This is a genomic window from Pseudomonas azadiae (assembly GCF_019145355.1).
Lineage (GTDB): Bacteria > Pseudomonadota > Gammaproteobacteria > Pseudomonadales > Pseudomonadaceae > Aquipseudomonas > Aquipseudomonas azadiae.
Genome location: NZ_JAHSTY010000002.1, coordinates 1933131 through 1990801 on the forward strand (window position 1 = coordinate 1933131; position 57671 = coordinate 1990801).

Annotated in this window: 47 protein-coding genes and 1 pseudogene (2 of these 48 cut by a window edge); 29 read left to right on the forward strand and 19 right to left on the reverse strand. The window is 61.1% G+C overall.

From position 1 onward, the window contains the following. On the forward strand, nucleotides 1–772 hold the 3' portion of the coding sequence (locus KVG91_RS25125) for an AraC family transcriptional regulator (RefSeq protein ID WP_124400516.1). Its footprint begins 134 nt before the window's first position; only the last 772 of its 906 coding nucleotides appear in the window; the start codon falls outside the window, past its left edge; its stop codon occupies nucleotides 770–772. Between the two features lie 77 nt (nucleotides 773–849). Here KVG91_RS25125 and KVG91_RS25130 read toward each other — a convergent pair whose 3' ends face one another. The 5 genes from KVG91_RS25130 to KVG91_RS25145 all read right to left on the reverse strand — a co-directional run bounded on the left by KVG91_RS25130 (nucleotide 850) and on the right by KVG91_RS25145 (nucleotide 3880). After that, entirely contained in the window at nucleotides 850–1323 is a 474-nt protein-coding gene (locus KVG91_RS25130) for a DUF6392 family protein (RefSeq protein WP_169375788.1), read from the reverse strand. A gap of 238 nt (nucleotides 1324–1561) precedes the next feature. Continuing rightward, complete coding sequence (locus KVG91_RS25135; RefSeq protein WP_169375787.1) at nucleotides 1562–2041, reverse strand: DUF6392 family protein; 480 nt, start codon at nucleotides 2039–2041, stop codon at nucleotides 1562–1564. After that, nucleotides 2041–2304: a hypothetical protein gene (locus tag KVG91_RS27750; RefSeq protein WP_225927054.1), complete on the reverse strand. Its 264-nt coding sequence runs from the start codon at nucleotides 2302–2304 to the stop codon at nucleotides 2041–2043. Before KVG91_RS27750 ends, KVG91_RS25135 begins: the two co-directional genes overlap by 1 nt. Nucleotides 2305–2324: 20 nt before the next feature. Next, the gene (locus tag KVG91_RS27905; protein WP_318840916.1) at nucleotides 2325–3503 is read right to left on the reverse strand and encodes an S-type pyocin domain-containing protein; all 1179 of its coding nucleotides are present in this window, start codon (nucleotides 3501–3503) and stop codon (nucleotides 2325–2327) included. Continuing rightward, the gene (locus KVG91_RS25145; RefSeq protein ID WP_059397558.1) at nucleotides 3500–3880 is read right to left on the reverse strand and encodes a PAAR domain-containing protein; all 381 of its coding nucleotides are present in this window, start codon (nucleotides 3878–3880) and stop codon (nucleotides 3500–3502) included. Before KVG91_RS25145 ends, KVG91_RS27905 begins: the two co-directional genes overlap by 4 nt. Nucleotides 3881–4324: 444 nt before the next feature. Between KVG91_RS25145 and KVG91_RS25150 the strand changes: the two genes are divergently transcribed. The 10 genes and pseudogenes from KVG91_RS25150 to KVG91_RS27765 all read left to right on the forward strand — a co-directional run. Further along, nucleotides 4325–4573: a DUF6124 family protein gene (locus KVG91_RS25150; RefSeq protein WP_169375786.1), complete on the forward strand. Its 249-nt coding sequence runs from the start codon at nucleotides 4325–4327 to the stop codon at nucleotides 4571–4573. Nucleotides 4574–4810: 237 nt separating this feature from the next. After that, the gene (locus tag KVG91_RS25155; protein ID WP_404822466.1) at nucleotides 4811–6094 is read left to right on the forward strand and encodes an ABC transporter substrate-binding protein; all 1284 of its coding nucleotides are present in this window, start codon (nucleotides 4811–4813) and stop codon (nucleotides 6092–6094) included. Between the two features lie 175 nt (nucleotides 6095–6269). Further along, nucleotides 6270–7160, forward strand: a complete 891-nt coding sequence (locus KVG91_RS25160; protein WP_065952553.1) for a carbohydrate ABC transporter permease — start codon at nucleotides 6270–6272, stop codon at nucleotides 7158–7160. Nucleotides 7161–7170: 10 nt separating this feature from the next. Further along, complete coding sequence (locus KVG91_RS25165) at nucleotides 7171–8001, forward strand: carbohydrate ABC transporter permease (RefSeq protein WP_010210759.1); 831 nt, start codon at nucleotides 7171–7173, stop codon at nucleotides 7999–8001. Nucleotides 8002–8038: 37 nt separating this feature from the next. Beyond that, on the forward strand, nucleotides 8039–9142 hold the full coding sequence (locus KVG91_RS25170) for an ABC transporter ATP-binding protein (protein WP_169375784.1): 1104 nt from the start codon (nucleotides 8039–8041) through the stop codon (nucleotides 9140–9142). An 18-nt stretch (nucleotides 9143–9160) separates the two neighbouring features. Then, nucleotides 9161–10642: a mannitol dehydrogenase family protein gene (locus KVG91_RS25175; protein WP_169375783.1), complete on the forward strand. Its 1482-nt coding sequence runs from the start codon at nucleotides 9161–9163 to the stop codon at nucleotides 10640–10642. A 139-nt stretch (nucleotides 10643–10781) separates the two neighbouring features. Beyond that, nucleotides 10782–12263: a xylulokinase gene (gene xylB, locus KVG91_RS25180; RefSeq protein WP_169375782.1), complete on the forward strand. Its 1482-nt coding sequence runs from the start codon at nucleotides 10782–10784 to the stop codon at nucleotides 12261–12263. Between the two features lie 12 nt (nucleotides 12264–12275). After that, nucleotides 12276–13211 (forward strand): carbohydrate kinase family protein, encoded by a 936-nt coding sequence (locus KVG91_RS25185; RefSeq protein WP_169375781.1) that lies wholly within the window; start codon nucleotides 12276–12278, stop codon nucleotides 13209–13211. Between the two features lie 182 nt (nucleotides 13212–13393). Continuing rightward, nucleotides 13394–13651, forward strand: coding sequence for a DUF2790 domain-containing protein (locus KVG91_RS25190; protein WP_169375780.1), 258 nt, complete (start codon nucleotides 13394–13396; stop codon nucleotides 13649–13651). Nucleotides 13652–13689: 38 nt separating this feature from the next. After that, a pseudogene (locus KVG91_RS27765) lies at nucleotides 13690–13869 on the forward strand (hypothetical protein); the annotation flags it as partial. Here KVG91_RS27765 and KVG91_RS25195 read toward each other — a convergent pair. Then, nucleotides 13866–14135: a DUF1652 domain-containing protein gene (locus tag KVG91_RS25195; protein ID WP_169375779.1), complete on the reverse strand. Its 270-nt coding sequence runs from the start codon at nucleotides 14133–14135 to the stop codon at nucleotides 13866–13868. The pseudogene KVG91_RS27765 and the gene KVG91_RS25195 overlap by 4 nt on opposite strands. A gap of 373 nt (nucleotides 14136–14508) precedes the next feature. On the opposite strand from KVG91_RS25195, the gene KVG91_RS25200 reads away from it, so the two are divergent. Beyond that, nucleotides 14509–14709 (forward strand): ParD-like family protein, encoded by a 201-nt coding sequence (locus KVG91_RS25200; RefSeq protein ID WP_017135045.1) that lies wholly within the window; start codon nucleotides 14509–14511, stop codon nucleotides 14707–14709. Further along, nucleotides 14709–15464, forward strand: a complete 756-nt coding sequence (map, locus tag KVG91_RS25205) for a type I methionyl aminopeptidase (protein WP_169375778.1) — start codon at nucleotides 14709–14711, stop codon at nucleotides 15462–15464. The genes KVG91_RS25200 and map overlap by 1 nt, the downstream gene beginning before the upstream one ends. 194 nt (nucleotides 15465–15658) lie before the next feature. Here the strand turns inward: map and sfnG are convergent, their stop codons facing one another. Continuing rightward, a complete protein-coding gene (gene sfnG / locus KVG91_RS25210; RefSeq protein ID WP_169375777.1) occupies nucleotides 15659–16744 on the reverse strand; it encodes a dimethylsulfone monooxygenase SfnG in 1086 nt (361 codons plus the stop codon). Nucleotides 16745–16998: 254 nt separating this feature from the next. Here sfnG and KVG91_RS25215 point away from each other — a divergent pair, with 254 nt between their 5' ends. Next, on the forward strand, nucleotides 16999–18237 hold the full coding sequence (locus tag KVG91_RS25215) for an acyl-CoA dehydrogenase family protein (RefSeq protein WP_169375776.1): 1239 nt from the start codon (nucleotides 16999–17001) through the stop codon (nucleotides 18235–18237). Nucleotides 18238–18374: 137 nt separating this feature from the next. Here KVG91_RS25215 and KVG91_RS25220 read toward each other — a convergent pair whose 3' ends face one another. From KVG91_RS25220 to KVG91_RS25235, 4 genes are all read right to left on the reverse strand, one after another. Next, on the reverse strand, nucleotides 18375–19160 hold the full coding sequence (locus KVG91_RS25220) for a sulfite exporter TauE/SafE family protein (RefSeq protein ID WP_169375775.1): 786 nt from the start codon (nucleotides 19158–19160) through the stop codon (nucleotides 18375–18377). 91 nt (nucleotides 19161–19251) lie between these two features. Beyond that, on the reverse strand, nucleotides 19252–20022 hold the full coding sequence (locus tag KVG91_RS25225) for a class I SAM-dependent methyltransferase (protein WP_169375774.1): 771 nt from the start codon (nucleotides 20020–20022) through the stop codon (nucleotides 19252–19254). 58 nt (nucleotides 20023–20080) lie between these two features. Further along, entirely contained in the window at nucleotides 20081–21382 is a 1302-nt protein-coding gene (locus tag KVG91_RS25230; RefSeq protein ID WP_169375773.1) for an ATP-binding protein, read from the reverse strand. Nucleotides 21383–21385: 3 nt separating this feature from the next. Next, the gene (locus KVG91_RS25235) at nucleotides 21386–22087 is read right to left on the reverse strand and encodes a response regulator transcription factor (RefSeq protein ID WP_169375772.1); all 702 of its coding nucleotides are present in this window, start codon (nucleotides 22085–22087) and stop codon (nucleotides 21386–21388) included. 286 nt (nucleotides 22088–22373) lie between these two features. Between KVG91_RS25235 and KVG91_RS25240 the strand changes: the two genes are divergently transcribed. The 5 genes from KVG91_RS25240 (at nucleotide 22374) to KVG91_RS25260 (ending at nucleotide 29118) form a co-directional block, all read left to right on the forward strand. Next, on the forward strand, nucleotides 22374–23516 hold the full coding sequence (locus KVG91_RS25240) for an efflux RND transporter periplasmic adaptor subunit (protein WP_169375771.1): 1143 nt from the start codon (nucleotides 22374–22376) through the stop codon (nucleotides 23514–23516). A 6-nt stretch (nucleotides 23517–23522) separates the two neighbouring features. Then, nucleotides 23523–26615 carry an efflux RND transporter permease subunit gene (locus KVG91_RS25245; protein WP_169375770.1) on the forward strand — a complete coding sequence of 1031 codons (3093 nt, stop codon included), beginning with the start codon at nucleotides 23523–23525 and terminating at the stop codon, nucleotides 26613–26615. Between the two features lie 306 nt (nucleotides 26616–26921). Continuing rightward, the gene (locus KVG91_RS25250) at nucleotides 26922–27563 is read left to right on the forward strand and encodes a DUF1345 domain-containing protein (protein WP_169375769.1); all 642 of its coding nucleotides are present in this window, start codon (nucleotides 26922–26924) and stop codon (nucleotides 27561–27563) included. Nucleotides 27564–27636: 73 nt separating this feature from the next. Beyond that, a complete protein-coding gene (locus KVG91_RS25255) occupies nucleotides 27637–28476 on the forward strand; it encodes an AraC family transcriptional regulator (protein WP_169375768.1) in 840 nt (279 codons plus the stop codon). A gap of 54 nt (nucleotides 28477–28530) precedes the next feature. Beyond that, nucleotides 28531–29118 (forward strand): LysE family translocator, encoded by a 588-nt coding sequence (locus tag KVG91_RS25260; RefSeq protein ID WP_169375767.1) that lies wholly within the window; start codon nucleotides 28531–28533, stop codon nucleotides 29116–29118. A 53-nt stretch (nucleotides 29119–29171) separates the two neighbouring features. Here KVG91_RS25260 and KVG91_RS25265 read toward each other — a convergent pair whose 3' ends face one another. The 3 genes from KVG91_RS25265 to KVG91_RS25275 form a co-directional block, all read right to left on the reverse strand. After that, nucleotides 29172–31445 (reverse strand): autotransporter outer membrane beta-barrel domain-containing protein, encoded by a 2274-nt coding sequence (locus KVG91_RS25265; RefSeq protein ID WP_169375766.1) that lies wholly within the window; start codon nucleotides 31443–31445, stop codon nucleotides 29172–29174. A gap of 206 nt (nucleotides 31446–31651) precedes the next feature. Beyond that, complete coding sequence (locus KVG91_RS25270) at nucleotides 31652–33670, reverse strand: hypothetical protein (protein WP_169375765.1); 2019 nt, start codon at nucleotides 33668–33670, stop codon at nucleotides 31652–31654. A 146-nt stretch (nucleotides 33671–33816) separates the two neighbouring features. After that, entirely contained in the window at nucleotides 33817–35784 is a 1968-nt protein-coding gene (locus KVG91_RS25275; RefSeq protein ID WP_169375764.1) for a hypothetical protein, read from the reverse strand. 231 nt (nucleotides 35785–36015) lie between these two features. Here KVG91_RS25275 and KVG91_RS25280 point away from each other — a divergent pair, with 231 nt between their 5' ends. The 5 genes from KVG91_RS25280 (at nucleotide 36016) to KVG91_RS25300 (ending at nucleotide 41196) form a co-directional block, all read left to right on the forward strand. Beyond that, on the forward strand, nucleotides 36016–37080 hold the full coding sequence (locus KVG91_RS25280; protein WP_169375763.1) for a LacI family DNA-binding transcriptional regulator: 1065 nt from the start codon (nucleotides 36016–36018) through the stop codon (nucleotides 37078–37080). Between the two features lie 87 nt (nucleotides 37081–37167). Continuing rightward, on the forward strand, nucleotides 37168–37950 hold the full coding sequence (locus tag KVG91_RS25285; RefSeq protein WP_169375762.1) for a sugar phosphate isomerase/epimerase family protein: 783 nt from the start codon (nucleotides 37168–37170) through the stop codon (nucleotides 37948–37950). Beyond that, on the forward strand, nucleotides 37943–38884 hold the full coding sequence (locus tag KVG91_RS25290; RefSeq protein WP_169375761.1) for a sugar kinase: 942 nt from the start codon (nucleotides 37943–37945) through the stop codon (nucleotides 38882–38884). The genes KVG91_RS25285 and KVG91_RS25290 overlap by 8 nt, the downstream gene beginning before the upstream one ends. Before the next feature lie 45 nt (nucleotides 38885–38929). Further along, complete coding sequence (locus tag KVG91_RS25295; RefSeq protein WP_169375760.1) at nucleotides 38930–40222, forward strand: MFS transporter; 1293 nt, start codon at nucleotides 38930–38932, stop codon at nucleotides 40220–40222. Further along, nucleotides 40219–41196 carry a 2-hydroxyacid dehydrogenase gene (locus KVG91_RS25300; RefSeq protein WP_169375759.1) on the forward strand — a complete coding sequence of 326 codons (978 nt, stop codon included), beginning with the start codon at nucleotides 40219–40221 and terminating at the stop codon, nucleotides 41194–41196. Before KVG91_RS25295 ends, KVG91_RS25300 begins: the two co-directional genes overlap by 4 nt. A 225-nt stretch (nucleotides 41197–41421) precedes the next feature. Here the strand turns inward: KVG91_RS25300 and KVG91_RS25305 are convergent, their stop codons facing one another. Further along, on the reverse strand, nucleotides 41422–43047 hold the full coding sequence (locus tag KVG91_RS25305; RefSeq protein ID WP_169375758.1) for a methyl-accepting chemotaxis protein: 1626 nt from the start codon (nucleotides 43045–43047) through the stop codon (nucleotides 41422–41424). Nucleotides 43048–43278: 231 nt separating this feature from the next. Here KVG91_RS25305 and KVG91_RS25310 point away from each other — a divergent pair, with 231 nt between their 5' ends. Together KVG91_RS25310 and KVG91_RS25315 are read left to right on the forward strand one after the other, a co-directional pair. Next, nucleotides 43279–44706 carry a nucleobase:cation symporter-2 family protein gene (locus tag KVG91_RS25310; RefSeq protein WP_169375757.1) on the forward strand — a complete coding sequence of 476 codons (1428 nt, stop codon included), beginning with the start codon at nucleotides 43279–43281 and terminating at the stop codon, nucleotides 44704–44706. A gap of 12 nt (nucleotides 44707–44718) precedes the next feature. Then, on the forward strand, nucleotides 44719–45180 hold the full coding sequence (locus KVG91_RS25315; RefSeq protein WP_076952410.1) for an LEA type 2 family protein: 462 nt from the start codon (nucleotides 44719–44721) through the stop codon (nucleotides 45178–45180). A gap of 265 nt (nucleotides 45181–45445) precedes the next feature. Here KVG91_RS25315 and KVG91_RS25320 read toward each other — a convergent pair whose 3' ends face one another. Further along, complete coding sequence (locus tag KVG91_RS25320; protein WP_169375756.1) at nucleotides 45446–46372, reverse strand: carbon-nitrogen hydrolase family protein; 927 nt, start codon at nucleotides 46370–46372, stop codon at nucleotides 45446–45448. A gap of 81 nt (nucleotides 46373–46453) precedes the next feature. Between KVG91_RS25320 and KVG91_RS25325 the strand changes: the two genes are divergently transcribed. Then, complete coding sequence (locus KVG91_RS25325) at nucleotides 46454–47347, forward strand: LysR family transcriptional regulator (RefSeq protein ID WP_169375755.1); 894 nt, start codon at nucleotides 46454–46456, stop codon at nucleotides 47345–47347. Here the strand turns inward: KVG91_RS25325 and KVG91_RS25330 are convergent. Continuing rightward, on the reverse strand, nucleotides 47340–47594 hold the full coding sequence (locus KVG91_RS25330) for a hypothetical protein (protein ID WP_169375754.1): 255 nt from the start codon (nucleotides 47592–47594) through the stop codon (nucleotides 47340–47342). The two genes, KVG91_RS25325 and KVG91_RS25330, sit on opposite strands and share 8 nt — an antisense overlap. A 164-nt stretch (nucleotides 47595–47758) precedes the next feature. On the opposite strand from KVG91_RS25330, the gene KVG91_RS25335 reads away from it, so the two are divergent. Further along, entirely contained in the window at nucleotides 47759–48079 is a 321-nt protein-coding gene (locus tag KVG91_RS25335) for a DUF883 family protein (RefSeq protein WP_169375753.1), read from the forward strand. A 34-nt stretch (nucleotides 48080–48113) separates the two neighbouring features. Here the strand turns inward: KVG91_RS25335 and KVG91_RS25340 are convergent, their stop codons facing one another. Then, nucleotides 48114–49151, reverse strand: coding sequence for an Ldh family oxidoreductase (locus KVG91_RS25340; RefSeq protein WP_169375752.1), 1038 nt, complete (start codon nucleotides 49149–49151; stop codon nucleotides 48114–48116). 123 nt (nucleotides 49152–49274) lie between these two features. Beyond that, on the reverse strand, nucleotides 49275–54416 hold the full coding sequence (locus tag KVG91_RS25345; RefSeq protein ID WP_169375751.1) for a dermonecrotic toxin domain-containing protein: 5142 nt from the start codon (nucleotides 54414–54416) through the stop codon (nucleotides 49275–49277). Between the two features lie 188 nt (nucleotides 54417–54604). Here KVG91_RS25345 and KVG91_RS25350 point away from each other — a divergent pair, with 188 nt between their 5' ends. Further along, nucleotides 54605–57671 carry the 5' portion of a dermonecrotic toxin domain-containing protein gene (locus tag KVG91_RS25350; RefSeq protein WP_169375750.1) on the forward strand. It continues 2057 nt past the right edge of the window, so 3067 of the gene's 5124 nt are visible here — the first part of the coding sequence; it begins with the start codon at nucleotides 54605–54607; the stop codon falls past the right edge of the window.

Genomic DNA, 57671 nt, shown 5'->3' on the forward strand with positions numbered 1-57671 from the left:
GCACCTGATCGTCGCCAGCTCGGGCAAGGTGTTTATCGGCGACTACATCGGCAACTTCTACCCCGAAAGCCTGTTCCTCACCGGCCCCAACCTACCGCATAACTGGATCAGCCAGGTGGAGGAAGGCGAAGTAGTGCCCAAGCGCGACATGTTGGTGAACTTCACCGATGAGCTGTTCGAGCAAGGCAGCCATACGTTTGCCGAGCTCAAGAGCCTGGCGCCCTTGCTGGAGCGTGCGCAATACGGCATCGAATTCCGCAGCAAAAAAACCATCGCCCAGGCCATGGCCCTGATGCAGCGCATTGAGGAAGCCCAAGGCATGGCGCGCCTGGGGCATTTTTTCATTTTGCTGGAAGTGCTGAGCGCCTGTGACGACTACCAACTGCTCTCCGGGGTGACCACGCCACAGCAAGCCGATGAACACAGCATCGATCGCACCAACCGGGCGGTGGACTACATCTTTGCCCACTACGCGAGGGAGTTGCCCCTGGAAGAAGTTGCACACTACCTGGACATGAAGCCGACGTATTTTTCCCGGGTATTCAAACAGGCCACCGGGCGTACGTTTATTGAGTTCGTCAATCGGCTGCGGATCAGCAAATCCTGCGAACTGCTGGCCGATGGCGACAAGGCGGTGACGGATGTGTGCTTTGAGTCGGGGTTCAACAATATTTCCAACTTCAATCGGCGGTTTCAGCAGCTTAAGGGGATGACGCCGTCTCACTATCGGCGGTTGGCGGTGCAGCGGTTGACGGAGCAGAATTTGGCTTGAACGATCAGGCCCACGCGCTGCGTGTGGGGATGTTCTTGTTAATCAGCTTTCAGGCCGTAGCAAGACTCTGCGAGAGATCAATCGTGTCCGGAATCAATCAAGGAGAAACTTATATTGTTAACTCTAAAATTTTCCAGATAGCTGAGAGTCACCATCACGTTGGGATGTGCCTTTTGGTCCAAATGATATATGTCCGCTCCGCCCCGCATACCCAATCCACCTGGCAGTTTTACGGAGGGCTTGGATTTAATGGGCACACCTAAAACCTCACGTACGTATCGTTGATCCATATCTAACTTGAACGGTTGAGGTAATTGCCCGGCATAAACCGGTTGCCCGACCGTCGGGATGAGTGTGATCAAAATCTGCTTCAGGGACTTGGTCCTGTCATTGAAGAGCAACTCCACTCCCTCTACTGGACGCATGGTCGGCCAATCGCTGTCCTCAAATGGCTTCACCAGCGGTTGACTGGGAATCTTCCCACTTGCTACAAGTTCGATAAAACCAAGTCCTAAACTCTCTACCCACAACTTAGTCGCTGGCGCACCCATCAGTACCCTCTCTGAATTTGGTTGATGTCATGTAATTGTCGGCGAGCAGCCTAAATATTAAACCAAGCGCCCCTCTCATCCGGACTTAATTGCATCCAAGGGCATAACACCTTCCTGCTATCGACAGTTAGCGGAGCAACGGTTAACTGAGCATAGTCTATGCTTGACGTGATCATTCCCACGCGCTGCGCGTGGGAACGTTACTATTTATTAGTCGAATTTAACTTTCAGAGCAAGTTCAATTATGGTGTGTATTTCTCAAACAGAATCCCATGCTACACACCATATCGTCATTACGATATTGAAATCCGAGGTGAACACCTGGATAACCAAAACCGTCCATGCGGTAGGTGTCGCTACCACCGTACCCCCGATATTTTAAAATTTTAACCGGCTCCTTCGACTCGAAAGGCTCCCCAAACAATCTATGGACGTCGATTCGACTCATTTTAATTGTAAGAGGCGAAGGCAACTCACCGGTATAAAAGTGAATACCACCAGCCATGTTAATTAAAGAAAAAAGAACCTCAGTGAGGACTCTATTTTCCGCTCTAAACCACAGTTCAACACCAGACTCTGGCTTCTGGATCAAATATTCATTATCGTCACCCTCTAATGAGCGTGCCAGAGGCTTGCTCGTAATCACACCCTCCGCTAGAAGGTTTACATGAGTAGATCCAAGCCCGGCCAGCAAGCGTTTGATCGTCAAGGCATCCATTAGTACCACCCTTGTTCTTGATTGATCTTATGCATTTTGGCGCGAGCCTCTTCCAAGCTTTTTTGAGTGAAGCCTTCCTCAATCATGTAAGGTCTAATCACGTCGAAATTACTCTCTACAGCCGCCCGAAGATCAGCGGCGTCAAAGTGCTGCTTAACTTTATTGTTACGCCCACCGTACGTCTCGCTATATTTTTGATGGATATGAGCAGGAATAGCAATGCTGGCTACTCGCATGAGCAACTCGTTGATTTCGTAATCCATAAACGCTATGGATACGTTTTTCAGATATCGCCTGATCGCCGCCTGCGAAGGCATATGATCCACATGCAAACCGCGCCTTGATGGCCGCTGAAAGCCCCATAGATGTCGACCTCCAACGGCCTGACCGCCGGCTTGGCAAACACCAAATACAACGGCGGCACACCCGAATCAGCCGGAAACGAAATGATCGTATCCTGCCAGGTGATGTTTTCTGCATCCCGCCCTGGATAGTGACTGATCGCCGAATCTTGCCCCACCGCAATCGGGTGAACAAATACATTATCCAAGCGCTCAGGTGTTCCGGGATACGGGCTCGGCACGCTGACAACCGGGCCGTGGTTCGGCGTCCATGTGATGCTGATGCCATCCAGCACCGCCACCATCGCCCTGTGGTCCTCATTCCACCGGGCTTGCGCAACGGGTACGCGGTCGGCGCCACTGCCAGGTTGGGTATGTAGGCCGTAAACACTCAGTTCACCGGACTCATCCTGGCGAAACTGGAAACGCACTCGCGTGCTGGCCAAACGCATCCCCTCCAACTGCTCCGAGGTGTACAGCGTTGAGTCACCGATATCCCGTGGCCAGAATGCCAGCAGCACGAGGTTGAGGGCGGAACTGGCGCCGGCCAAGCCTCGTACAGCCCAGGTACCGAGGTCGCTGCCGAGTGTGCCGGCTACCCTGCCAACGGCGCCCGTGGTACCGGTTGAAGCCATGAGGGCGGTGGTGCCGAAGTTTTTGGCGTTTTCCGGGGCGGTGCCCGCGGCCGTAGAGCCGGCTGGCACCGAAACGCAGGATTTGGCAAAAACGCAGGCATCAGCGGCACAATTCGACGCAACGGGCGCGGCATAATTCGCAGGGGCCGAGGCGGATGCAGTCGGCCTCATTACAACCGGGGTGACACGTTGAGGTTGGGGACCGAACTCCTGACATTTGGAACTCTGATTGGCAATCAACTCCGGCGGAGGATCGCATTTGCAGATGCACAGATCACCCTCCAGCGCCGCTTGCTTGCCGTTCCACTCTTCGTGCAAATGAGGGCCGGTAAGCGCGATGAAGCCTTCAGTGCCGCAAGCCGGGCAAGCGACCCGGTCACCCTCCCTTGAGATTAATTCGCCGTTGAAACTGGTGCGCTCACAACCACTGGTCACTTTGCCACCCGCTGTGGTGGTTGAACCCGTGGTGATGTTGTAGCGCCTCACATCTGACTCTCCACGCGATATCCAGGCTTTAAAAGGCCAGGAATACCATCGCCGTCCGCGTACTCCACCACCTGAGCCAGGTTTTGCAGGCTGCCCGTCACGGTGTCGCCGTTGTCGGTAGCGCTGCCGACAATGGCGATGGGCAGACCTTTGTAGGTGGCTGCGAAACCTGCTCCCGAGACAATTTCGCTCTCTTTGCCATCGGGGTAGCGCACTCGGTCGCCGACGCACGCGATGCGCAAGTCATGGATCTCTAGGCTGGTGCTTGCAGTAATGATTTCTCCACCCATACGCGTTCTTGAGCCGAGTGTCGCGTAGTCGTAGATGGCTTTGATTGGGCGAGTTGATTGTTGGATTTCAGTATCGGTGTCTTTCATGCTTCGTCCTTTTTTAGCGTGCAGGGGTGCTCAAACGCGGTCTTGGCGTTGAGTTATGCAGAGGGATGGCGCCGAAATGGCGCAAGGAAGATGGTGCTGACTAGTACAAAGCCAAACAACTGACCGTTCGGCTAGGTATTGGGAAACGCAGAAACGTCTGGCAAGGATTTGAGGTTGTCCCTAGGACACTCAATCTCTAGTCTCCGTACACCGCTGCACACACAGCGGTTGGGCGTCGCGGCCCGGTGTAATCAGGCGCAAAGTGCCATTTCCGCTTTCAGTTGACGCCTTTTTATCGTCTACTGTGCGGCCTTATGGTGGCTGTGCGCGGGATACCTTCGGGTATGCCGGTTTCCTGATTCCGGTCCGCGAACCTGCGTACAGCTACCACCCAATCGCGTCGCGGCGATCAGTGGTAGCTCCACTTAAATCAGGAGTTTCACCATGATCAAACCCACCCCAAATCCCCCAATCGATCCAACACCCAGCGTGCTATTCACCGTAAAAAACGGCATCTGCACTCAAGACCTACTGGTCAACCTCAGCGAATCACTCGCCTCCGCCCACGCCCTGACCTGCGATTTTGCCTTTGAGCTCGACGGCTCGCGGCGCGAAGGCGCGCTGGGTATTGCCCAGTTGATCGAAGTGTCTCGATTGCTGGCTGAGCGGGTACTGGCTGATATCGAGCGTTAAATACGGCATCGATCGTCCCCACGCGCCACGGGGACGATCATCGAGTGCAAAAAAGTATCAGTGAGCGTGCGCCCAAGGATTTGTCACCGTGGCGTTTGAAGGCTGTAATCAACGCACACTCTTCCTGACTCCCTGTAGGAAGACACAACAACAATAACTGTCCTTCCGTAGCCCCTGGGCGCGGAAATGGAGTGCGCGATGAAGTTCACAGCAAAAGCTCTGCTTGTCTCTACCTGCATGATGACCTGCATGACCCTCAGCGCCGTCAGCCTTGGCGCGCAAACCCTGACCATTGCCACCGTCAACAACAGCGACATGATCCGCATGCAAAAGCTCTCGAAAACCTTCGAGGCCGAGCATCCGGAGATCAAGCTGAATTGGGTGGTGCTCGAAGAAAACGTGCTGCGCCAGCGCCTGACCACCGACATCGCCACACAAGGCGGGCAGTTCGACGTGCTGACCATCGGCATGTACGAAGCTGCACTGTGGGGCGCCAAGGGTTGGCTGGAGCCGATGAAGGATTTGCCGGCGTCCTACGACCTTGACGACGTGTTCCCGTCGGTACGTGACGGTTTGTCTGTGAAGGGCTCGCTGTATGCCCTGCCGTTCTACGCCGAAAGCTCGATCACCTATTACCGCACCGACCTGTTCAAGAACGCCGGGCTGAGCATGCCCGAGCATCCGACCTGGAGCCAGATCGGCGAATTCGCGGCCAAACTCACCGACAAGAGCAAGGAGCAATACGGCCTGTGCCTGCGCGGCAAAGCCGGTTGGGGCGAGAACATGGCGCTGATCACCACCCTGGCCAACGGCTACGGTGCGCGCTGGTTCGATGAGAAGTGGCAGCCGGAATTCAACGGCCCTGAATGGAAAGACGCGCTGAACTTCTACGTGGACAACATGAAGAAATCCGGTCCGCCGGGTGCGTCCAGCAACGGTTTCAACGAAAACCTGGCGCTGTTCAACAGCGGCAAGTGCGCGATCTGGGTGGATGCCAGCGTGGCCGGTTCGTTTGTCACCGACAAAACCCAGAGCAAGGTGGCTGACCACGTCGGCTTTACCTTCGCCCCGCACGAGAAGACCGACAAGGGCACCTCGTGGCTGTACTCCTGGAGCCTGGCGATCCCGACCAGTTCCAAGGCCAAGGACGCCGCCAAGGTGTTCACCAGTTGGGCCACCTCCAAGGAATATGGCGCATTGGTCGCCAAGACCGACGGCGTCGCCAACGTACCGCCGGGCACGCGCAAGTCGACCTACAGCGACGCATACATGAAGGCTGCGCCGTTCGCCAAGGTGACCCTGGAATCGCTGAAAGTGGCGGACCCGACCAAACCGACGCTCAAGCCGGTGCCGTATATCGGTATCCAGTTGGTGACCATTCCTGAATTCCAGGCGATCGGGACCCAGGTCGGCAAGTTCTTCTCGGGTGCGCTGACCGGTCAGCAGACGGTGGATGCGGCATTGACCGCTGCGCAGACCACTACCGAGCGGGAAATGAAGCGGGCGGGTTATCCCAAGTAAGCCGCTCCCCCCGTAAACATGGAAGCAGAGCTTTTGTGGGAGCTGGCTTGCCTGCGATGCAGACAACTCGGTCTGTCAGTTACACCGAGGTGATGCCTTCGCAGGCAAGCCAGCTACCACATTTGACCGCGTTTGGCTCCCTTGTTTTGCATGTACCTGACTGGTCTTGATCCTCATGAATACAACACCCAAAAACCGCCTGGCCAACCCCGGCTGGTTCCTCGTCAGCCCTTCGGTGGCCTTGCTGCTGCTGTGGATGATCGTGCCGCTGGGCATGACCCTGTACTTTTCGCTGATCCGCTACAACCTGCTCTACCCCGGTGAAAACCAGTTCGTGGGGCTGGAGAACTTTACCTACTTCGTCACCGACTCGGGTTTCCTGCCCGGCGCCACCAACACCCTGTTGCTGGTGGGCAGCGTGCTGCTGATCAGCGTGGTGTTCGGTGTGTTGATCAGTGCGCTGCTGGAGGCCAGTGAGTTCTTTGGCCGCGGCCTGGTGCGGGTTTTGTTGATCTCACCGTTCTTCATCATGCCCACCGTCGGTGCGCTGATCTGGAAGAACCTGATTTTCCACCCGGTGTCGGGAATTCTCGCCGCCGTGTGGAAGTTCTTTGGCGCCGAACCGGTGGACTGGCTGGCGCACTACCCGCTGCTGTCGATCATCATCATTGTGTCGTGGCAATGGCTGCCCTTTGCGATCCTGCTGCTGATGACCGCCATGCAGTCCCTCGACCAGGAACAAAAGGAAGCCGCGCGCCTGGACGGTGCCGGCGCCATCGCGATCTTCTGGCACCTGACCCTGCCCCACCTGGCGCGCCCGATTGCGGTGGTGGTGATGATCGAGACGATCTTCCTGCTCTCGGTGTTCGCCGAAATCTTCACCACCACCAACGGTGGCCCCGGCTACGCCTCGACCAACCTCGCCTACCTGATCTACAACCAGGCGCTGGTGCAGTTCGACGTGGGCATGGCCTCGGCCGGCGGCTTGATTGCCGTGGTCATCGCCAATATCGCGGCGATCATCCTGGTGCGGATGATCGGCAAAAACCTGACTGACAAGCCTTGAGGGCCGCGCCATGACGCTTCAACAATCCCGCCGCCTGCAAAGCCTGTTGCTCGGCACGTTGGCCTGGGCCATCGCGATCCTGATTTTCTTTCCGATCTTCTGGATGGTGCTGACCAGCTTCAAGACCGAAATCGACGCGTTCGCCACGCCGCCGCAGTTCATCTTCACGCCGACGCTGGAGAACTACCTGCACATCAACGAGCGCAGCAACTACTTCAGTTATGCATGGAACTCGGTGCTGATTTCCTTCAGCGCCACGGCGCTTTGCCTGCTGATCTCGGTGCCGGCCGCCTACTCCATGGCGTTCTACGAAACCCAGCGTACCAAGGGCACGCTGCTGTGGATGCTGTCGACCAAAATGCTGCCGCCGGTGGGCGTGCTGATGCCGATCTACCTGCTGGCCAAGAGCTTCGGCCTGCTGGATACGCGCATTGCGCTGATCATCATCTACACCCTGATCAACCTGCCGATTGTGGTGTGGATGGTTTACACCTACTTCAAGGACATCCCCAAGGACATCCTCGAAGCCGCCCGCCTCGACGGCGCAACCCTGTGGCAGGAAATGGTCCGCGTGCTGCTGCCGATCGCCAAGGGTGGCCTGGCGTCCACCGTGCTGTTGTCGCTGATCCTCTGCTGGAACGAGGCGTTCTGGTCGCTCAACCTGACCTCGTCCAGCGCCGCGCCGCTGACGGCGCTGATCGCCTCCTACTCCAGCCCCGAAGGCTTGTTCTGGGCCAAATTGTCCGCCGTGTCGACCCTGGCCTGCGCGCCGATCCTGATCTTTGGCTGGATCAGCCAGAAACAGCTGGTGCGCGGTTTGTCCTTCGGCGCCGTGAAATAACGGCTTCCACTAAAAATTCTGTAAGCGGAGGCCCATCATGGCCAACCTGAAAATCAACAATCTGCAAAAAGGCTTCGAAGGCTTTTCCATCATCAAGGGCATCGACCTGGAAGTGAACGACAAAGAATTCGTGGTGTTCGTCGGCCCGTCGGGCTGCGGTAAATCCACCCTGCTGCGGCTGATCGCCGGCCTTGAAGAAGTCAGCGAAGGCACCATCGAACTCGATGGTCGTGACATCACCGAAGTGACGCCGGCCAAGCGCGACCTGGCGATGGTGTTCCAGACCTATGCGCTGTACCCGCACATGAGCGTGCGCAAGAACATGTCGTTTGCCCTGGACCTGGCCGGCGTCGACAAGAAAATCGTCGAGAGCAAAGTCAACGAAGCGGCGCGCATCCTCGAGCTGGGCCCATTGCTGGAGCGCAAGCCCAAGCAGCTTTCCGGCGGCCAGCGCCAGCGCGTGGCGATTGGCCGCGCCATCGTGCGCAACCCGAAGATCTTCCTGTTCGACGAACCGCTGTCCAACCTCGACGCCGCCCTGCGCGTGCAGATGCGCCTGGAACTGGCGCGCCTGCATAAAGAACTGCAGGCGACCATGATCTATGTAACCCACGACCAGGTGGAAGCCATGACCCTGGCCGACAAGGTGGTGGTACTCAACAGCGGCCGTATCGAGCAAGTCGGTTCGCCACTGGAGCTGTACCACCAACCGGCGAACCTGTTTGTGGCGGGCTTTCTCGGTACGCCGAAGATGGGCTTCCTCAAAGGCAAGGTTACGCGGGTTGAAGGCCAGGGCTGCGACGTGCAACTGGATGCCGGCACCCTGATCAGCCTGCCGCTCAGCGGCCCGACCTTGAGCGTGGGCAGCGCAGTGACCCTGGGTATTCGGCCCGAGCACCTGGAAATCGCCACGCCGGGCCAGACCCGCCTGACCGTTACCGCCGACGTCGGCGAGCGCCTGGGCAGCGATACGTTCTGCCATGTCATCACCGCCAACGGCGAACCGCTGACCATGCGAATCCGTGGCGACATGGCCAGCCAGTACGGCGAGACGCTGCACCTGCACCTGGACCCGGCGCACTGCCACCTGTTCGACACCGACGGTGTCGCCGTGGCCCGGCCACTGCGCGCCACCGCCTGATTTCGCGAGTATTACGCCATGAAGCTGAATAAACACAACCTTACCCAGTTGGCACCGCAGGTGAAACTGCCTACCTATGCGATTGCCAGCACCTCCCAGGGCATTGCGCATATCGGCGTCGGCGGTTTCCACCGCGCGCACCAGGCGTATTACACCGACGCGCTGATGAACCTGGGCGAGGGCCTGAACTGGAGCATCTGCGGCGTCGGCCTGCGCGCCGAGGACCGCAAGGCCCGTGATGATTTGGCCGGCCAGGATTATCTGTTCACCCTCTACGAACTGGGCGACACCGACGACACCGAAGTGCGCGTGATCGGCGCGATCAGCGACATGCTGCTGGCCGAAGACGGCGCCCAGGCGCTGATCGACAAATTGGCCAGCCCCGAGATTCGCATCGTCTCGCTGACCATCACCGAGGGCGGTTACTGCATCGACGACAGCAATGGCGAGTTTATGGCCCACCTGCCGCAGATCCAGCATGACCTGGCGCACCCGACTGCACCGAAAACCGTGTTCGGCTTTATCTGCGCTGCGCTCACCCAACGCCGCGCCGCCGGCACCCCGGCGTTTACCGTGATGTCCTGCGATAACCTGCCGCACAATGGCGCCGTGACGCGCAAGGCGCTGCTGGCCTTCGCCGCGCTGCACAACGCCGAGCTGCATGACTGGATCAAGGTGAATGTGAGCTTCCCCAACGCCATGGTCGACCGCATCACGCCGATGACCAGCACTGCCCACCGCCTGCAATTGCATGATGAGCACGGCATCGACGATGCCTGGCCGGTGGTGTGCGAGCCCTTTGTACAGTGGGTGCTGGAAGACAACTTCGTCAACGGTCGCCCGGCCTGGGAAAAGGTCGGCGTGCAGTTCACCGACGACGTCACGCCTTATGAAGAGATGAAGATCGGCCTGCTCAATGGCAGCCACCTGGCGCTGACGTACCTGGGCTTTCTCAAGGGCTATCGATTTGTGCACGAGACCATGAACGACCCGGTCTTTGTCGCTTACATGCGTGCCTACATGGACCTTGACGTCACGCCAAACCTGGCGCCGGTGCCGGGTATCGACCTGACGGACTACAAACAGACCCTGGTGGACCGCTTCTCCAACCAGGCGATTGCCGACCAGTTGGAACGGGTGTGTTCGGATGGCTCGTCGAAGTTTCCCAAGTTCACCGTGCCGACGATCAATCGGTTGATTGCCGATGGCCGCGAGACTGAACGCGCCGCCCTGGTCGTGGCGGCGTGGGCCTTGTATTTGAAGGGCGTGGACGAGAACGGCGTGAGCTACAAGATCCCGGATCCTCGGGCCAAGCTTTGCCAAGCGCTCGTCAGCGATGACACCTTGATCAGCCAACGGCTGTTAGGCGTGGAAGAGATTTTTGGCACGGCTATTCCCAACTCGCCTGCGTTTGTGGCAGCGTTCGAGCGGTGTTTTGTCAGTTTGCGTGACAACGGCGTCACCGAAACCCTGAAACAGCTCCTGAAGAAACCGGCTTAAGCAATGTGGGAGCTGGCTTGCCTGCGATAGCGGTAGTCCAGTCAACCATGAAGTGACTGACAGACCGCTATCGCAGGCAAGCCAGCTCCCACATTGACCGTATTTTCACTCCAACAATAATACTGCTGAGCAAATCATCATGACCCAGCAAAACCTGTTCCTCGGCATCGACTGCGGCACCCAGGGCACCAAGGCCATCGTCCTCGACGCCTCCAGCGGCAAGGTGCTGGGCCTGGGCGCCGCCGCACACACGTTGATCAGCGGCGCCAATGGCCGTCGTGAGCAGCACACCCAGGAATGGCTTGACGCGTTCACCCAAGCCACCCACCGCGCCCTGCAACAGGCCGGCGTGGACGGCCAGGACATCCTCGGCATCGGCGTTTCCGGCCAGCAGCACGGCCTGGTCCTGCTCGATGACCAAGGCCAGGTGCTGCGCCCGGCCAAGCTGTGGTGCGACACCGAAACCGCCCCAGAGAACGCGCGCCTGCTGCACCACCTGGGTGGCGAAAGCGCTTCGCTGGAACGCCTGGGCGTGGCCATCGCACCGGGCTACACCGTGTCCAAGCTGCTCTGGACCCGCGAGCAGCACCCGGACCTGTTCGCGCGCATCGCGCATATCCTGCTGCCCCATGACTACCTCAACTACTGGCTCACCGGTCGCGCGGTCGCTGAATATGGCGATGCGTCGGGTACCGGCTATTTCAACGTGCGCAGCCGCGAATGGGATGTGGCCCTGCTGCGGCACATCGATCCCAGCGGTCGCCTGGAACAGGCCTTGCCGCCACTGATTGAGGCCGATCAGGCCGTCGGCACCGTCCTGCCGGCCATCGCCGAGCGCCTGGGCATCAACCCCAAGGCCATCGTCTCCAGTGGCGGTGGCGACAACATGATGGGCGCCATCGGCACCGGTAACATCGCCCCCGGCGTGATCACCATGAGCCTGGGCTCGTCGGGCACCGTGTATGCGTTTGCCGACCAGCCCAGTGTGAGCCCGCAGGCGTCGGTCGCGACGTTCTGCTCGTCGAGCGGCGGTTGGTTGCCGTTGATCTGCACCATGAACCTGACCAACGCCACCGGGGTGATCCGCGAGCTGTTCGACCTCGACTTGGCGGGTTTCAACGCGTTGGTCGAGCAGGCGCCCATCGGGGCCGATGGCGTGAGCATGCTGCCGTTCCTCAACGGCGAACGCGTGCCCGCCCTGCCCCACGCCACCGGCAGCCTGCACGGCCTGACCATGACCAACCTGACCCGCGCCAACCTGAGCCGCGCGGTGGTCGAGGGCACCACCTTCGGCCTGCGCTACGGCCTGGACCTGCTGCGCCAGACCGGCCTGCAAAGCCACAGCATCCGCCTGATCGGCGGCGGTTCGAAAAGTCCGATGTGGCGGCAGATGGTCGCCGATATCATGAACACCGAAGTGGTCTGCACCGAACAAAGCGAAGCCGCCGCCCTGGGCGCGGCAATCCAGGCGGCCTGGTGCCAGTCCGGCGAAAGCCTGGCCAGCCTGTGCGACAAATGCGTAAGCCTCGACCCGGCCAGCCGTACCCTGCCGGTGGCGACCAGCGTCAGCGCCTACCAACAGGCTTACGAGCGCTATCAACAGTTAGTGGCAACCCTTTAAGAGCGAACGACTATGTATCTGGTGTGTGGTGAAGCGCTGTTTGATTTTTTCAGCGAGGAGGATGCCAGCGAGCAGGCGTCCAAGGTCAACTACAAGGCGATTGCCGGCGGTTCGCCGTTCAACGTCGCGGTCGGGTTGCGCCGCCTGGGCATCGAGGCCGCGCTGCTGGGTGGCGTGTCCACCGATTTCCTCGGCCGGCGCTTGTTGCAGGTGCTCAAGGATGAAGGCGTCAGCGAGCGGTTCCTGGTGGAGTTCGCCGCGCCGACCACCTTGTCGATGGTCGCCGTGGGCGCCAATGGCTCGCCGCAGTACAACTTTCGCGGCGAGGGCTGCGCCGATCGGCTGCTGGAGACAGCCCATCTGCCCGCGCTGGGCGATGACATTCGTGGCCTGCATGTCGGCTCGTTTTCCCTGGTGGTGCAGCCGATTGGCGATACCCTGCTGAGCCTGGTCAAGCGCGAAAGCGGCAAGCGCCTGATCAGCCTCGACCCCAACGTGCGGCTCAACCCGCAGCCGGATATCCAGGTGTGGCGTGACCGCGTCGCCGAGCTGGTCAAGCATGCCGACCTGATCAAGGTCAGCGATGAAGACCTGCACCTGCTCTACCCCGACCAGTCGCCGGAAAGCGTGCTGCGGGACTGGCTGCAACACCGCTGCCAGCTGGTGTTCCTGACCCGTGGCGGCGATGGCGCCAGCGTATTCAGCCGCCAGCATGGTCACTGGTCCGCATCGGCGGTCGAGGTGGTGATGGCCGACACCGTAGGCGCCGGCGACACCTTCCAGGCCGCGCTGATTGCCTGGCTGACCGAACAGCGATTGGATTCGGTGGAAGGCCTGCAACAGCTCACCCGCGCGCAGATCGACGCCATGCTCGGCTTTGCGATTCGCGCAGCCGCGTTGACCTGCACCAAGACCGGACCCGACCTGCCCTACCGCCGACAGCTCTGATGCCGATGGATAACGTGGGATAGATTCTGGCTGACATGTAGGAATTTTCCAAGAAAGCCTCATTTAATCAATGGTTAAGGTGAGGAGCTGACAGTGGGCTACCGCATTTCCCCAGCCATGGGCTGAAGGTGCGGCCACCGGTTCATCACGTCGATGAACCGGACCACTGACGGAGAATCCCTATGAATCCGCACCGCGTATGCCTGTTCGGCTGCACCCTGGTCCTCACCACCCTGGCGGCGACGGCACAGGCTGAAACCAAGCCCGTGCCGTACCATTACGGCATGCCCATGGATATCCAGAAGGTGATTTCCATGACCGAACCCCAGACCCGGGAATGCAAAGTCATCGAGGCCCAGATCAAGTTCGTGGACAAGGCCGGTGATGTGCAGCAGGTCAGCTATAAAAAGTTATCCGAGGCCTGCCTGTTCCAGAACTGAACGGCCTGCGGATAAAGGGGAGGCTCTGCTTCGCCCTGGCCCTGACCTGCGGTTTCACCACCGGATGCCTGGTGCTCGCGGTATTGGGGTTCAGTGAATGGATAAACGGCAATGCCGGGCCGGGCATTCTGCTGGCAGTGGCAACGAAAACCGTACTGGGCCTGGCGTTCATCCAGGCCCACCGGTCTTCGGTGACTCAAACCAAGGGGTCTAGCTAGTAGTAGCCCCGCCCTCCCGCTCTTTTCAGAGTGGGCACATGGGCCTGCTTGAGGTCTTCACGCAACCCGGTAATCAGGTTGCAAATGGCTCGACTGCTGTCGAGTTTGTCCGCATTGATGCCTTTGACTTCCAAATCCACACGGTCACGGTCGCGGTCGTCGTAGACCCTGATCGTCAGCGAAGCATCTTCGGCTTTGGTGCATTCGCACCGTTTGGGCAGGAAACTTCCTTCAATAATACTGCGTAGTTCCAGTTCCGAAAGCATGGTCAACCTCTCCTTTATTGAGACTGCCAACAGATTGTTGTGATTTGGCGAGTGCTCCCCCGCCGCGCCTTGCCAACCTTGGCAGACGCTTACAACACCCAAGCCTACTAGGCAAAATCAGGCAAGGTTGTAACTTTTCCTCATAAGCCGCGCGCTTATTTATATGAATTAAACGGCGCCGGTTTAATCATCGTCGAACCCCTGCGATTAAACGTTTAACCCTGGGCCTTGAACTAAACGCTACGTTGCGCCGCCACGCGTTTTGCAACATATCGCAAACTATTCAGCGATCAAAGCCATTCAGCGGCTGAGCCTTTACGATGAATACACGAAACGTATACGCTTTGTATATTCAAACCTCACAGTGAACAGCATGGGCATCGTCAAGATCACCGACCAACTGCACGAACAACTGCGCCTGGCCAGCGCCGCGATGGACCGCTCCATCAACGCCCAGGCCGAGTTCTGGATCAAGATCGGCCTGCTCGCCGAACTCAATCCCCATCTGCCCTACAACGAGCTGATCAACAAGCTGTTGCTGGACAAGCCCGATCTGATCCGAGGGCGCGGTTGATGATCAAGACCGCCGCACAACTGGCCGTGATGCGCGAATCCGGGCGCCTGCTGGCCCAGGTCTTCGACATGCTCGACGGTGTTGTCGCCGCCGGCCGTTCCACCCTGGAGCTGGACGCCGCCGTCGAAGCCTGCATCCGCGACGACCTCAAGGCCCGCCCGGCGAGCCTGGGCCAGTACGACTACCCTTTCTCCATCAATACTTCGATCAATGAGGTGGTGTGCCATGGCATGCCCAGCGCCAAGGAGATGCTCAAGGACGGCGACATCGTCAACATCGACATCACCCTGGAAAAAGGCGGCTTCATCGCCGATTCCAGCAAGATGTACATGATCGGCACCGTGGCCCCCAAAGCCCGGCACCTGGTCGAGATGACCTTCGAAGCGATGTGGGCCGGCATCCGCCAGGTCAAGCCGGGCGCCCGCCTGGGCGATATCGGCCATGCGATTCAAAGCCACGCACAGGCCAACGGCTACAGCGTGGTGCGCGAGTACTGCGGCCATGGCATTGGCCGGCAGATGCATGAAGAACCGCAAGTGCTGCACTTCGGCCGCCCCGGCACCGGGCTGGAACTGCGCGAAGGCATGGTGTTCACCATTGAGCCAATGCTCAACCAGGGCAGCTCGAAGGTGCGCAGCCTGAAGGACGGGTGGACCGTAGTCACCAAGGACAACAGTCTGTCGGCACAGTGGGAGCACACCGTGGCGGTGACGGCGGATGGCTTTGAAGTGCTGACGTTGCAAACCGCTCCCTGACAGTCCCTGCAGGCTGGCGACGCTATCGCAGGATAGGTATTTACATATCCTTGTAGTGAGCGGGCTTGCCCCGCGCTGGGGGGCGAAGCCGCCCCAAACCAGGCGACTCGGTGTTTTTTCCCGAACTCGGCGGTGTCTTTATCGGGGCGGCTTCGCCGCCCAGCGCGGGGCAAGCCCGCTCACTACAGGGAAATTCAAGCCACCTGCTTGATCGCGGCCTTGGCCTCCAGCTCCCGCACCAGCGGCAACACCCGCTTGCCGAAGTACTCGACTTCTTCCTGGAAGTGCAGGAAGCCCGCCAGCACCAGGTCCACCCCCACCGCCTTGAGCGCGACGATGCGCTCGGCGATCTGCTGGGGCGTACCAATCAGGTTGGTCTTGAAGCCATCGTTGTACTGCACCAGGTCTTCGAAACTCGACTTGGCCCAGTTGCCCTCGCCTTCCGGTGAAGCCTTGCCGGCCTGTTTGGCGGCGTCACCAAATGCGTTCACCGCTTCCGGGTCGGCCTTGTCGATGATCTCCGCCAGCACGGCGCGGGCTTCTGCCTCCGTGTCGCGGGCGATGATGAAAGCATTGACGCCGACCTTGACCGAATGGTGGTTCGCCGCCGCCTTGGCGCGAATGTCATCGACCTGGGCCTTGATGCCTTGCGGCGTGTTGCCGTTGGTGAAATACCAGTCCGACACGCGCGCGGCCATGTCCCGCGCGGCCCGCGAGCTGCCGCCCTGGAACACTTCCGGCTGGCCGACAGGCTTGGGCTTGAGGGTATAGTTGTTGAAGCGGTAGAAGTCGCCCTTGAAGGTGAAGTCGTCCTGGGTCCAGATGCCTTTGAGGGCGCGGATGAACTCTTCGGAACGCCGATAGCGCTCGTCATGCTCAAGCCAGTGTTCGCCAATGGCCTGGAACTCGCCCTTGAACCAGCCGCTGACGATATTCACCGCGATACGGCCGTTGGTGAGCTGGTCGATGGTCGCCAGTTGCTTGGCCGCCAGCGCCGGTTGCCAGGGGCCGGGCAGGATTGCGGCGATGACCTTGAGCCGGGTGGTCGCCGCCAGCAGCGCATGGCTGAACGCCACGGATTCGTGCTGGTTATCGGCGCCGTAACCGGCAGTGAAACGAATCTGCGTCAGGCCATATTCAAAGCCGGCGGCTTCCGCCAGTTGCGCCAGCTTGCGGTTGTAGTCGATGCCCCAGTCGGTGCGTTGCTCGATCTTGCTGACCACCAACCCACCGCTGACATTGGGCACCCAATAGGCAAATTTCACAGCTTGCTGACTCATCGAACGGTACCTCGCACAAAGGGATGTACCCAGGCCTTGAGCAGCAAGCGTGCCAGGCCGGGCAAATGCCCAGGCCAGGGGCGCTGCGCTGAAAACCGCGTGCCGGCGTGGCTGTCCCGGATCGTGCGGGTTTGTCGATCAGCTGTTGCCAGCGCAACAGTAGTTCATTGCGTTGTCCAGCAAATACGGGCACCAGGACCCGGCACGGACTGTGCAATCACCCTCTGCATGATCACTGTCCAGGAACCTTGCCCATGACCGAACACCACGTCATCAACCCGCTGTCCATTGGCGTCGACTATCTCACGCTGGCGGCGCGCTTTCGGCCGATCTTCCAGCGCATTGCCGACGGCGCTGTTGAGCGCGAGCACACCCGCAGCCTGCCTCACGAACCGATCCAGTGGCTCAAGGAGGCCGGCTTTGGCGCGGTGCGCATGCCGGTGGAATACGGCGGCGGCGGCGCTTCCCTGCCGCAGTTGTTCGAACTGCTGATCGAACTGGCCGAAGCCGACTCGAACGTGCCCCAGGCCCTGCGCGGGCACTTTGCGTTTGCCGAAGACCGCCTGAACGCGCCGCCCAGCGCCGGCCGCGACCTGTGGTTCAAGCGTTTCGTGGACGGCGATATCGTCGGCTGCGCCTGGACCGAGATCGGCAGCGTGGCCATCGGCGACGTGGTTACCCAGGTCAGTCCCGACGGTGATCAGTGGACGCTCAACGGTGAGAAGTTCTACAGCACCGGCAGCATTTTCGCCGACTGGATCGACGTGTACGCCCAGCGCAGCGACACCGGCGCCGATGTGATCGCCGCCACCCGCGCGCGCCAGCCTGGCGTGGTCCACAGCGATGACTGGGACGGCTTTGGCCAGCGCACCACCGGCAGCGGCACCTCGCGCTTCACCGACGCGCGGGTGGAGGCCGAAAACGTCATCGACTTCGCCAGTCGCTTCAAATACCAGACCGCGTTTTACCAATTGGTGCTGCTCGCCACCTTGGCCGGTATCGGCCGCGCCGCACTGCGCGACGTGGCGCATCAGGTGCGCAGCCGCCAGCGCATCTACAGCCATGGCAACGCACCCCATGTAAGCCAGGACGCGCAGATTCAACAGGTGGTGGGCGAAGTGGCTGCCCTGGTCTATGCCGCCGAGGCCAGCGCGTTGAAAGCGTCGCTGCCGGCACAACGGGCCTATGTGGCGCGCTTTGGCGGGGATGACGCTGTGGAGCGCGAAGCCAATGTGGCGGCCGAGATCGAATCGGCTACCGCGCAAGTGGTGGTGTCGGAATTGATCCAGCGCGCCACCAGCCAATTGTTCAATGCGCTGGGTGCTTCGGATGTGCGCCAAGGCAAGGCGCTCGACCGGCATTGGCGCAATGCGCGAACGGTGTCGTCGCACAATCCGCTGATCTATAAGGCGCGCATTGTCGGGGACTGGGTGGTCAACGGGGCCGAGCCACCGTTTGTGTGGCAGATCGGTAGTGGGCCGGCGAAGGTCTGAAGCTAAGTATGTTCACCTGTGGGAGCTGGCTTGCCTGCGATGGCATCACCTCGGTGTGTCTGGATGACCGAGGTGCCTGCATCGCAGGCAAGCCAGCTCCCACACAAGCCAGCTCCCACATTTGGACCGAGTACAGATTAGAAAGCGAGTTTGTAGCCGATGCCCATGAGCATGACCGCCAAACACGGGCGCAGCACGCCGTCCGGGACTTTGCCGGTCATGTGGCTGCCTATGTAGATGCCCGGCAAAGACCCCATCAACAGAAAGCCCAGCAGATGCCAGTCCATGTTGCCCATGCCGGCGTGGCCCAGACCCGCCACCAGGGTCAGGGGCACGGCATGGGCGATTTCGGTGCCGACCAGGCGGCGCGTGGCCAGGAACGGGTACAGGATAAACAGCGCGACCGTGCCGAGTGCGCCGGCGCCAATGGAGGTCAGGGCGACCATGGTGCCCAGCACGGCCCCGGTGACGACGGTCAGTGCATTCAGGTTGCGTGGGTTCATGTGGTAGCCATCGCCGGCATGGCGCTGGGCGAAGGCCAACAGGCTTTTCTTGAACAGGATCGCCAGCGCCGTCAACAGCAACACTACGCCAAGGGCCTGCTTGATCACCGCGTTCATGGCGCTGGGGTCGGTGTGCAGGCTGGCCAGGAACCACAGGGTCAGCAGCACCGCGGGCACGCTCCCCAGGGTCAGCCAGCCGGTGATGGTCCAGTCGATGTTCTTGTTCTTGCTGTGCACCAGCACCCCACCGGATTTGGTGATGGCGGCGTACAACAGGTCGGTGCCCACGGCCGTGGCCGGGTTGATGCCGAACCACAGCAGGATCGGGGTCATCAGGGAGCCCCCGCCCACGCCCGTCATGCCCACGATAAAACCTACGATCAGGCCGGCAACCACGAAACCAACATTACCCACATCCATTACAGCTACCTGCGGCCTTATAAATTTCTGGCCGCAGGATAGCGATTTTTCTTATAACGACTTATATCAATATGATCTGACTTTATGCCTTTTAGCTCAGTCGCTGGCAGACGTAGGCTTGGGTCTGATAGGGAAAGGCGACGGTGTCCCGTCCGCGCAGGTCGGGATGGGTCTGGATCAAGGCGCGCAATTGCGCGGTAACGGTAGCCTTTTCTGCTGCTGGAAGCGCCGCGATAAAGCTCACCGACAAACAGCGATCCATGATCACTTCCTGCGGACTGCCGACATGGCTGTACGGAAAACAGGTGAGTTCAGGATCGGAAAAATGCACGCCCGTGAAGGCTTCGCGCCAACGCCCGGTATGAAAGCGCGGGGTATCGCCTTCGTACGGGGTAATGATTTCTGTGATTGCCGCCACCCAGCCCACCGTTTCGTCTCGCACATTCCACACCAGCCCCAGTCGCCCTTCGGGCTTGAGCACGCGATGAATTTCCGCCAGTGCGGCCTGGGTGGAGAACCAGTGGAACGCCTGCGCACAAACCACCGCATCGGCGCTGGCTGACGCCAGCGGGATGGATTCGGCCGTGCCGTTCACCAGGCGCACGCCCGGCAGCAGCCTGGTCAACTGCGCGCCCATCGCGGCCACCGGTTCGACGGCAATCAGCGTCGGCGCCAGGGTGCTGAGCAAGCGCGTGAATTTGCCGGTGCCGGCGCCCAGGTCGATCACCGTCGACTGTGCGTCAATCCGCAGGGTTTCGGTGAGCCAGCCGGTGAGTTGCCTGGGGTAATTGGGTCGACCCTGGGCGTAGGTGACCGCCTGGGTGGAGAAACCTTGTTGAGCAGACGCGTGAACACCAGTCATTGCCAATCTCTCCTCGGGTAAAGCGGGGGCACAGTGTGCGCCTTCCCCTTCGGGTTTTCTAATCGACGTTGGGCAGCCACACGCGAAACCGCGCGCCGCCCAACGGCGACGCCAATGCCGTCAAGGTGCCGCCCTGGGCTTCCAGGGCGCGGCGGCTGATGGCCAAGCCCAGGCCGAAACCGCCCGTCGCGCGGTCACGGCTGCGGTCCAGGCGGTAAAACGGTTCGAAGATACGTTCGCGCTGGTCCGTCGGAATGCCGATACCGTCGTCGTCCACCCAAATTTCACAGCCCTTGGGACACACCTTCACGCCGACCTGGATGCGTTTGTCGCAGTAACGCGTGGCATTGCGCAGCAGGTTCTGCAAAGCGCGGGCGGTGAGGCGTGGGTCGAGGCTGAAGCGCTCCACGGCGCAGTCGAGCGCCACCTCGATGACGATCTCGGGGTTTTCCAGTTCGTCATCGACGCTGCCGAGCACGCTGTCGATAAATTCGTCGAGCACCACGCTCACTCGCTCCGGCAGTTGCGCCGGGTTTTGCAGGCGGCTGTAGGACAGCAGTTCCAGCACCAGTTCGTCGAGCTCGCGGATGTGCGCCACCAGGCTTTGCAGGCGTTCGCGACTGGCCTCGGGCAAGTCTTCGGACAGCGCCAGGGCCAGGCCGAAGTCCAGGCGCGTGAGCGGCGTGCGCAGTTCATGGGACACCGCGTTAAGCAAGTCGCGCTGCTGGTTGAGCAGGTGTTCGATGTCGTCGGCCATGGTATCGAACACCGAGGCCAGGCTGCCGATGCTGGAGCTGGCCGGGATACCCGTGCGCTCCGCCATATTGCCTTGGCCCAGTTGCCCGGCGGTGCTTTTCAGGCGCTCCAGGTCGCGCCAGTGCGGTCGCAGCCACACCAGCAGGCAAGCCAGCAGCGCAGCAATGATCAGCACGTTGATGGCCCAATACAGCACGTTCATGTCCAGCGGATCGGGCGGAATGGTCAACTTGACCACGAACTGATCGTTGATCGGCGAGCTGATCTGTTCCATCCAGCCCCACTCCCCCAGGCGCACCACGGACTTGCCCTGTTCCAGCAACTGTTCTTCGGCCGGCGTGTAGCGGGCGTCCTGGCGCAGCAGCAGTTGGACTTTCAGTGGCGCGAAGTCGCGGCCCAGCTGCTCGGTCACCTGCGACCAGCGCTCCACCGGCGCGCGCTCGTATTGTTTGACGATCAGCTTTTGCTGGCCACGAGTCTGCTCGATGTTGTAGTTCATGTAACGGTGTTCGAACAGCTGGATCACCAGGGTCGGCACCAGGTAGATCGCCGCACTGTAGGTGACGATAGTAATCAGGTAGAGACGCAGCAGGACGCGGAACATGGGTCAGCATTCCCACTCGGAGCGGCTGAACAGGTAGCCCTTGCCCCACACGGTCTTGATCTTGCGCGCTTCACCGGCGTTGTCGTCGAACTTGCGGCGCAGCTTGGAAATCGCCACGTCCACCGAACGGTCGGTGCCATTGAACTCGATCCCGCGCAGGCGTTGCAGGATCTGGTCGCGGCTGAGCACCTCGCCGGCATGCCGCGCCAGTACCACCAGCAGGTTGTATTCGCCGCTGGACAACTCCACCGCCTGGTCGCGCCAGGTCACGGTGCGCTCCGACAGGTCGATGCACAGGTTGCCCATGATGATGCGGTCATTGGCGACCTGGGGTTCGGACAAGCTGCTGCGGCGCAATAAGGTGCGCACACGGGCGAGCAACACGCGCGGCTCGCAGGGTTTGGTCACGTAATCGTCGGCGCCCATTTCCAGGCCCAACACCTGGTCGTGGCTGTCATCGCGGGCGGTGAGCATCAGGATCGGCAGGCCGGCCGAGTCGGCGCGCAGCAGGCGGCACACTTGCAGGCCGTCGAGGCCCGGCAGCATCAGGTCGAGGATCACCAGGTCCGGCGGGTTGAGGCGCGCGCGTTCGCGGACCTGGTCGCCACGGCTGAGCACGCTGACGTGGTAGCCATTGCGTTCCAGGTAGCTGGCAATCAGCTCGGAGAGCGCGGCGTCGTCTTCGACCAGGAGGATGTTGGGCATGGCGTTTCCAAATAATGCGGTTCGTTGGCGGTGCACAAGGGCGCTGCATGAACTGCTTTGTGTGGGAGCTGGCTTGCCTGCGATAGCATCACCGCAATCTGGGCAAATACCTCGGCGTCTGCATCGCAGGCAAGCCAGCTCCCACACAAAGCAGTGTGTGCAAGGATATACGCCCGTCGCGGCCTCCGGGTCGCACCTTACATTTCTTCACACACGCCCTACACAGCTTCACAGCACCACGGCGCAGGTGCCCTTAGGATGCGCCAGTCAATATTGGGATAAGAGCATGTCGAAGAATCCGTTTGCGCCGTTTTGCCTGCTGGCCCTCACCCTTGCCCTGAGCGCGTGTGGCGACTCCGCAGCGCCGACGCCACAGCCGCCACTGGCCAAAGTGCGCATCGAAACCCTTGAAGCCAACCCCCTGGCCATCACCAGCGAACTGAGCGGGCGCATTGCCGCGCCACGGATCGCCGAAGTGCGCGCACGGGTGGCGGGCGTGGTGATGCAACGGGTGTTCAAGGAAGGCCATGACGTGAAACAGGGCGACGTGCTATTTCGCATCGACCCGGCCCCGTTCAAGGCCGACCTCGACAGCGCCCAGGCCAACCTCAGCAAGGCCGAGGCCAATGCCTTCCAGGCGCGCCTGCAGGAGCAGCGCTACCGCCAATTGGTAGAAGGCAACGCCGTCAGCGGCCAGGACTACGACAACGCCCGCGCCGCCGTGCGCCAGACCAACGCCGAAGTCGCCGCCAACAAGGCCGCCGTCGAGCGGGCCAGGCTGAACCTGGGCTATGCCACCGTGACCGCGCCGATTTCTGGGCGCATCGGCCGCGCGCTGGTCACCGAGGGCGCGCTGGTCGGCCAGAACGAAGCCACGCCATTGGCGATCATCCAGCAACTGGACCCGATCCACGCCGACCTGACCCAGTCGACCCGTGAGCTGAATGACCTGCGCCGCGCCTTCCGCGCCGGCAGCTTGAAACAGGTCGGCCAGGACCAGGCCAAGGCCACGCTGATCGAAGACGACGGCAGCCTCTACCCGTTGCCGGGCAAATTGCTGTTCGCCGAGATCAGCGTCGACCCCGGCACCGGGCAAGTCATCCTGCGCAGCGAGTTCCCCAACCCGGACCTGGACCTGTTGCCCGGCAGTTTTGTGCGGGTGCGCCTGGAACAGGCGGTCGACAAGCAAGGCATCAGCGTGCCGCAACGCGCCATCACCCGTGACAGCGCAGGTATCCCGATGGTGCTGCTGCTGGACGCCGAGCAGACCGTGAGCCAGCAGCCGGTGGAGCTGGGCGCCGTGATCAACGATCGCTGGATCGTCAGCCACGGCCTCAAGCCCGGTGACCGCATCATTGTCGAAGGCCTGCAACACGCGCGCCCCGGTGAAAAAGTTGAAGTGGACGCCAGCCCGCTGGTAAAGGAATAGCCCGTCATGCCGCAGTTTTTTATCGATCGCCCGATCTTCGCCTGGGTAGTGGCCCTGTTTATTCTGCTGGCCGGTGTCCTCGCGATCCCGCAACTGCCGGTAGCGCAGTACCCCAATGTCGCGCCACCGAAAGTCGAAATCTACGCGGTGTACCCCGGCGCGTCGGCCCAGACCCTGGACGAAAGCGTGGTGAGCCTGATCGAGCAGGAGCTCAACGGCGCCGATCACCTACTGTATTTCGAATCCCAGAGCAGCCTCGGTTCGGCCACCATCACCGCCACCTTCCAGCCGGGTACCAACCCGGAAATGGCCCAGGTGGATGTGCAGAACCGCCTCAAGGCAGTAGAGCCGCGCCTGCCGCAAGCCGTGACCCAGCAAGGCCTGCAGGTGGAAAAAGTCTCCGCCGGCTTCCTGCTGCTGGTGACCCTCACCTCCAGCGACGGCAAACTTGACGACGTGGCGCTCAGCGACTACCTGGCGCGCAACGTGATGAACGAACTCAAGCGCCTCGACGGCGTGGGCAAGGCGCAGCTGTACGGTGCCGAGCGCGCCATGCGCATCTGGATCGACCCACGCAAGCTGATCGGTTTCAACCTCACGCCGGCCGACGTCAACGCGGCGATCAGCGCACAGAACGCGCAGGTCTCCGCCGGCAGCCTCGGTGATCTGCCGGGGACGAACACCCAGGAAATCACCGCCGCGATCCTGGTCAAGGGCCAGCTTTCGACCCCGGCGGAGTTCGCCGACATCGTGCTCAAGGCCAACCCCGACGGTTCCACCGTTCGCGTCGGCGATGTGGCGCGGGTGGAAGTGGGCAGCCAGGAGTACCAATTCTCCACCCGCCTGAACGGCAAGCCTTCAACGGCGGTCAGCGTGCAATTGGCGCCCGGTGCCAACGCGCTGAATACCGCAACCCAAGTGCGGGCGAAGATGGATGAGCTGTCGCGCTACTTCCCTGCCAATGTGGAATACAAGATCCCCTACGACACCTCACCGTTCGTCAAAGTCTCGATCACCAAGGTGGTCTACACCCTGCTCGAAGCCATGGCGCTGGTGTTCGCGGTGATGTTCCTGTTCCTGCAGAACGTGCGCTACACCTTGATCCCGACGCTGGTGGTACCCATTGCATTGATGGGCACCTTTGCGACCATGTTGCTGCTGGGGTTCTCGATCAACGTGCTGACCATGTTCGGCATGGTGCTGGCCATCGGCATCCTGGTGGACGATGCGATTGTGGTGGTGGAGAACGTCGAGCGCATCATGGCCACCGAGGGCCTGTCGCCCAAAGAGGCGACGAAAAAAGCCATGGGCCAGATCACCGGCGCCATCGTCGGTATCACCCTGGTGCTGGTGGCGGTGTTCCTGCCGATGGCGTTCATGCCGGGTTCCGTGGGGGTGATCTACCAGCAGTTCTCGCTGTCGATGGCCACCTCGATTCTGTTCTCGGCATTCCTGGCCCTGACCTTGACCCCGGCCCTGTGCGCCACCTTGCTCAAGCCGATCGCCCAGGGCGAGCACCATGCCAAGGGCGGTTTCTTCGGCTGGTTCAACAAACGCTTTGACAGCCTCACCGAGCGTTATGAAGGCTGGGTAGCCTACGCCCTCAAGCGCAGCGGCCGTTACCTGCTGATCTACCTGGTGTTGCTGGTGGGCCTGGGGTGGATGTTCAGCCGCCTGCCCTCCTCGTTCCTGCCGGTGGAAGACCAGGGCTACACCATCACCGACATCCAGTTGCCGCCCGGTGCCAGCAAGAACCGTACGGTGCAGGTGGCCGAGCAGATCGAGGCGCATAACGCCGGGGAGCCGGGTGTGGGTGACACCACCATGATCATGGGCTTCAGTTTCTCCGGCGCCGGGCAGAACGCGGCGCTGGCGTTTACCACGCTCAAGGATTGGTCCGAGCGCAGCAGCGACGACTCCGCCGCCTCGATTGCCGACCGCGCCAACATGGCCTTCAGCGAGCTCAAGGACGCAATTGCCTATGCGGTCCTGCCGCCGCCGGTGGACGGCCTGGGCACCTCCAGCGGGTTCGAGTTCCGCTTGCAGGACCGCGGCGGCGTCGGCCATGCCGGGTTGATGGCTGCGCGCACCGAATTGCTGGACGCGGCGGCGAAAAGCCCGATCCTGGCCAATGTGCGCGAAAGTGCCTTGGCCGAAGCGCCGCAAGTGCAGCTGGAAGTCGACCGCAAGCAGGCCAACGCCCTGGGCGTTTCGTTTGCCGACGTCGGCAATGTGCTGTCCTCGGCAATTGGTTCGGCGTATATCAATGACTTCCCCAACCAGGGCCGCATGCAGCGGGTGGTGGTACAGGCCGAAGGCGACCAGCGCAGCCAGGTGGCGGACTTGATGAAGATCAACGTGCGCAACAAGGAAGGCAAGATGGTGCCGCTCTCGTCGTTCGTCGAGGCCAGGTGGACCCAGGGCCCGACGCAGTTAACGCGCTACAACGGCTACCCGGCCATTGCGATTTCCGGCGAAGCGGCGCCGGGCCACAGCACCGGTGAAGCGATGGACGAAATCCAGCGCCTGGTCAACCAACTGCCGGCGGGCCTGGGCCAGGAATGGACCGGTTTGTCATTGCAGGAACGTTTGTCGGGCTCCCAGGCGCCGATACTGCTGGGCCTATCGTTGCTGATCGTGTTCCTGTGCCTGGCCGCGCTGTATGAAAGCTGGTCGATCCCGACCTCGGTGTTGCTGGTGGTGCCCTTGGGTGTGCTGGGTGCGGTCCTGGCCGTGTCCTTGCGCGGCATGCCCAACGATGTGTTCTTCAAGGTCGGCTTGATCACCATCATCGGCCTGTCGGCGAAAAACGCGATCCTGATCATCGAGTTCGCCAAGGACCTGTATGACCAGGGTGAAGACCTGATCACCGCGACCTTGAAAGCCGCGCGGTTGCGCTTGAGGCCGATCATCATGACCTCGCTGGCGTTCATCCTCGGCGTAGTGCCGCTGGCGATCGCCACCGGCGCCAGTTCGGCCAGCCAGCAGGCGATTGGTACCGGGGTGATTGGCGGGATGATCACCGCGACATTGGCGGTAGTGTTTGTGCCGGTGTTTTTTGTGGTGGTGATGAAGCGGGTGAAGAAAAACCCGCGCTAGCCCAGCCTGAACCGTTCCCTGTGGGAGCCGGCTTGCCTGCGATGTCCATCGGTATCTAAACAGCCTGTAGTGAGCGGGCTTGCCCCGCGCCGGGTGGCGAAGCCGCCCTAATACAGTCACCGCCGAGTTACAGGTAACACCGCATCGCCTGGTTTGGGGCGGCTTCGCCACCCAGCGCGGGGCAAGCCCGCTCACTACAACGGCTTGGTGCCTGAAGCCATCACAGGCAAGCCAGCTCCCACAGGGGTTATTTGTTGGGCTGGCGATCAGGTACAGTCTGCTTACCCCTGCCAGCCGTGAGCCCCCATGCCCTTCCTCGCCCGCACCCACCCTCGCCTTACCGCCGCCGCCGTGCTCGGCATTGTCGTGGGCCTCCTCACACCGGCCGATACGCTGGCCAGCAAAATCCTCATCGGCTGGAACGCCGGGGTCTGGACCTATCTGGTACTGATGCTGTGGCTGACGCGCCGTGCCAAGGCCGACGACGTGAAGCGCATCGCCGAGATCGAGGATGAAAACGCCGGGCTGGTGCTGTTTACGGTGTGCATCGCAGCCATCGCCAGCCTGGCGACCATCACCTTCGAACTGGTGGGCAGCAAGGATCTGGCCGCCTCCGAACGTTTGCTGCACTACGCTTTTACCGGGCTGACGGTGATCGGTTCGTGGTTGCTGATCGGAGTGATCTTCAGCGTGCATTACGCGCGCCTGTATTACACCTGGGACGGCAAGGAACCGGCCCTTCGCTTTGCCGAAGGGTTGTTGACCCCCAATTATTGGGACTTCCTGTACTTCTCCTTTACCATCGGCGTGGCGGTGCAGACGTCCGATGTGGGCGTCGCCACCCGGGGCATGCGCAAGGTGGTACTGGGGCAGTCGCTGATCGGCTTTCTGTTCAATACGGCGATCCTCGGGTTCTCGATCAATATCGCCGCCGGGCTGTTCGGCTGACGTTGCACAAACCTTCTAGACGCCCTTCGATGGCTGGGCGCCAATAGCCTCACGAATTCCGCCTCGGTGCTTTATGGCTGCGCACAACTGGATCGACCTGTCCCAGGACGCCGACACCGGTATCGAGACTCTGCGCGCGCATTTCGAAGGCCACGCCTACGATCCGCACTGGCACGACAGTTACCTGATCGGCGTCACCGAGCAAGGCGTGCAGCAATTCAACTGCCGCCGCACCCGCCATAACAGCGTGCCCGGCCAGGTGTTCCTGGTGGAGCCCGGCGAGTTGCACGACGGCGATGCACCCACCGCAGACGGCTTCACCTATCACATGCTCTACCTCGACCCGCACTGGCTGGCGCGCGAAGTGAGCGCCGTGTTCGAAGAAGCACCGCAGGGTAGCCAGTTGAGTTTTGCCAGCACCTTGACCCGCGATCCGCGCCTGGCCCTGGCCACCAGCCAGGCTTTCCAGACCTTGCACAGCGGGGAACTGCGCATCGTGCGGCAACGCGCCGTGGACCAATTGCTGGAGCGCCTCACCGGCCACCTCTACTGGCGCACCCGCTACCACGAAGACCCGCGATTGCCGCGAGTGGCGCACAAGGCCCGGGAATACCTGCATGCCCACCTGCACGCCGATGTCGGCATGGACGAACTGGCCCTGGCCTGCGGGGTCGACCGCTTCCGCCTGAGTCGCGCCTTCAAGAGCGCGTTCGGCCTGCCGCCCCACGCCTACCTGGTGCAATTGCGCCTGGCCCGCGCCCGGTACTTGCTAGCCAAAGGTGAACAACCTGCGGATGTGGCGATTGCCCTGGGCTTTGCCGACCAGAGCCACCTGGGCCGCTGGTTCGTACGCGCCTACGGCCTCACGCCCGCCGCCTACCGCAAGCGCTGCTCAAATCTTCCAGACAGGTGACGCCCAGGCTTGTGAAGATCGACGCCATCGTTTGGATCTTCGGAGTCACCTGTCATGTTGCCGTTCATCGTGTTTGCCTTTGTCGCCTCCATCACCCCCGGGCCCACCAATATTCTGGTGCTGAGCAACAGCGCACGGTATGGCTTCAAAGCCGCGCTGCCGATCATCCTCGGGGCATGCTTGGGTGCAGCAGGGATTGTGCTTGCGGTGGGTTCGGGTGTCGGCCAGTCACTGGCGCAGTTGCCCAAGGTTCAGGTCGCGATGCAATGGGCCGGCGTGGCTTGGTTGAGTTACCTGGCGTGGCAGATTTTCCGCGCGCCGGCCCAAGTCCTGCCTGCGCAATCGACACAAAAACGGCCGGGCTTGATCGGCGGCGCCGGCCTGCAACTGGTGAACCCCAAAACCTGGATGATGGCGCTCGCAGTGGTCAGCGTGTTTGCGGATAACGGAGCAGACCGCCAGAGCGAGGTGCTGAGCCTGTCCCTGGTGTTTTTCCTGATCTCTCTGCCGTGTCTCGGCGCCTGGGCTGTGCTGGGCGCAGGGTCGAGCCGGTTTCTGCGTTCACCCAGCGCCATGCAACGTTTCAACCGGTGCATGGCGCTGCTCCTGCTGGGCTCGACCTGGTTGGGCGTACTGATCTGAACGCAAAAAAGGGGGACGCCGAAGCGTCCCCCCTGTTCAAGTGAGCAAGTGCCTTAGAAGTCGTAACGTACGCCGAAGTTGACACCCCACGGCTGATCGATCTTCTTGCCCTGGCTGGTTTCAAAGTCGGCGTGCAACTTGACGTTCTCCGATACCGACATCGCGACACCGGCCGCCAGCTCGATGCGCGAGCCCGACAGGTCATTGTTGAAGCTCTGGTCGTTGACGAACACCTTGTTGCTCTGGTCGAACTCATGGGCCACTGCAGTACGCAAGTAAGGTTGCAATACACCGCCGCTTTCCAACTGGATGTTCTTGCCAACGGTCACGCCGAGCTTGCCTACCACGGAGCTGGAACGATCACCCTTGGCCTGCAGGCCATTGGACAACTCGTAGCTTTGCGCCTGGGTAATGGTTGCCGACAACTGCCCATACGGTTCGACGAAGAAATCATTGTCCAGCTTGATATGGCGACCGAACTCCGCCGATGCGCCCACGGCATTTTGCGAGTAGTTACCCTTGGCTTTCTTGCCGTCGCTCATAGTGACGTCGTTTTCAGTGTGCAAGCGGTTGAGCTTGACCACGCCGTCGAAGTACAGACCGCTTTCGGCGTCCAGCCAAGTGGCATAACCGCCCAGGTAGTAACTCTTGACCTCACCGCTGCTGCCACGCGTCAGGCTCAGGTCCGAGGTGCTGTGACCGGCCATCACGCCTGCCAGCCACTGGCCGTCGCCACCGGACAAGGGTGCATCGGCACCGATAGTGAAGCCCTTCTGGGTTTGCGCGTAACCTGCGCCGTTCTTGTTGGCGGCCACGTCGAACTTGTTGCCGTAACTGCGCATCCACAAGCCGTTGCTCGCACCTTCACTGAAGCGCAGTTCACCCATGCGCGTGCGCAGGATGCTCATCTCGCCGTACAGCACAGTCGGCGCGCTGTTGAACAACGCCAGTATCGAGTGGGCGCCGGTACTGGTGCCACGGCGCGTCGGGTCGAGCAGCCAGTCGGTGCCGTCCTTCTGCAAACCATAGGCATAGGCACCGATGTCAACGGTGTCGCCTACCAGGGAAAAGTGCGCATCGCCGCCTTCGGTATGCACGACCTTGATCGGTGCGCCGCTGGCCAGTTCCGAGCCGGTGGCAGCCAGCAACAGGCTGTGGTTGCCTTCGGCGCGACCTTCCACATTGAGGAAGTCGGTCTCGTGGGTCGAGAAGTCGGTGTGCATGACGAACGTACCGTTGCCTTCCAGGCTCTTCACGTCCAACTGGTAGAACTCATCCGCACCACCGAAATGCACGGCGCCGCCGCCCATTTTCAAGGCCGTGACATTGCTGTCGCCCACCAGGACCCAACGGGAAGCATCGTTGACGCTCAACTCGGCCACGTTTTTCAACTGACCGGTCAGCGAGGCGCGGTTGTTGAGTTGCAGTTTGGCGGTGCTGCCCTCCTCGACGACGACATCGCCGATCAAATCACTGTGGTCGACGTTCATGTTGGCGGTCGAGCCGCCGGTGACTTCCAGGATATTGCCGTTGCCGCCGGTCAGGGTCGAGCCATTGCGTACCTGAATATCAGCCACGGTGCTGCCATACGCATCGCCCTCAACCAACAGCGCCGCGCCGTTGCGTCCTTCAACACTGGTATGGTCCAGAACCAGGGTGCTGGTGTTGAGGTCTGCACTTTCATAGCTCAGCCGTACGCCGTTTTCACCGCCGCTGATATGGCTGTCGGTGGCATTCGCGGTGGCGCCCCACAGCAGGATGCCTTCGCTGGTATCGCCCGTACCGATGACCTCGGAACCGGTAAAGTTCAACTCGCTGAACGCGGTGGCGAACGCGCCACGGGTAGCGCCATTGATCACACTGTTGAAGACGTTAACGGTGGAGCCCTCGTCCGTGAGGAAGTTACGCGCGGCGGAAAGACCGATTCCGCTGGCATGCGTGATGCTACTGCCATGGATAGTCGCTTGACTGCCCTGCAGGTTGATGGCGGATGCGGCCGAACTCCTTGCCACGACGGTGGTACCGGTCAGGGAAATTTGGGAGCCATTGGATGCATGAATATCCTGAGCCGTGGTCCCGGCGTTCAGTGTCATCTTGCCCGCGGTCACCCGGGATTGTTTCAATGTGGCGCCATTGGAGGTCAGATGGGCATTCTTTCCGATCACCCAATCATCGACGCGATGGTCCTGTTCAATGGTGCGTTCCATGCCAGGGTGCAGCTCGGAGCGAGCTTCCACCACGGCGGCAGCCAGCATAAAAAAACTGACGGCAGGTACCTGCAGTGCAAGCGCCAATGGATGTTTTTTGAAACGTGCGTTGATACTCATTGTGTAAATACCCGTAAATAAACTTCCCAGAGGAACGAATTGACCGGCACCCAACGAGATGGGACCAAGCCTCGACGGGCCGCAGATTAGGGATGGGAGGCGTACGGGTATGTAGGATTTATCTGGACGTGAGAGTGAACGGGAAAATCGGTCAAAAAAAAGAGGAGCCTCTGGCTCCTCGTCTCAAACGACCTCAAGGGCTGCTATCAAGGCCATGGCACGTTATCGCAATAGACCGGGCCTGCCGCGACGACACGTACCAAGAAGAGGGCTTCGGCCGAGGTCACGGGTAAAGTGCCGATATTCGGCACCGTATAGGAGATAATCACCGAACCTCTTGCGTTGTCGGCCGCATTGATCGGAGAAACGTAGGTGTGGAAAGGTCCCACGGGCACCGTAAACCCGAGTAACGCCTCTGTGGACGAAATGGGTCCGTAGGGAAATGTTCCCGAGGCCGCCGGGAGGGGGCCGGTACCATCATCATTGCTGCGGGCGTTCCAGTTCACCACGATGATCATGCCCGGCGCCAACAAGGTATTGGGTGGGACCGAGACTCGTGCCACTCTTTGCGGTGCCGGCACCGCACCACAGCGAATCTCTCCCGGCAGCGGCGATGTTCCAGGCACCTCGGGCAATGCGCCCACGACGCTGGGTTTCAGGAAGGAAATGACATTGGCATTGACGTTGATGTCCTGGGTCAGTGATCTGCCGCGGTTTGCTGTACCGACAATTTCGATTTCATAGTACAACGGAATAAGGTTGTTGGCGTGGCGTTGAATATAGAGCCAGGCGACCTTCATGGCGATTATGTCCCCGGGCAGGGCAGTCGCGGCCACCACAGGCTTGCTGTCCACCAGATCGCCCATGTAGAGCAGGTGGATTTTGAAATCTCTGGACGAAGGCAGCGGCGCGCCACTCCACAACGTCACCGCTACGTCAGCATCCAGCCCAACATCGTCTTCATCAAGTTCATTGACCTTGCCCGAGCCGGCCCCGGTGAGCACAGGGCGCGGCAGATTGCTGTTGACCGGGTCGGGTTCCTCAGGATAGTCCGGCCCGCCCTTGCTTAAATCATAGTCGATGTTCGTGGCGGTGGGCACCACATGAGGCACACCGTGACGGATCACCGAGTAAATCAAACGCAGATTTATAGGGCCGATGCTGGTCGCGTACAGCGCCTTGAGAACCGCATACGGAATATGAAAATTATAAGGGAACGGCGATCCACCCAGAGGATACGGCCCAATATCGCGCGTGCCATGAGTGGTGGTCAGGCCCACCAAAATTTGATCCGTTGAGTAATCCGCGACGTAGGCGGGAATAATCACAAACGCACCGTTCGATCTACCCGCCTCTTCATAATCAAGCAGCCGGTCCCCCGCGCCGGCCGGCGTCACGGCATCCTTGACGCCTGCGGCGGCCAGCGTTGGAGGGGGCTCAAGGGCTACAGAGATGGATAATTCGAATGACAGATCACTGACGTTTCCGGCGACGTCCCCAAGGCGGTACGCGAGCTGTTTCGCACCATCAGCCTCCTCGGCCAAGGCGCGGGAATACCGCACGACCTCATCAGGGAACACCGGGCCTTCCGCGATAGGCACGTTGGATCCGCGCTCGAACAAGTACCAGAGGTCGCCTATGTCAGCCCCTTCTGCTACGTAATCAGGTATTCCAAACGGAACGCCCCCCTCAGCATCGAAGCTAGCCAGGAAAGTTTCCGTGATGCGACCCGGCCAACCCGTCGGCAGCGTCAACGCTCGCGGCACGTAACTGACGCTCTCGAAAGGGGCAGAACGGTCAATGTTTAAATCCGCCATTGTGGAGCCGGATTCATTACCTCCGGGGCCTCCCGACGTAATCTTGCAAGAGACCGTGTGGTGCCCCTCCGTCAGGAGCCTTCGCGGGATTCGGACAGGGTGCGTCGCCGGAATGGCACCGACCGGAAAAAAAACGGGCTCACTGAAAAAATGTCCGCCTTCGAAGTTACCAGGGTCGTCGAGATAAACGTCCAGGACATCCGGCCTTAACGGATTCGTCGGGGCTGGGACCCAAGTAGTGGTGGGAATAAGAACATCCAGAAACGCTTGGTCCGCTTTATCACGGTATATAAGCCCCCCATACTTGATGGGATCGACCAGACCATCTATCAATGGCGGATCCAACGAGATCGGTATTGGATCGGCACTTGGAGCATTCTTGAGCAACCTTCTATTTCTACGCTTCATTTATTTCACCCATGATTTAACTTCGACATTCGTTAACTTCATGAGCGCACCGCGCCTGAGAAGTAAACGTTCTCTTTTGTTTCGACTGAACACAAGCTCTGTCGCCACTGCACAACAACCTGTCGCCACACCCACACTTAAACGACTCAACTACCATCACAAAATCCGGTATCTCCCGGCATACAAACTGTTCCGGATCCCGCGAAAACCCGATCAATTCTGACCACCTTCCGGGTGGATGCGCCTATCGCACCCCCACCGCGGAGCAGGCGATAACGCCCCTCCGCAGACATGTATCTACGCATCGGTTCAATTTTCGACCAAGGCAAAACAGTCACAAATATACCGGCCGCCACATCGTTCGCAGTACTTAGCGCAATAGTCGTCACAAAGTCCGTTCCGGAAATTGGAACACCGCTGCCATTGTTCGTGGTATAGCCACACCAACTGAATTCAATATTGTCATTCAACTGGAGGGCAGGATCAGGCGGCACGTGCCATATCACGCCGTCGCAAAGTGCGGGGCGGGAGTCACACGTCAGGTATTGGGCGCCACCGTGCAAACTGTGTTGAATGATCGGTGGCTTCAGGATAACCAAGGGATCTATATGAACATTCACCAGCGTTGTGGGTGAATCTTGTTCATTGACACCATTGGTGGTCACGTAAAAAACCGGAAGTTGTGGGTGATTGCCGCCTGTTCTAATCGCAGTGCCTGATACATCAGGCAAGAATCTGAAAGGCTGGTTGAATACATCGCCCGGCTGGACGTCATAGTGCGCTACGGGCCCCACATTCGGCCAATGAAGTGTCAAACGCTCGCCGGCGACGGGAGCGACATACAGTATGCCCCACACCTGCGCGCCCAACACCTCGTCCCGATTATCAAGTTCATTATGCAATCCCGAGCCCAGGCCAAAGACATCTACCCGTGCCAGAGTCGCGTTAAGCCTGGCGGGTGCGTTGGCATGGTCGTGCCCGGCGATGGTCAAATCCACCCAAAAAAAATCCGATGGAGATGAGACTGGAGTGATGCCAGAGCGATGTATCTCGTAACTCACTTTAACCTGTTCGCGAATCAGCGTGCCCGGAGGGCGCAAAATGCTCCACAGTATATCGACCCAATGGGGAAAGGCGGTGATCGGTTGCGGCGGCAGCACCGGTCGGCCGTCCCAAATCAATACCACGCTGTCTCCAGGCGCATAATTATCGTATGGAGTCGGGATACCGGCAGCGACCGTCGCCCGCGCATCTTCGCGGACAAGCAAAAAATCGTCATAGGCGGAAGGGCGAACCCGGGGGCGCGGCAGGTTGGCGGGAAGGGCCATCAGCTTGACCTGAAACGTCAGCGGGGCGCTAAATCCGCTGGGGTTGCCGCCGCGATCATAATGTCGAAACTGCAAATGGTTTGTACCGTTTCTCAGCGTGCGAAAAACATCTGCAGGAATGCGCAAGACCATCGGCACACCAGTGAAGACAAACTCCTGACGGCCTTTCTGGATCGACGGGACAGGAGGCACGTTGTGGTCCAGGTAATATCCTATCTGGTGCCGTCCTTCCCTGACGACAGGGTCGGGAACAAGAACTTCTATGAACGGGTTATCAGCCAATACCTGCTCAGTGATGCCCGTCAATGCAATATTCGGATCAACAAATCGTGCAGGTTCATCAGGGTCGGCGTACCTCGGCGGGTCGTTATCCACCCTCAGCGACACAGGATTTGATGGGGTGACAAAGCCAGTCTCATCTCTGATGAGAAAGTAAAGCCCAATGATCGCGTCGACTTCCCGCATGAAATCCGCGGGCACATGCAACGCGAAGGGAAAGTCAGCAGGATTCAGCGGGCCGGTAAAGCGATGGTAATCGGCCCGCACGTCGTTCCCCTGTATACGCCACCAGAGTTCGAGGTCTTCGAACCTGCCAAATGATGGGCCCGGTATCCATCGAGGAATCAGGCATCGCAGAGGTGAAAGTGAGACCGCCAGGGGAATCAATCCCTCAGTGTCAGTGGGGTCCACCCCGACGATCTCGTGAAAATCGCCATGCATCAGAACTCCATCAGGTGCACCCAGGAAAACCGTCTGATGAGAGGCAATCGGCTCTGAATCGGGCATTTTTCGAACTCCTTCCTTCCAAGACGGGTGCGCTCATTAAACACCCGCCTACAGGCTGCCGAAACTGTCAGAACTAACAGGTAACCCCTACCACTTGTCGTTTTAAAGAAGCGAATCCCCCCTTGCTTAACTCAGCGCGAGCTTGACGATTGTTCTTACATGGTGTCTTCTGAAACCGGTTTCAGTTGACGTATGACTGTGGCTGCTCACTCCAATAAGAAAGGCTCTACCGTGACTTCATTTTCCGCCGCCCAGCGCAGCCGCGTGACCATGCTTGACGTAGCCGAACGCGCTGGCGTGTCGAAGGCCAGCGTCTCGCGCTTCATCGGCGACGACCGCGCCCTGCTCTCCGATGCCATTGCCCTGCGCATCGAGCAAGCCATCGAGCAACTCGGCTATCGCCCGAACCAGATGGCCCGTGGCCTCAAACGCGGGCGCACCCGCCTGATCGGCATGCTGGTGGCCGACATCCGCAATCCTTATTCCATTGCCGTGATGCACGGCGTCGAAACCGCCTGCCGTCGGAACGGTTACAGCCTGGTGGTGTGCAACACCGACCGCGATGACGAGCAAGAGCGCCTGCATCTGGCGGCGCTGCGCTCGTACAACATCGAAGGGTTGATCGTGAACACCCTCGGCCATCACCTGGACCAATTGCTGGAACTGCAACGGGAAATGCCCCTGGTGCTGGTGGACCGCAAGGTCGAGCCGCTGCACAGCGACCTGGTTGGCTTGGACAACCCGGCGGCGGTGCGCATGGCGGTGGAACACCTGGAGCAACAGGGTTACCGCGATGTGCTGCTGGTGAGCGAAGCCACCGATGGCACCAGTTCGCGGCTGGAGCGCCTGGAGAGTTTCAAGGCCGAAATCGCCAGGCGTCCGACGTTGACCGGTGCGGTGCTTGAGCTGGATGACGCGTTGGAAAACCATCTGCAGAGGTTTCTTGCAAAACCTGGGCCCAAGGCACTGTTCTGTGCCAATGGCGTCGCCGCACTGGCCTGCACCCGTGCGTTGAAGAACCTGGGCTGCAACCTGTTCGATGATGTCGGCTTGATCGCCCTGGATGACCTGGAGTGGTACCCGCTGGTGGGCAGCGGCATCACCGCCCTCGCCCAGCCGACCGAGGCGATAGGCGCCACGGCGTTCGACTGCCTGCTCAAGCGCTTGCGCGGTGATACCGAGCCGACGCGTACCCTGGATTTCCTGCCCCAACTCATTATCCGAGGCTCCACCCAATCCCTTGTGGGAGCTGGCTTGCCTGCGATGGCGGTGCATCAGGTCAATCAAGGTACCTGACACACCGCTATCGCAGGCAAGCCAGCTCCCACAGTTTGTTCTTCGTTCTGCGTATAAAAATGAAACCGGTTTCAGAGGTAAATAACAATGCACAAACACCACGTCTCCATCAGTCTTTCCAGCTACGGCGCCGACCTGGTTCGCCGGCAGGGCCAGTTGAGTTTCGTCCAATTGCTCGCCAGCGCCGGTGCCCAACGCATCGAGTGGCGTGAGGAATTGCTGACCGTCGAGCAGCCCACCGAACTGGCCCAGGCAGCCGCCGAAAATGGCCTGGAATCGGTGTTCTCGTCACCCTTGGAACTGTGGGTCGCCGGCCGCGCCCAACCGAATGCCGAACTCGCCGCCACCCTGGACCGCGCCCAGGCCTTTGGCTCACGCTGGCTGAAAGTCTCCCTCGGATACTTCACCGACACCAACGACCTGCAAAGCCTGCACGCCCTGCTCGATCGCCACCCGGTCAAGCTGCTGGTGGAAAACGACCAGACCTTGCACGGCGGCCGCATTGAGCCGATGCAACGCTTCTTCAGCGAAGTCGAACGCCTGGGACTGCCGGTAAAGATGACCTTTGATATCGGCAACTGGCAGTGGCAAGACCAATCGGCCCTCACCGCCGCGCGCCTGCTGGGCCGGCATGTGGATTATCTGCACTGCAAGGCCGTGGCCCGTCGCGCCGATGGCAAGCTGGTCGCGCAGCCGCCCGGCGCCACCGACCTGCATCTGTGGGAACAACTGCTCAAGCTGATGACTCCAGGTATTACCCGGGCGGTGGAATTTCCGCTGCAAGGCGATGACTTAATCGACGTCACCGCCCGGCAAGTCACCGCCCTCGCCCTGCTGGGCCAACCCCGTGCGGAGAATGCGCATGTCTGAGATCGATATCCTGTCGTTTGGTGAAACCATGGCGATGTTCGTCGCCGAGCAGACCGGCGACCTGGCCCAGGTCGCCCAGTTTCACAAACGTATCGCGGGCGCCGACAGCAACGTCGCCATCGGCCTGTCGCGCCTGGGCTTCAACGTGGCCTGGCTGAGCCGGGTCGGCGATGATTCCCTGGGGCGATTTGTGGTCGACACCTTGACGAAGGAAGGCCTGGATTGCCGGCATGTGGCGGTCGATCCGCTGCATCCGACCGGCTTTCAACTCAAATCCCGCGAAGACGCGGGCGCTGATCCGCAGGTGGAGTACTTCCGCAAAGGTTCGGCGGCCAGCCATTTGTCGATCGCGGACATCAGCCCTGCCCTGCTGCAAGCCCGGCACCTGCATGCCACCGGTATTCCACCCGCCTTGTCCGACGCCACCCACGAGCTGTCCGTGGAGCTGATGACGCAAATGCGCAAGGCCGGGCGCAGCGTGTCGTTCGACCCCAACCTGCGCCCGTCGCTGTGGGCCAACCAGCAAACGATGATCCGCGAAATCAACGCCCTCGCCGCCAGGGCCGATTGGGTCCTGCCGGGCCTAAGCGAAGGCCGTCTGCTCACCGGTTTCGATGACCCGGCCGACATTGCCGCGTTCTACCTCGACCAGGGCGCCGAGGCCGTGGCGATCAAGCTCGGCCCCGACGGCGCCTATTACCGCACCCAGATGGACCAGGGCTTTGTCGCCGCCGTGCGCGTGGACACCGTGGTCGACACCGTCGGCGCCGGCGACGGTTTCGCCGTGGGCATGATCAGCGCGCTGCTGGAAAATCTCAGTTTTCCCGAGGCGGTACAGCGCGGCAACTGGATCGGCAGCCGCGCCGTGCAGAGCCGTGGCGACATGGAAGGCTTGCCCAGCCGTTCAGAGCTGCCCACCCGATCCGTCGCCTGACCCACACCCTGTTGCCACAACTACAACAAGCTCAGGAGCAACCCCATGGACACCGTGAAACTCGCCACCCGCCGTTGGTGGTACATCATGCCCATCGTTTTTATCACCTACAGCCTGGCGTACCTGGACCGCGCCAACTACGGCTTCGCCGCCGCCTCCGGGATGGCCGAAGACCTGATGATCACCCCCGGCATGTCGTCGTTGCTGGGGGCGCTGTTTTTCCTCGGGTACTTTTTCTTCCAGGTGCCGGGGGCGATCTACGCGCAAAAGCGCAGCGTCAAGAAGCTGATTTTCGTCAGCCTGATCCTCTGGGGCGGCCTGGCCACCCTGACCGGCGTGGTGTCCAACGCCTACATGCTGATCGTGATCCGCTTCATGCTCGGCGTGGTCGAAGCGGCGGTGATGCCGGCCATGCTGGTGTACCTGTGTCATTGGTTCACCCGTGCCGAACGCTCGCGCGCCAATACCTTCCTGATCCTCGGCAACCCGGTGACCATGCTGTGGATGTCGGTGGTGTCGGGCTACCTGGTGCAGCATTTCAGCTGGCGCTGGATGTTTATCATCGAAGGCTTGCCGGCGGTGTTCTGGGCCTTCATCTGGTGGAAGCTGGCCGATGAGCGTCCCAAGGATGCCAAGTGGCTGAGCGAGGCAGAGAAACAGGGCCTGGAAAGCGCCCTGGCCGCCGAGCAAGTCGGTATCAAGGCGGTGAAGAACTACGCCGAAGCTTTCCGCTCGCCCAAGGTGATCATCCTGGCGCTGCAGTTCTTCTGCTGGAGCATCGGCGTGTACGGTTTTGTCCTGTGGCTGCCGTCGATCCTCAAGGCGGGCTTGCAGATGGACATGGTCGAGGCCGGCTGGCTGTCGGCGCTGCCGTACCTGGCGGCGGTGATCGGCATGCTGGCGGTGAGCTGGGGGTCGGACAAGCTGCAAAAGCGTAAACGCTTTGTGTGGCCGCCGCTGCTGATCGCCTCGATTGCGTTCTACGCGTCCTACGTACTCGGTGCCGAGCACTTCTGGTGGTCCTACACCTTGCTGGTGATCGCCGGCGCCTGCATGTATGCGCCTTACGGGCCGTTTTTCGCCATCGTGCCGGAGATCCTGCCGGCCAACGTCGCCGGCGGTGCCATGGCGCTGATCAACAGCATGGGCGCCCTCGGATCGTTCGGCGGTTCGTACCTGGTGGGTTACCTCAATAGCAGCACCGGTTCGCCCGGCGCGTCGTACCTGCTGATGAGCGGTGCGTTGATGTTCGCGGTGGTGCTGACAATTTTCCTCAAGCCCGGCGCCAGTGACCGCGTGCGGGTGCCAACCCTGGAGTTGAAGGTAAAGACCTCATGAAAAAGTCTGTTGTGCTGTACAAGAAACTCTCCGCGCCGCTGATGGCCCGCCTGCATGAACAGGCCGAGGTCACACTGATTGAAGCCCTGGACGAGCCAGGCCTGGCCAAACTGCGCGACGCCCTGCCCGGCGCCCATGGCCTGCTCGGTGCCAGCCTGCGCCTGGATGCCGGTCTGCTGGACCTGGCACCGAAACTGGAGGCGGTGGCCAGCGTATCGGTAGGCGTCGACAACTACGACATCGACTACCTGACCGGGCGCGGCATCCTGCTCAGCAACACCCCGGATGTGCTCACCGAAACCACGGCCGACACCGGCTTTGCGCTGATCCTGGCGACCGCCCGGCGTGTGGTCGAGCTCGCCGACATGGTGCGCGCCGGCCAGTGGCACAAAAATATCGGCCCGGCGCACTTTGGCAGCGATGTCCACGGCAAGACCCTTGGCATCATCGGCATGGGCCGCATCGGCGAAGCCCTGGCCCAGCGTGGGCATTTTGGTTTCGGCATGCCGGTGATCTACCACAGCCATTCGCCCAAGCCACACGTGGAAGAACGCTTCGGCGCGCAGTACCGCAGCTTGAATGACCTGCTGCAACAGGCCGATTTTGTCTGCTTGACGCTGCCGCTCACCGCCGAGACAGAGAAGCTGATCGGCGCCGAACAGTTCGCACTGATGGGTCCGGAGACGATCTTCATCAATATTTCGCGGGGCAAGGTGGTGGATGAGGCGGCGCTGGTAGACGCGTTGCAACAACGCACCATTCGGGCGGCTGGGTTGGATGTGTTTGAGCGTGAGCCGCTGAGTCACGACTCACCGTTGCTGCGCTTGAACAATGTGGTGGCCACACCGCATATCGGCTCGGCGACCCATGAGACGCGCGAGGCAATGGCCGCGTGCGCGGTGGACAATCTGTTGGCGGCGTTGGCCGGGGAGAAACCAAAGAATCTGGTGAATGGGTCAGCCTGGAAACACTAATCCCTGACACACCACAAAACCAACTGTGTAGTGAGCGGGCTTGCCCCGCGCCGGGTGGCGAAGCCGCCCCAAACCGGGCGACCCCGTTTCATCCTGTACGTGAGCGGCGTCTTCATTGGGGCGGCTTCGCCACCCAGCGCGGGCGGTGCGACGATTCGACAAGCCCGCTCACTACAAATCGCTATCGCAGGCAAGCCAGCTCCCACCGTTGAATTGCCGCGCTCGTTAGATAACGAACCGCGCCACCATCCCATTCAAATCCACCGCCAGGCGCGACAGCTCATGGCTGGCCGCGCTGGTCTGGTTGGCACCCGCCGCCGACTGCGTGGCCAGATCGCGAATGTTCACCAGGTTGCGGTCCACTTCGCGGGACACCTGGGCCTGCTCTTCCGACGCGCTGGCGATCACCAGGTTGCGTTCGTTGATCAGGCTGATGGACTGGGTGATCTGCTCCAGTGCCACACCGGCGGCGCGGGCCATTTCCAGGGTGTTCTGGGTGCGCTGGTTGCTTTGCTGCATCGATTGCACGGCTTCACCGGTGCCGTTCTGGATACCGGCGACCATTTTCTCGATTTCCTGGGTGGACTGGGCTGTGCGGTGTGCCAATGCGCGCACTTCGTCCGCCACCACCGCAAAGCCGCGCCCGGCTTCACCGGCGCGGGCCGCTTCGATGGCAGCGTTGAGCGCCAGCAGGTTGGTCTGCTCGGCGATCGCGCGGATCACGTCGAGCACCTTGCCGATGTCACGCCCTTGAGTGGCCAGGCCTTCGATCATCACGGCGGTGTTCTGCACGTCCTGGGTCATGGTCTGGATGGCACCGACGGTATCCATCACGCGGTCGCGGCCTTCGCGAGCGGCCTGGTTCGACTGCCCGGACGCCTCGGAGGTGGACACCGCATTGCGCGCCACTTCTTCCACGGCCGCCGTCATCTCGTTGACCGCCGTGGCCGCCTGGTCGATTTCATTGTTCTGCTGCTGCAAGCCTTTGGAGGCTTCCTCGGTGACCGCGCTCAGTTCTTCGGCGGCGGAGGCAAGCTGCGTGGCCGAGCCCGCAATGTGCTGGATGGTCTGGCGCAGGTTGGTCTGCATGGCCGACAAGGCACTGATCAAGCGCGCCGGCTCATCCTTGCCGTCGTCCAAGATCGCGGTGGTCAGGTTGCCGCCGGCGATGCTTTCAGCCGCTTGCACGGCCTTGCGCAATGGCGTGACGATGCTGCGGGTCAGCAGCCAGGCCAGCAGAACCGTCAGCAACGCAGCGGCGATCGACACCACGATGACGCCGGTAATGGCGGCCTCGTAACTGTGTTCCGCCTGGGTATCGGCGGCCCTGGCGCCGGCGGCGTTGAGGGCGATCAGTTTGTTCAACTGCTCGCCCATCTGGTCGGTGCCTTCCTTGATGCGGCTGTTGATCAGGGCGCGCATGTCATCGACCTTGTCTTGCCTGGACAGGGCAATCATGTCGGCCTGGGCCTTGACGTAGTTGTCCAGGGTCGTCGCAAATGCCTTGTACAGCACCGCCTCCTCGGCGCCTGCCGGCAACGCGGCATAATGCCCCTGCGCCGCCCTGACTTTGTCGACCAGCACGCCGATGCGGGTTTCGGCTTCCTGCAGGGCCGCCGGTTCACGGTTGACCAGCACGCGAAAGGACAGGATGCGCATGCGCAACACGTTTTCCGTCATATGCCCCAGGTACGTCACGCTGGGCAACTGGTTGGTGCTCATGTCCAACGAAGCCTGGCGCATCAGGGTCATGCGGTTCACCGCAAATACGCCCAGGATGACCACCAGCACTGCGATGAAGGCAAACCCGAGGAAAGCGCGAGGGGCGATATTCAGATGACGGAGGGACATAAGGGGGGGCTCTCAGAAGTAATGTTTGCCAGCGTCCTGCCGCGAAACGATCCGTCAGCGGCTACCGCTGCCCAGACCTTGGGCCCCTTGTCGGAATGGCAAGTGGGCCTATACGAGGTATCGGCTGAGGCTGGGGATTTATGCAGGGCGCTTATAAATATTTTTTTACACTTCTGACGACTGGCAGTTTCTGGCATCCTGCGCCTCCCTTTTCCGACCCGAGCCCTCATTTTGTCTGACGCTCAAGCCCCCCGCCCGCGCTATAAATCCGACCTGATCTACGGCCTGGAAGACCGCCCGCACTTCACCGCGGCGATCTTTGCCGCGCTGCAGCATGTGCTGGCCAGCTTTGTCGGCATCATCACCCCCACCTTGATCGTCGGTGGCGTGCTCGGCCTGGAAAGCGAAGTGCCTTACCTGGTGAGCATGGCGCTGTTCGTGTCGGGGCTCGGCACCTTTGTGCAAGCGCGCACATTCGGCCCAATCGGCTCGGGGCTGCTGTGCCTGCAGGGCACCAGTTTTTCCTTTATCAGCGTGATTCTCAGCGCCGGCTTCATGGTCAAGGCCCGGGGCGGCGGCACCGATGAAATTCTTTCGACGATTTTTGGCGTCTGCTTTTTCGCCGCTTTCATCGAAGTGGTGCTCAGCCAGTTCATCGGCAAGCTGCGCAAGCTGATCACCCCGGTGGTCACGGGCACCATCATCACCTTGATGGGGTTGTCGTTGATCAAGGTCGCGGTGACCGACATGGCCGGCGGCTTTGGCGCCAGCGATCTCGGGGCGGCGAGCAACATGGGCCTGGCGGCGCTGGTGCTGCTGACCATCGTGGTGCTCAACCGTTTCAACAACCCGTTCCTGCGCCTGGGCTCGATCGTGATCGGCCTGACCCTGGGCTTTGTCGTGGCCTGGCTGATGGGCCGCGTGGACCTGGCAACATTGCCACAGGTGCCGTTGATCAGCGTGCCGGTGCCGTTCAAGTACGGATTTTCGTTCGACTGGGTGGCGTTTATTCCCGTGGCGGTGATTTTCCTGATTTCGCCTCTGGAAGCGGCCGGTGACCTGACGGCCAACTCGATGATTTCCCAGCAGCCGGTCAAGGGCCCGCTGTACATCAAGCGCATCAAGTCCGGCCTGCTGGCCGACGGCCTCAACTCGGCGATGGCGGCCACCTTCAACAGCCTGCCGATGGTGACCTTCGCCCAGAACAACGGCGTGATCCAACTGACCGGCGTGGCCAGTCGCTACGTGGCGTACTTTATCGCCGGCCTGCTGGTACTGCTGGGGTTGTTCCCGATGGTCGGCGCGGTGCTGCAACTGATGCCCAAGCCGGTCCTGGGCGGCGCGACCCTGATCATGTTCGGCACCGTGGCCGTGGCGGGAATCAAGATTCTTGCCGAAGCCGGCCTGCATCGGCGCAATGTGCTGATCGTGGCGATCTCGCTGGGCATGGGCCTGGGCGTTGCGGCCGTGCCGGAAGTGCTGCGCGACCTGCCCAAGGCGCTAAAGAACATCTTCGAGTCGCCGATCACCGTGGGCGCTTTCTGTGCGATCGTGCTGAACATTTTCCTGCCTGAGGCGTTCATAGAGCTGGAAGAAGATGAATTCGATCCGGAGTCTTCGACCCTCAAAGTGATGCAGGACCCGGACGTCACGAAATAGGAGCACTGTTACATGCGCAAGCTCATGGTTGTATCGCTGTTGCTGCTGACCTTGAGCGCCTGCGCGCTGTTCCCCAACCGTGACCCGGTGAACATCAACGTGGTGGGCATCGAGCCGCTGCAAAGCCAGGAGCTGGAAGTGCGCTTCGCCGTGAAGCTGCGGGTGCAGAACCCCAACGAAACAGCCATCGACTACAACGGCGTGGCCCTGGATCTGGAGGTCAATGGCCGGCCGTTGGCGTCGGGAGTGAGTGATCAGAGCGGCTCCATCCCACGCTTTTCCGAGACGGTCCTGATGGTGCCGGTGAGTGTTTCGGCGTTTTCCTTCCTGCGCCAGACCCTGGGCCTGAGCCAGACCCAGAGCCTGAACAACCTGCCCTATGTGCTGCGCGGCAAATTGGCCGGCGGCCTGTTCGGCACGATGCGCTTTGTAGACCGCGGCACACTGGACCTGCCGAACACCGCTACCTGGTAAACGCCATGCAACCTGCGATTGCGGTCTTCCAGGTACAGGTGTGCCGACTGATCCAACGCTGTCGCAACATGGGTATCTACATAGCTTTGTAGTGAGCGGGCTTGTCCCGCGCTGGGCGGCGAAGCGGCCCCAAACCGGGCAAGTGTATTGGTCTGAAGTAAAGCGGTGCCTTTATTATTAGGGCCGCTTCAGCCCAGCGCGGGGCAAGCCCGCTCACTACAGACCGCAATCGCAGGCAAGCCAGCGCCCACAATCCTGACTGTGTTTAATCAGTGATAAAACGCACGCCCGGTTTTGCCCGTTCATCTACCACCAATTCGAACACATCCGGCCGGGCGTAATGCCCCGCCACGTCATAGTCATACCGCGCGCGCACCAGGTCAGCGGTGTCAATTCGCGCAGTCAGCAACCCCGCCTCACCCAGCAAAGGCCCGGCCAGGACGTCGCCCATCGGCCCGACAATCACGCTGCCGCCGGCGATCAACGGACGGTCCGACGGCCAGCTGGCAACCTCCACCCCCAAGGCTTCGGGCGACCCCTGCACCTGGCACGCGCTGACCACAAAGCAGCGCCCTTCATGGGCCACGTGGCGCATGCTCACTTGCCACATTTCGCGCTCGTCCACCGTCGGTGCGCACCACACTTCGACGCCCTTGGCGTACATCGCCGTGCGCAGCAGCGGCATCATGTTTTCCCAGCACACGGCTGCGCCGATGCGTCCTACGGCTGCATCGATCACCGGCAGCGTCGAACCATCGCCCTTGCCCCAGATCAGCCGCTCGGTGCCGGTCGGCATCAATTTGCGGTGCTTGGCCACCAGGCCACCCGCCGGTTCAAAATACAGCACGGTGCAGTACAACGTGCTGCCACTGCGCTCGATGACGCCCAGTACCAGGCTTGCACCGGTGCGCGCCGACAGGCCCGCCAGCGCTTCGGTCTCGGCGCCTGGCACGTCGATGGCATTGGCAAAATAACGCGCAAAGGCTTCGCGGCCTTCGGGCAGGCGATAGCCCAGTTGCGTGCCGAAGCCTTCGCCTTTGGGATACCCCCCCAGCAGCGCTTCAGGCATCACCACCAATTGCGCACCGCTGCGCAGGATATCGTGCTCATAGGCCAGGATCTGCGCCAGGGTGTCAGCCTTGCCGCCAGGCAAGGAGCCGATTTGCAGGGCCGCTACAGTAGAAACAGGCATCACGTTCACTCCGAAGTCAGGGGTTGCCCATTCTCCCGCCAGCCTAGATCATGAATAAAGCCCACTTCAGCACTGAATGATATGAGCCAGATCAATATCGCCCAGGTCGATCTCAACCTGCTTAAAACCTTCGAAGCGCTGCATGACGAGTCCAGCGCCAGCCGCGCGGCGTTGCGCCTGGGTGTTACGCAATCGGCCATCAGCGCCGGGCTGCGGCGCTTGCGCGAGATGTATGGCGATCAATTGTTCGTGCGCACCGGCCGCGGCCTCGCGCCGACCTTGCGGGCCAACCAGTTGAAACCGCTGATCAGTGAAGCGCTGGATCGCTGCCGACAGAGCCTCGCAATGGCCAATCCACACAACCACCAGTATCAGGGCCGCTCCGTGGTAGTGGGCTTGTCCGACGATTTCGAGATTGCCTATGGCCGCAAGCTGATGGAAGAGATCGCCCGACGGGCGCCGAAACTGCGCGTGATTTTCCGCCAGACCCACAGCCAGATCGTGGCGGGCGCCCTGCTCGATCGCACGCTTGATCTGGCAATTACCGCCGGCGGTTTCGCCCACAGCCGCTTGAGTCGCCAGGTGCTGGCGGAGGGGGATTATCGCTGCCTGGTGGATTCAAGCCAGCCCGGCATCAGCCTGGAGGAATTCGTTGCTCGCGAGCATGTGCTGGTGTCGTCCGGCGGGTTTATCGGCATCACCGACGAGGGGTTGGCGGCGCAGGGCTTGACTCGCCAGGTGTGCGCCTCCACCAGCCACTTTGCCGCGCTGCCGTTTTTGCTCAAGGGCAGCCAGGCCGTCGCGACCATTCCAGGGCATGCCGCGCGGGCCATCGCAGAAATGACCGGCCTGCATGTACTGCCGTGTCCGCTGGCCCTGCCGCGCTATCCAGTGGAGCTGGGCTGGCGCACCCAGGCGCAGCTTGATCCGCTGTTGCTGAAAGTACGCGAGGCGATTGTGGCGAGCTTTACTTAGCCGCCGCCATCAGCTTGTTGACTTCACTGCGCACCATGTTGGCGAACTCCGGCGGCGACATGCCGTCAAGTTCCGCACGCACCCATTCAGCCCACCTGCCCTTGCGCTTGGCGCGTTCGCCGAACAACCGCGCGGCCTCGCCCTTGGCCTTGCCCAGGTTGGTTTGCCACAGGTCGTAGAGACGGGACTTTTCATCTTCCAGCTCGGCGCGCTCGGCGAGGGTCTTGTTGGCGAGATTGAAGCTCATGTTGGATTACCTGCTGCATAAATAGGTGGCATCTTACACCGTAGGCCGAAATTTCCTGATTCGGATTTTCGCCCACAGCCACGGGCGCGCAAATAAACTGCAACTTTTGCCGCCGCGCGGCACTCCATTGTTCACTGTCACATTCACCCGCAAGGAGTCACCCAATGGCCCGCAAAACCGCTGCCCAAGCCGTCGAAGAGCAAATCAAGGATCAAGCGTTCAGTGAACTGACGGCGTTGATCGAAGAATCGGACAAACTGCTCAAAAGCAGCGCCTCATTGGTGGGTGAAGAAGGCGAAACCTTGCGCGAACAGGTTGCCATCAAACTCAGGCAAGCGCTGGACTCGGTGTCCAACGTGCGTGAACGCAGCAAGCCGGTGGTGGACGCCACCGAGACCTATATCGGCGGCCACCCGTGGCAGACCGTGGCGATTTCCGCAGGCTTTGGCCTGGTGGTGGGCCTGCTGCTGGGCCGTCGCAACTGAGTACGACCGGCTGCGCCCAGCGCGCAGCCTTTTTTCAGGCGTTTACCATCGCCTGCAAGCGCTGCAACTCCCCCGCCTCCAGCACAATCCCCTCTTGCGCGGCCTTCGCCCGCGTGCGATGACGCCGGTCACCCGGCAAGCGTCGCAACCCCGCTGCATGCATCTGCCGCACCAGTTCCTGGCTGCGCTCGGCAAACGTCTGGCCGCTGGTCTTGCTCGGGTCGATCACAATCAGCAACTGGCCGGTCCAGGGCGTGCGGGCGCCGGGGTGATCCGACCAGTCGAATTCGAATGAAAAGTTGCCCCCGGTCAACGCCGCCGCCAGCAGCTCCACCATCATCGACAGCGCCGAGCCCTTGTGCCCGCCAAACGGCAACAGCGCCCCGCCCTCAAGGATCGCCTTGGGATCCTGGGTCGGCTGGCCCAGCCCGTCCACGCCCATCCCCGGCGGCAGGCGCTCACCTTTGCGCGCGGCGATCTGCACATCGCCATGGGCAATCGCGCTGGTGGCCAGGTCAAACACAATCGGTGCGCCATCGGCGCGCGGCGCGGCGAAAGCGATGGGGTTAGTGCCGAACAACGGCCGATCGGCGCCGTGAGGCACCACGCAGGTCATGCTGTTGACCACGCTCAACGCCACCAGGCCCTCTTCGGCGAACGGTTCGACATCGGGCCATAGGGCCGCGAAATGATGGGAGTTATGAATCGCCAGCAAGGCAATCCCGGCGCTGCGGGCTTTTTCGACCAGCAGCGCCCGGGCCGCCTCCAGCGCCGGCTGGGCAAAGCCATTGCACGCGTCGACCCGCACAAACCCCGAGGCCACGTCGGTGACCTGCGGTTCGGCCTGGCCGTCGACCCAGCCACTGGCCAGGGTCGACAGGTAACCCGGCATGCGAAACACCCCATGGCTATGGGCGCCATCGCGCTCGGCGCTGGCGCAGTTATGCGCCAGGATCGCCGCCACCTGCGCGGACGTGCCGTGGCGCTCGAAGATGCGCTGGAGCAACGCCACCAGCGCGGTGAAGGTGATGCGGGTCGTGGAACCTTCAACTACCAAGGACTGCGCAGACATCTGAAGCTCCGATTTTATGATTGGAGGGGCAACAAGACTGGAAACCCAGGCCTGGGATTAACAACGCACGCCGCGCCTGCTGTCAATACGAGGCTGTCGAGCCGGGCAAGACTCACCGTACGCTCAAGCGCCTGGATCCAATTCCCTGCCCAATTCTGAAATCAGATACGTCACCGAGTCAGCGTTGGCTAGAATGGTGTCGATGCGCTTGTCCGGGTTACTCATGAAGATCTGCCGGGCGTCATTCAACGTCTTAGCCCCGGTCATTTTGAGGATTTTTGCCCTGGCGTGCACCGTGGCGTCGTCGTGCCCCATGCCCTCCCAGCGCTGCGACAGGGCATCCCAGGTCCTGAACAGCACACTGGCAGGCGTCAGGGTCGACAATGCCGTGCTGCGTAAATCGATCAGGTCGGTGCGCATCGACTGGCCGAGCAAGGTCGAGACATTAATCAAATCGGGGAACGGGCGCATGCTGTCCAGGTAGGCGATGTCTTCAGTACTGCTCATCAGGTGTGTCAGTTCGTGGATCAGTACGGTCGCCCGAGCATGCGCGTTGATGCTGAAGGGCGAGTTCAGACGGTTCTGGTAAGTGTCCAGGCTGGGGTCGAAAAAGCGGTCCAGCAGGTAGATTTTCTTGTCGATATCGTCCGACAAGACAAAGGCGTACGTGTCGATGGGGCTCCAGCGGCTGGTGCCACTCACAAAACGCCCGGAGCCGGGTTTGCACAGGCTCGGGTTGACCAGTTCGTTGAGCACTTCATCCACTCGCCGCTCGACCCGCGCCAGTTGCGCGGGGTCGAGGTTCAAGACGCCGAACAGTTCAGTAAAGAATCGCCCGACACGGCTTTCCGGGCTGCGCTCCTCGGCAAAGCGCACAAGGTTGCGTTTGCAGTTGACCGCGTAATAGGTTGCCACATTGAGTGCTTCATTGATGCACTGGGCTTTCCAGCTCGATAACGCAGCTATCTGTTCAAGGCCGACTGCCTCGACATGTATCGAGTCCCGCTCGGCACTGCGTGTGTACCTACGTCCCGCATAACGTGACAGGGTTTTACCGAACCGAGGGTCGTGTCGGCTCAGGTCCAGTATCCATTTCCCATCGGTATTGCGCTGTACAAAAGGCCCTATCTCGTCATTCTTGACGATGCACCAACGATCACCAGCCTTGCGCACCGGGTAGACTTTGCCCGCGACGGGTACATAACCCTGCGACGTGCCGGGCGCCTGGTAGACATGGGTCTGGTCGCTCGCTGCCAGGTCGGCCAGTGCAACGCTGTGGTCTTCAAAGTGTTGCAGGCGCGTGCGCAAGGGCTCGGTCATGTCCAGCGTCGCCAGCGTGGTCGCGGCCGGCACCGACTCATCCACCCCGGTTGACGCCGTTTCAGCCGGGCTGGCGGCTGCCAACGCAGCCTCAAGGGGCTTGCGCAGGGCGAACAGCTTGGCTACGCCAAGAATGAAATTTTTCAGTGCCGGCCCCCAGCGCTGTTGCTGCAAGTCTTCGGCGGAGGCCTCGACCAGCTTGAAACCGCGCCATACCACCCGCGGGTAGTTGAGTTTGCCCGCGATAAATTGCAAAGCGATGGGAATGTCTTTGCGCAGCAGACCGGTGACCGCGTCCCACTCGGCCTTGCCGTCGCGGTCGAACTGGCAGGCCAGCATCTTGATCAGCGCGAGCGTGTTGTCCTCGAACAGCAGCGACAAAAGATTGCCTGGGACAGGCGTGGATTTAAGCCGGATATCCGCACCGTTGGACGGTAACAGATGACGATAAGTGGCTTGGTGCGAAGCGTCCAACTGGCGGATGATCCAGTTTTGCAGCGGGCCGGCACGGTTTATGTCATTGAGGAGGTCTTCGGCGCGCGCATATTCACGCAGCACCGGCAACGGGCTGTAAGGCGCATACAAAACCAGCGGCTCGGCAGCCCCGGCCCGGGGGCCGATCAGGTACAGGCCCAGTGGCTTGACCGGCACCGCGCCTGGAGTGGCGATCAGCTCGAGCGGCCGAATCATCGCCGAAGCGCCCTCGAGGGCAGCACGCGCCACCGCATCCGGCATGTCGAATACCTGCAGGATATAGCGCCACGCCGTGTCGCTGATGCGTCCTTCAAGTTTCTCTTCATGGGCATGGCGCAACAGTTGCCAGGGCAGTTGCCGGCAAAACAACGCTCGACGCTGACGGTTGTCTTCGCTGTTCCCGTTGAGATGGGTCTTGAGCAGCGCGCCGTAATAGCCGGCCAGGTCCAGCTGACGCACCAGTTGCACCACCGCCGCACCGTCCAGCGCCGCCGGCAACGCGGTCGCGGTTCGCGAGCGTGGGCGAATGTTGTCGCCCTGCAGGTCCGGCAAGTGCCTCAGCGCGAAATCGATCAGGCTCAGGTCGTGGCCGTCAAGGGCCGTTCGGCCGGGAATGAGTACGTTGTCCGGGTCGATAGCTTTGCCGGGAAAGCGCTTTTCCAACAGGTCCGTGAGGGTGGTTGCCGCGTGTTCGCGCAACGTCGGCAAGCTGTGCAGGTAGTCGCGCTTGTCCAAGGTGCTGAGGCGGTACTGTTCAAGCAGCTCTGCGTGCAGGCGCTGCTCCTCGGGCGCGGCCATGCCCAGCCACACCGGCAGGTCCTGTTGGTGAATCATTCCCTGGGCTATGGCCGTCGCGCGGTTCAGGTTGGTGGGCGGTGCCTGCTGCATGGCGTTGTCCAAGCTGTCCTGCAGTTGCCGGGGGCCCAGGGGCATCTTCAACAAATAGTCAATACGGTCGAGAGCGTGGTCGTGCCAGCTCTCCTGGCGATTGTCGAGCAGGTGATCGTCAATGCGCTGCAGGGGGCCAAGCCGGTAATCCTGATGTGGAAGACGGTGAGTGATCGCCAGGTTTTCCAGCAGCGACAAGCGTTCATCCGGCTGCGCCAGGCGCTGTGCCAGGCGCTGGCAGGCCGCCTGGATCGAGGCGAAGACTTCGTACCCCTGCTGCGGCGTCCACAGCACGGCCAGGCCCGAGAGCGAGGGGTCGATACCGCCCCGCTCGGTCAGCACAAAGCAATTGGCCAGAGAATAGAGCGCGTCATCGCTGCCCGAGGACACGGCCAAGCTGAACGCATCCGGCAGGAAGCCGTTGAGCCCGTGGCGCTTGAGACGGATCAGGCTGTCGTGACGCAGTACCGTATCCAGGACTTCATGGGCACCGGGCGGCAGGCTTTTATTCAGCTGGCGCAGGTCGGCTTCGCCGCGCAACCCCAGCATCAAGGCCTCGCTCAGCGACGCCTTATGCTGCTGCAGAAACTGGCGTGGCAAGGTGCGGATGTCATGGTTGAAGAAAGGCACCTTCGCGCGGTCGATCAGTGCGTTGAACTGCTGGCTGCCCAGGTTGCTGAAGCGCAACGCGGCACCAGCGCGCCGTGCGGTATAGAACCCGGTGCGGGGCGACTCCAGCACGGGCTCGCCGACCCCGGCCAGGCACTCGATGAAGTGTTCGACCATGCTCACTGACCGCTCGGGCGTGCGCTCCTCCGATTGCTGTGCCTCGCTGGGATAGGTGTTGATGTACATCTCATTGGCCCGTTGCGACAGTTGGCTTTTGTCCAGTTCGGCATTCAAGGCGCGTGTCGCCAATTGGCGCAGGGTCGGATGATTGCCGTGCAAGGCCCGCACCGTGATGGCTGCGGCCACCAAGGGCGGTAACTGCAATTTGGCGCGCTCGGCTTGCACCGTCGACGGCTGGCCATAGCCGCTGGTGACCGGGTGCAGGCTCCAGCGCCCACCGGCGTCCAACGCCAGCAGGCGCTGATCAAGCATCTGGCGCACGTCCAGGGCGCAGTCGAGCAACGCCGCCAACTCGACCTTGCCATCACTGCGCCGGAACACGTTGAGGGCATGCTCCAGGTTGCTGTGCTGCTTGACGGCGATCACCTCCACAACCTCATAAAACACATTGTCTTTTATCGGTAGGCTATTGATTTTGAAAGTTTTTGATTCAGCAAAGACACTGCGTTCATCCAGCGATAAAAAATTGAGCAGCTCGTCTTCATGGCCCGCCGCCTTGAGCATGCTCAGCAAGGTGTCATTGAGATCGTCGACATCCTTGAGCACTTGCAACCCGCGCGTGTGGGTATACAGGTAAGCCTGTTCACTGCTGAACACCAAGGTCCCGGCCAGCTCCATGGCACGCCGGTACGGCGCCTCCAGGTGCACGGTTTCAACACGCAGGGTTGCGCAGTGGGCGCGGCGGGAGGCTTCGTCAGGCAGGAACACGCCGAGCAGGCGCTGGCTCTCTTCGGCCGACACGATGCCGTCCTGGCGTTTGAGCAGCAGGTCGATGCGCAAGGTGTCGCTGAGCACTTGGGCAAAAAACTCATGGCGCGACTGACCGCGGTCGAAGTCTTCGTTCCAGTAGGTGTGCAACAGGCTGCTCAAGAGGCTGGAGAAGCTTTGCGCACTGCGCTCCACCAGGCTCTGCCAGCGCTCGACATCCTCGGCGCGCTGAGCGGCGCTCAGGCCTGAGGTGACATGGCGGGGGTTGTCGAACCGTCGGGTCTGCCCGCGCGGCCAGCCTTGCCTGAGGTAAAACTGCAGCAATGCCTGGCTCAGGGGCATCGAACTGATCCATTGCGGCTCGCGCCCATCGCGCGCGGGGACGTAACTGTTGACGCGGCTGTCACGGTGGTCGAGGCCCGAAAAGCACGCGCGCCCCATGAAGGACAGCAGCGTATCGAGCATCCATGACAGCGTGGGCGTGTTGCGCAGTTGATCGAGCATCGCTTGCAGATTGTGCTGCCGACACGCGATGAGTGAGTCTTCCTGGTCCTGCATGACCGCCCCCTCAATGATGTGTGCGGTCAAGGTCAGGTCGCTGGCAGCCTCCAGCTCTTGGCGCCGCCTGATCGGTATAAACCTAATTAGATCAATACGTTCCGACTTTCTTATCAAGCGATCTCTTAGCTGCGCGAGCGCGTTTTCGCGGCTGTCGATTACCTCCAGGCCGCCATAAGGGGTGTAAAGCACCGCCTTGGCGTCGTCCGGGCTGGGGCTCATCAGGAATACGCCGGCCAAGGGCATGGAGGCGTTGCCCGGGAGGTGGATCGTCAGCTTTTCCACCGCCATGGGCGCGGTACGCAGGTCTGCATCCTGGCGGGCCTTGTCGGTGGCGTAGTACAGCGTATGCAGCCAGTCGAGATCGCGCAGGCTCAGGCCCAGTTCGCGCTCGCGCTCGGTCGGTTGCTTGCGCCTTACCGGGCGCAGGAACTCGTCAAAAAAATAGGGCGGCGTCAGCCGTGTCATGGTGCGCTCTCCGTCACAGCCAAAAAGGAACGCGACAGGCTAAGCGTGCGCGACGCTTCGCAGCGGTAGATAACTGCTGCAACCGAGCCCGCTGCCTTGCAGCAGTTATCTACCGCGGGGCAGTCACCCAGCCTTTTTAAGCTTGGGCTCACGAATTCGGCCGCACCGGCCGCGACGGAGAGCGCACCATGACAAGCATCACACCGCCTTATTTCTTCGACGAGTTTCTGCGCCCAACCCACAGGGAAGCCCCCACCGAGCGCGAACGTGCGCTGGGGTTGACGCTCAGTGAGCTCGATTGGATCCCCACACTGTTTTACCCCACCGATCATGAACGGCGCTCGCCGCAGGTACGCAAGGCCCCAATGGAGGTGGAAAGCCTCTGGATCCACGCGACCCACAAGCCCGCGGTGCCGTTGGCCGGGGCGTTCATGATGAGCCCCAGCCCGGATACAAACGCGGCACTCCTGTATACGCCCTATGGGGGGATCGAAGTGTTCGAAGACCGTTCGGCGCTGCTGCTTGACGTTTCAAACCGGCTGAAGAATGCGCTTCATCACGCTGAAATTATTCAGTTTTTATCTATCCACCAGCGATTGGACTTTTCCCCACATGCCCCCTTCACATTGGCCACCGCCTACATTGAAGGCGCCGTCATGGACTATCAGGAACGAACCTTAAAGGCCAACCAGCTACTCAACGCACAAGCCATGCTGGAAAAACTGCTCACCACGCCCACGCTGCCCACACTGCTCGATAAGGCGCTGGCGTCGATGGCGAGCGGTGTCCTGGTGGGGCTTGACCATAACGAAACGCGTGTCGAAAGCCGCCTCGATACCCCGGATGAGACAGCCGGATGGCGAGCGTCGATGCCACTGCGTGAGGTGTTGCTGCAGTTCTATCTGAGGCAGGCTTGGCCCCCCGGCCAGACGCGCACGTTTATCAACCCCCGCCATGTCACCCAAAGCTTCAACGACGCTCAGCGTAAGGAGGATGTACGCCAGTGGGAAACCCTGGTGGAGCAAACCGCCGGCGTACTGGCCCACCTGCTGACCGGCCTGCTACGGACCTGGTGGACCGAAGACAGCGGCAGCGGCGAATCGTGCCTCAGGTTTTGTGCCCACGCGGTAGGTGAAAAAATGCGCGTCGACCTGTTGCTCAAGCGTCAGGCCGGCCTGATCAGTGCCGAGGAAAGCTATTACGCACGGGCGATATTCGTGTCGGAGCCGCAGGCGCGTTGCGCGCTGCGACCCTCGTTGACGATCAACCAGTTGCGCATCAACGCGCCGTTCCTGCGCCCTGTGGATCTGGCCTCGACATTGCTGATCAGCGATGCCCAGACTTATCTGTACACGCAGACCCGCGGGCTCCAGACGCTCAAGGCAATCGACGACCTCAACGCCACGCTGCTGGGTATGCTCAAGGCGGTCGGGCATGAAGACGAATTGCTCAACTACCTGTCGATCAGCGAGCGCAGTCGTTTTCTCAGCATGGAAAACGCACAGATCAGCGTCTTGCCGGTCAGCGGCAATGTCTTTGAGGATCTGGTCGGGGAGATCGTGGCCAAGCAAGCACGCAATATGGAGCAGGCCCTGAGCATTTATCGGCGCAGCGAAGGCGGTGTGGATCTTGAAGCACTGCTCGACTGCACCCTGGACGTGCGCGCGATGCTCGATAGCCATCTGTTGGAACTGGACACCGCGGGACGCTGGAGTCCGCGCCCGGTGCATAGCGACGACGGACGCCCGACAACCATGCGGGCCACGCGCGCCAAACCTGAACTCCGGGTGTTGCAAGCCGCCAAAGCGCTGTTTACCAAGCTGCGAGCCAGCCATCCGACACTGCGCCGCCTGATGGCCGAGGCGTTGAACCGCCTGCTGCATGAGCAGAACGTGGATGCCGACGCCAACAAGGTCTACATCAACACCTACGCCACTGCGGCCAAACAACGTGAAGAACGTGTTCCGCTTAGCTCCATCAGCTTGACTGACCATTTGGTTGAGCGCCTGGCAGAGGCTGCCGAGCGTGTGCGCGACACGGCGTTGGTCGGCTTCTACAGTGCGCGCAAGGCCGGGGTTGCCTTGCGTTTGGACAGCCTCTCCAGCGCAACCTTCAACCGCATGGCTGACCAAGCCATGTCTGCGTTTATCCGCCAAGATGTCCACGATCTGCCGATCAAGTTCCTGCGCGATAATCAGGAGCAACTCGGCGCTGCACAGCTGCAAGGGCTGCGCAGCGAGGCACACATGCGCCAGCTCAGTGGCACGCTCAGCGCGCGCACCTGCTCGATCCTCGACACGGTGCTATGCAGCGACGGCCTGCTGCGCGCCAAGCGCCAGGGGCTCAAAGGTTTCCTTCCGGACGCCTATGGCTTGACGCTCAGGATCGGCGACGATCCTACCGCCCACGGTCTGGCCAATTGCTTCGTCCTGACCGAGCGAGGCGGCGTTGACCTGCTGCGTTCGGGACAAGCCGTGTTATGGACGCCCCAGCGCGGCCATGAAGCGTTTACATCACTGCGCGCCCTGCGCGACGTACTGGAACAACGCCTGGCAATCCCCGACGAGCGCCTGGCGCTGATCTATAACCTGGCGCCGCAACACCGCGCGCCGCATCAGGTGTTTCATTTAGGGCCGCTGCAACGCATCGACGAACATCTGTTGAACAACCGCCAACAAAGCAACGTGGTGCACATGCTCGGCGGTATTGACTATTGGCGCGCCGCGCCCTTGAGCGCCGTGCAGTTGCAGGACTGCCTGGATCAGGAAATGGCGCAGGTGGCGCCGTCCAATCTGGACCGAGCCGTGGCCATCACACAGGGAATCATTCACCGTCAGGCTTTGCCGGCGTGGCTGGGCATGGCAACGCCCGAGGAACAGATAAGACATGCCGAACTGTTGCAGCAATACCTCAGCAGCGCGCCGGACGAACAGGATTACCTGCACGGCGTGCCATCCTTGCGCGAGCATGTCGCCAGCCAACTGCAGGTGCTGCTCGAAAAGCGCTTCCCGGACCTTACGCTGAACCCGAACGATATCCTGATCCGCACGCGGTTGACGCCGAACGGGCACATCTTCAGCCTGACGGATTACGCTTTGCGCCATTTGCCCGATTTGCATACCCAGGTCCTTCATCCCGTCTCGCGCACAGCTACGCCGCTGCCGCCGGGGCTGGATGGGACGGCGATCGTGCAGATGATTTTCCAGCTGGACACAGCCGATACCTATCGGGCCATGCTCAACACCCACCTGACGT

Bases quoted from the DNA above. Each gene is read 5' to 3' on its own strand.
- KVG91_RS25230 (WP_169375773.1), bottom strand. From the start codon at position 21,382: ATGTTCCGCGTCCTGCTGCGTCTCTACCTGATTACTATCGTCACCTAC.
- KVG91_RS25315 (WP_076952410.1), top strand. From the start codon at position 44,719: ATGCGCAAGCTCATGGTTGTATCGCTGTTGCTGCTGACCTTGAGCGCC.
- KVG91_RS25255 (WP_169375768.1), top strand. From the start codon at position 27,637: ATGGCTGCGCACAACTGGATCGACCTGTCCCAGGACGCCGACACCGGT.
- KVG91_RS25150 (WP_169375786.1), top strand. From the start codon at position 4,325: ATGATCAAACCCACCCCAAATCCCCCAATCGATCCAACACCCAGCGTG.
- KVG91_RS25145 (WP_059397558.1), bottom strand. From the start codon at position 3,880: ATGAAAGACACCGATACTGAAATCCAACAATCAACTCGCCCAATCAAA.
- KVG91_RS25335 (WP_169375753.1), top strand. From the start codon at position 47,759: ATGGCCCGCAAAACCGCTGCCCAAGCCGTCGAAGAGCAAATCAAGGAT.
- KVG91_RS25165 (WP_010210759.1), top strand. From the start codon at position 7,171: ATGACGCTTCAACAATCCCGCCGCCTGCAAAGCCTGTTGCTCGGCACG.
- KVG91_RS25245 (WP_169375770.1), top strand. From the start codon at position 23,523: ATGCCGCAGTTTTTTATCGATCGCCCGATCTTCGCCTGGGTAGTGGCC.
- KVG91_RS25320 (WP_169375756.1), bottom strand. From the start codon at position 46,372: ATGCCTGTTTCTACTGTAGCGGCCCTGCAAATCGGCTCCTTGCCTGGC.
- KVG91_RS25235 (WP_169375772.1), bottom strand. From the start codon at position 22,087: ATGCCCAACATCCTCCTGGTCGAAGACGACGCCGCGCTCTCCGAGCTG.
- KVG91_RS25200 (WP_017135045.1), top strand. From the start codon at position 14,509: ATGGGCATCGTCAAGATCACCGACCAACTGCACGAACAACTGCGCCTG.
- KVG91_RS25175 (WP_169375783.1), top strand. From the start codon at position 9,161: ATGAAGCTGAATAAACACAACCTTACCCAGTTGGCACCGCAGGTGAAA.
- map (WP_169375778.1), top strand. From the start codon at position 14,709: ATGATCAAGACCGCCGCACAACTGGCCGTGATGCGCGAATCCGGGCGC.
- KVG91_RS25305 (WP_169375758.1), bottom strand. From the start codon at position 43,047: ATGTCCCTCCGTCATCTGAATATCGCCCCTCGCGCTTTCCTCGGGTTT.
- KVG91_RS25160 (WP_065952553.1), top strand. From the start codon at position 6,270: ATGAATACAACACCCAAAAACCGCCTGGCCAACCCCGGCTGGTTCCTC.
- KVG91_RS25195 (WP_169375779.1), bottom strand. From the start codon at position 14,135: ATGCTTTCGGAACTGGAACTACGCAGTATTATTGAAGGAAGTTTCCTG.
- KVG91_RS25325 (WP_169375755.1), top strand. From the start codon at position 46,454: ATGAGCCAGATCAATATCGCCCAGGTCGATCTCAACCTGCTTAAAACC.
- KVG91_RS25290 (WP_169375761.1), top strand. From the start codon at position 37,943: ATGTCTGAGATCGATATCCTGTCGTTTGGTGAAACCATGGCGATGTTC.
- KVG91_RS27750 (WP_225927054.1), bottom strand. From the start codon at position 2,304: ATGGATTACGAAATCAACGAGTTGCTCATGCGAGTAGCCAGCATTGCT.
- KVG91_RS25265 (WP_169375766.1), bottom strand. From the start codon at position 31,445: ATGAGTATCAACGCACGTTTCAAAAAACATCCATTGGCGCTTGCACTG.
- KVG91_RS25130 (WP_169375788.1), bottom strand. From the start codon at position 1,323: ATGGGTGCGCCAGCGACTAAGTTGTGGGTAGAGAGTTTAGGACTTGGT.
- KVG91_RS25240 (WP_169375771.1), top strand. From the start codon at position 22,374: ATGTCGAAGAATCCGTTTGCGCCGTTTTGCCTGCTGGCCCTCACCCTT.
- KVG91_RS25300 (WP_169375759.1), top strand. From the start codon at position 40,219: ATGAAAAAGTCTGTTGTGCTGTACAAGAAACTCTCCGCGCCGCTGATG.
- KVG91_RS25185 (WP_169375781.1), top strand. From the start codon at position 12,276: ATGTATCTGGTGTGTGGTGAAGCGCTGTTTGATTTTTTCAGCGAGGAG.
- KVG91_RS25285 (WP_169375762.1), top strand. From the start codon at position 37,168: ATGCACAAACACCACGTCTCCATCAGTCTTTCCAGCTACGGCGCCGAC.
- KVG91_RS25275 (WP_169375764.1), bottom strand. From the start codon at position 35,784: ATGCCCGATTCAGAGCCGATTGCCTCTCATCAGACGGTTTTCCTGGGT.
- sfnG (WP_169375777.1), bottom strand. From the start codon at position 16,744: ATGAGTCAGCAAGCTGTGAAATTTGCCTATTGGGTGCCCAATGTCAGC.
- KVG91_RS25295 (WP_169375760.1), top strand. From the start codon at position 38,930: ATGGACACCGTGAAACTCGCCACCCGCCGTTGGTGGTACATCATGCCC.
- KVG91_RS25270 (WP_169375765.1), bottom strand. From the start codon at position 33,670: ATGAAGCGTAGAAATAGAAGGTTGCTCAAGAATGCTCCAAGTGCCGAT.
- KVG91_RS25170 (WP_169375784.1), top strand. From the start codon at position 8,039: ATGGCCAACCTGAAAATCAACAATCTGCAAAAAGGCTTCGAAGGCTTT.
- KVG91_RS25330 (WP_169375754.1), bottom strand. From the start codon at position 47,594: ATGAGCTTCAATCTCGCCAACAAGACCCTCGCCGAGCGCGCCGAGCTG.
- xylB (WP_169375782.1), top strand. From the start codon at position 10,782: ATGACCCAGCAAAACCTGTTCCTCGGCATCGACTGCGGCACCCAGGGC.
- KVG91_RS25215 (WP_169375776.1), top strand. From the start codon at position 16,999: ATGACCGAACACCACGTCATCAACCCGCTGTCCATTGGCGTCGACTAT.
- KVG91_RS25225 (WP_169375774.1), bottom strand. From the start codon at position 20,022: ATGACTGGTGTTCACGCGTCTGCTCAACAAGGTTTCTCCACCCAGGCG.
- KVG91_RS25340 (WP_169375752.1), bottom strand. From the start codon at position 49,151: ATGTCTGCGCAGTCCTTGGTAGTTGAAGGTTCCACGACCCGCATCACC.
- KVG91_RS25190 (WP_169375780.1), top strand. From the start codon at position 13,394: ATGAATCCGCACCGCGTATGCCTGTTCGGCTGCACCCTGGTCCTCACC.
- KVG91_RS25345 (WP_169375751.1), bottom strand. From the start codon at position 54,416: ATGACACGGCTGACGCCGCCCTATTTTTTTGACGAGTTCCTGCGCCCG.
- KVG91_RS25135 (WP_169375787.1), bottom strand. From the start codon at position 2,041: ATGGATGCCTTGACGATCAAACGCTTGCTGGCCGGGCTTGGATCTACT.
- KVG91_RS25155 (WP_404822466.1), top strand. From the start codon at position 4,811: ATGATGACCTGCATGACCCTCAGCGCCGTCAGCCTTGGCGCGCAAACC.
- KVG91_RS25250 (WP_169375769.1), top strand. From the start codon at position 26,922: ATGCCCTTCCTCGCCCGCACCCACCCTCGCCTTACCGCCGCCGCCGTG.
- KVG91_RS25220 (WP_169375775.1), bottom strand. From the start codon at position 19,160: ATGGATGTGGGTAATGTTGGTTTCGTGGTTGCCGGCCTGATCGTAGGT.
- KVG91_RS25260 (WP_169375767.1), top strand. From the start codon at position 28,531: ATGTTGCCGTTCATCGTGTTTGCCTTTGTCGCCTCCATCACCCCCGGG.